A 57,671-nucleotide genomic window follows, 5' to 3' on the forward strand; every position below is an offset into this window, starting at 1 on the left:
GATAACACATTGGTGATACTCATATTCTGCCCCGGCGCCACCAAAATAGCCTGGGTTAAAAAGCCGATGTGGGCCAGCGAGCCGGTGACTGCCAGAGCCAGTGGGATGGTGGCACTGGCTGCGCGCTCATGATGCACAATCCGGCGCATCAAAAGAATGGCGCTTAAGGCATAACAGCAGATAGCCAGCGTGGCAAAAGGGGTGATCATGTAGGTTCCTGTAACACAAATCCAACGGGCGCGATGAGAACGCTAGCATAGCATGGCGGCAGCGTGTCGGTAGCTATTGATACTGTATGTGCCTGATAAATTCAACCATTGTGGTTGTTTTTGCCCAGTGCTTCCCCAATTAGTGACAAAAGATGACCAACAACGGTACGTTCAGCGGGCAAATTTCGTTATACTGCGCCCTATATTCGTTAAGCTAAAAGAAGACTGCATTGTATGTTTGAAAATTTATCAGAACGTCTTGGCCAGTCGCTTCGCAACATCAGCGGGCGCGGGCGTCTTACTGAAGACAATATTAAAGAGACGTTGCGTGAAGTCAGAATGGCGTTGCTGGAAGCTGACGTTGCGCTGCCTGTAGTCAAAGAATTTGTGGCCCAGGTGAAAGCCCGGGCGGTAGGTACCGAGGTATCCAAAAGCCTGAAGCCCGGTCAGGTCTTCATTAAAATTGTTCAGTCTGAACTTGAATCTGTGATGGGGGAGGCTAACGAAAAGCTTAACCTGGCCACCAAGCCGCCGGCCGTAGTGCTAATGGCGGGTCTGCAAGGTGCCGGTAAAACCACCAGTGTGGGCAAACTGGCCAAATACCTGACTGAGCGCGAAAAGAAAAAAGTGATGGTGGTGAGTGCCGATATTTATCGTCCGGCCGCGATTAAGCAGCTCGAAACCCTGGCCAACGAGGTCAATGTGGGCTTTCATCCATCTACGGTGTTGCAGACCCCGGTAGATATTGTGGAAGGCGCCATCGATTCTGCGCGTAAGCAGTTTTATGATGTGCTGCTGGTGGATACCGCCGGCCGCCTGCACGTCGACCATGACATGATGGATGAGATTAAGGCGCTGCACAAAGCAGTGGATCCTATCGAAACCCTGTTTGTGGTTGATGCCATGACCGGTCAGGATGCTGCTAATACCGCCAAAGCATTTAATGATGCCCTGCCGCTAACCGGTGTGATCTTGACCAAAGCCGACGGTGATGCCCGTGGTGGTGCAGCGTTGTCGGTACGTCAAATCACCGGTAAGCCCATCAAGTTTTTAGGGATGGGCGAAAAAGTCGATGCCCTTGAACCGTTCCACCCGGAGCGGGTGGCCTCGCGCATCTTAGGCATGGGCGATGTACTCAGCCTGATCGAAGAAGTTGAGCGCAAGGTTGATAAAAACAAAGCCCAGCAGCTAGCCAAAAAAGTCCAGAAAGGCAAAGGCTTTGACCTGCAAGATTTCAAAGAACAGCTTGAGCAGATGAAAAACATGGGCGGCATGATGGGCCTGATGGATAAGCTGCCGGGCATGGGCAATATGTCTGAGAAAATCAAAGACCAGGCCAATGACAAGCAGTTCAACCAGATGGAAGCCATCATCAACTCAATGACACCAGGCGAGCGGGCGCGCCCGGAAATCATCAAAGGGTCGCGTAAGCGCCGGATTGCCGCAGGCTCGGGTACTCAGATCCAGGATGTAAACCGCTTGCTTAAGCAATTTACCCAGATGCAGAAGATGATGAAAAAAATGTCCGGTGGCGGCATGAAAAAAATGATGCGCCAGATGAAAGGCATGATGCCACCAGGTGGCGGCGGTCCGGGTGGCCCAGGTGGCATGGGAGGCATGTTCCCGCCACGTTAAGCCTGCTACAAGCTAGCTACTTCTTTCAAAAACCGCCGCTTTTGGCGGTTTTTTTATGCGGCTATCAGGGGGGCTGCGATGACAGGTTGTGGTTATCGTAAGGCCCCATCCCGGCCTTACCTCAGGACTGGGCAAATGGATCATTTCATACTACACTGCATGCCCTGCAATGATGGGTGATGTGGTTGTACCCCCTTCCACGCAAGGTGCCTGGCACCCACTTTCCATCTTTATTTATGCTGCATCAGCATGCGCATTGCCACCGAACAACAGGAAGATTATGGCGGGTTTACAACGTATCATACTTATCGATACCCACCTCCCCGGTGTGGTTGAGCTTAAACTGGATGGCCATACCAACATTTGTGGTACCAATGCCTCAGGCAAAACCACCCTACAACGGCTGATCCCAGTGTTTTACGGGGAATACCCAAGCCGTGTGGTGCCGGCCACCCGTGACAGCTTCGAGCGCTGGTATCTACCGCGTCCTTCCAGTTTTATCATTTATGAATACACCCGCGCCGAAGGCGACTTGTGCCAGGCTGTGCTCAGCTCCACCGGCAGTGGGGTAAACTACCGGTTTATCGGCAAGCCATTTGATTTGGATGATTATCTGATTGCACAGCCGGGCAAGGCACACACCAGTGTGGCCAGCGCTGAGCTGGCCCGGGCGTTGAAACGCCAGGATATTCTGGTGTCCAGCCAGCTCAACACCAAAGATTTTCGCGCCATCCTGCAAAATGACCAGGGCGTGCTCAATCAAAGCAGCAATGCCCGCGAACTCTTAGGCTATGCCCGCATCTTTAGTCTGTGTGCCAGCCAGCATCATATCCGCCATATGGAAAAACTGGCCAAGGCAGTGCACTCCAAAGAAGGCAAGATGGAAACCATCAAAGCCATGATTGCGGCGATCTTAGAAGAAGACGGGGTGCAGCCACCCACCTCCAGTTTAAGCCGCAATCGGGTCGATGACTGGCTCAAAGAATGTCATCTGATCAAACAATTTGACCAGATCCGGCCTGAATTTGCCCGCCTGGAACAAGCCGACCTGGCGCTTAATGATACCGAGCAAACCCTGGCCCGCCTTAAACAGCAGTTCGAGCAGGACAAAGTGCAACTGGACAGCCAGGTGGCCACACTTAAAAGCCAGCGTGATGAAAACAACCTGCAGCAAAAGCATAACGACAGCCAGTGGCAGGATCGCCGCGACAGCCTCAACCAGGCAGTGTCTTCTGCACGCGCCGATGTGGAAAAATTCACTGCCGACCTGGAAAGTGTGGAACAAGAGTATGAGCACTGGCAGGCTCAGGATATTGATCAGCTCAAAGAGCATGTGGCCAGCTTAGGTCAGTGGCAAAATGAGCTGGAGACCAGCAGTGCCCGCTATACCCTGCTCACCGAAAAGCACCAGGATATCGAATCAGCCTATGCCCGCCGCCTGGCCGAGGCCGGTGAAAAGCTCACCGCTACCTTAGAAACCTTATCGGCCAAACGTCAGCAGGTGGCTGAGACCCGTGCCGATCAGCGCGAGCAGGAACAAGCTGCACTGCACACCCTGACCTCAGACTTTGCCCGCCGCGAGCAATCCCTGTCAGCCGAGCATGCGCAGCAGCGCAGTGAGCTTAAAGTGACCGAGGCTGAGTTAAAAGCTGCGGTATCCAGCGCTGGCTACAACGAATTTGAACAATCCCAGCTGGATTTGCTGGATGCCACCATCAAAGAAGCCACGGTCAACGAAGATGCGGCGCGCGCCGAATTGCGCCAGGCCCAGGCGCGGCTTACTACCTGCCAGCAACAGCGTACTGCAGCGTCTTCGGCACTGGATAAAGCCCGTCAGCAATATCTTAAAGAAGATAAAGCGGTGGCAGCCATCAACCAGCTGCTATATCCGGGGCAGGGCTCGTTACTGGAGTTTTTACGTCAGCATGTCAGCGACTGGGAACAAACCTTAGGCAAGGTGATCCGCCCGGAGCTACTGGATCGCACCGACCTGGCCCCGCAGTTTGAGCAGGCCAATACCACCCTGTTTGGGGTAAGCCTGGCTACTTCAGCACTGCCCACCCCCGATTATGCGCACAGCGAAGCCCAGCTAAAACAGCAGCTGGCAGCGGCCCAGGCCAGCCTGGCCGAGGCGCTGGAAGAACAAAATCGCTGCGAAGCCAGGTTGGCCAGTGCCAGCGAAGAAGTACGTAATGCCGAGCTGGAAGTGACCCAGAAAGACAATGGGGTACGCAGTACCGAAGCCAGCCGCAAACGTGCCCAGCAAGATCGCGACAGCTTGCTTAGCGAATATCAGCAGGCGGTCAGTGCGCGCAAACAAAAAGCCCGCGCCCGTTTGGAGGCCAATCAAACAGAGCAGCAACAGTTGCAGGCCCGCTTTGACAAAAATCAGGCAGAACTTAAAGACCAGCTAGGCGAAGCCCAGACCGAGCACCGTTTTCACTGGCAGCAACTGGTCAGTGATACCGAAGCGCAACTGGCCCAGTGTGATGCCGATATTCAGCAGGCCAAAGCGCTGGCCAGCCAGGATCGCCGGGAACTGGAAAGCTGGCTGGAAAACGAGCTCAATAACCGTGGCGTGGATGTGGACGAAATTGGCCAGCTGAAAAAACGTATCAAAACGCTTAAAACATCTATCCAGCAAACCGAAAGCCAGCGCCACAAGGTGGCTGACTTTGAGCGCTGGTATCAGGTAGTGTTTACCGGCCATAAAGTCAAATGGCAGCAGGGCTTGAGCGATGCTCGCCAGCTGCTGGCCGACAGTGAACGCAGTCTGGCTCAAGAGCATAGTCAGTATCGCACCATTCGCCAGGGCTTGCTGGATGCCCAGCAAGAGCTGGACAGCAACCTGAAAACCGCCAGTGAGCAGCTCGAGCAGGTCACCAGCTTACGCCGTGCATTAAGCCGTTTAACGTTGCCGGCGGTTACGGCACAGGCCGGCGACAATGAGGCCAGTATCGGCCAGCGTTTGTCGCAGGTGCAGGAGTTGATGCAAGAGCGGGAAAATCTGCTTAGCGATGTGCGCAACTATGTCGAACGCTTTGATCAGCTGATTGCCGCGCAGGCCGGCACCGGCTTATCCGATACCTGGGAGCGTGCCCGCCAGGAATGCGCGGTGATCAATGCCCATGGCGTCAAAAGCGTGGACCATCGGCGGATGGTGACCCACCTGGCCCAATTGCTAAATGTGATCGTGCCGCAAAAACTGCAGGGCCTAAAAGAACAGGGCCGCATCTTTGGTGCGGATCTGACCCAGTATTATTATGTACTGGCCGATATCGACAAGCGCATTGTCAGCCAAAGTCGCCGCATCACCGAAGAAGTCGACAGCGAACTGTTTTTAGACGGGGTCTCAGAATCGGCGGTGAAGATCCGCTCACGCATCAGCGAGTTGGAATTTTGGCCAGAGCTGGAGCATTTCCGAGCGCTGTATGATGCGTGGATGGAGCAGGGGGCTACCAGCCTGCCAGAAGAAGATTACGGCCAGAGCATGCGCCGCGTGCTGGATATTCTGGGCCGAGCGGCACTGACCGGCGGCATCAGCAAGTTGTTGGATATCGAGCTGCATCTGCGCGAAGGCAACAGCAATCTGGTGATCCGCACCGATCGCCAGTTGAATGAGTCGTCCAGTCACGGCATGGCCTATCTGATTTTATGTAAGTTCTTGCTGGCCTTCACCCGCTTATTGCGTACCGATGCGGCGGCGACGGTGCACTGGCCCATCGATGAACTGGGCACCTTGCACCAGTCGAACGTGAAAAAGATCTTCGATGCCTGTCAGAAAAACAATATCAGTGTGGTGGGGGCGTTCCCCAACCCTGAGTCTGATGTGCTCAATTTGTTTGAAAATCGCTATCTTATCGACAAGGTCAGCCGCAAGCTGCAAATTGTCAAACCCAAAACCAGTGCGATTGCCCAGCGTTTAAAAGCCCGCCGTAACCAAGAGGAAGCTGCTGTATGATGTCTGAAGCCGGCCGCATTGTAAGCCAGTTACTGGAAGGAAAATTCATCTGCCAGGTCAGCGATGAAGAAGCCTGGCGCTTTTTAAAGCAGCGCGACAACAGCCAAAAGCTGGAGCCGCATTTAAACCTGCTAAACCGCACCCTGGCCACCGCCGCTGAGGGCGAGGTATTTTTTGCTGCCTACCTGACCTTAGGTGATGACGAGCGCAAAATATTGCAAGCGCAGTTTCAGGAAACCACCACCGCATTAGTGCCGCTGGTGGAGTGGTTGTTGCTGGTACAGCAGGCCGGTGAGGCCGACCTGCCGGTGACTCAGGGCAGTGCTATCCGGTTAAGCGAGCTACAGGCGGTGATCGAAGATACGCCGGCTTACGCCGAGCAGCTGGAAAAGTTGTCGCGCTACCGGGTGTTTAACTCTACCAGTGTCAACCTGGATGGTCAGCTGAAGCAAGTGTTTAAGCGCCTCACCGATATGGGCTATCTCATTCGCCCCAATGCCGATAAACAAATTTATCTTGCCACCGGTAAGGTCGAGCATCTGTATGATGTCATAAAATTTATCGATGAAACCGAATCGCTGTCGCTGACCGAACAGGCCGAAGCGGCCATTACCCAGGGCAGCCTGCTATGAGTCAGGCCATGATGCAGGCCGGCGCCCGCTTGCTCAATGCGTTGGGCCGGCACAGCGAACTGATTATGCAGGCCTATGTTCACGGCCATGTGAATGAGCAGCAGCATAGTGCCAAGGTGTTAGAGCAACTGGTGCAGTTACAGGTGCTGTGGCGCCCGGATGCGGCCAGCCCGTTGCGATTAAAAGCGGCGGTGCGCAATCTGCTGGAAGGTAGCCTGCAGGATGAGCGCAACCGAAATATCGACGCCAATATCGGCGGCGCGCTGGCAGCGCTCAAAACCCTGGCCGAGCATTACAAAGAAGCGCTGCACCATCAGCGCTTTAATGAAGCCCATGCCCACATGAGCGATGTGACCGAGCATGTGTATCAGCTCACTGAATCACTGAGTAACAGTGTGCGGTTGATGTTCAGCCGCATTAATAATGAGTTTGGCTATGTGGCGTCGGTAGAGGCCAAGATCCGCGAAAACGAACTGGCCCAAAGCCAGGTGTCCGAGCTGCTTAATCAGCTGGAATGTTTTCGTTTTGATGAGCTCAGCGAACTGGCCGGCAGCCATCGTGAATTACGTCACCTGCTGGTGGTCACCTTGCAGCAGCGTTTTGCCAAAGCCGCGCAGGAATTGTCGGTGGCCCAGGCCAAACTACTGGAATTGTTAGGCCGGTTCAGAGAGTTCCAGGGCCGCACCCGCTTGCTCAAAGGTTTTTTGCTGCATATTGAGCAACAACCGGACTTTACCCCCACCGATTATAGCCGGCTGTCGTCGGTGCCAGTGCTGTTTAATCAGGCGGCCAGCCTGATCCAGCCAGCCCATGCCGATGTCACCAACCTGGAACATGAAAGTGCGCACCAGAGCATTGTGGCCGGGCTGACCGATATTCACCGTCATCAGCGCCAGGAAGCCAGTGCGCCGGCCAGCGCCATCGAAGTGACCGAACAGGATACCCTCACCTTAAAACAGGATCCGCTGGCCAAGGCGGTGGAAGCCTATTTCTGCCAGGTTATCGATGATGGCCAACCATGTTCGGCGCTGGAATATTATCAGCAGGAGCAACTCGAGTTTGACCCGGAAGTCTGGCTATACCAGGTGATTGGCGGCTATCAGGCGCTGGATGATGAGGATAAGCAGTTTTTTGCCCTGGAGCACAGCGGTGATGTGCATCCTTTATATAACGGCAACTTTTTTATCCACGATATCACCCTGGGACTGCGTTAACAGCGAGTGCTACCTAATTTTGCCGCGGGGCTAGCCAATCTTGCCGCAGGCGCTGGCCAAACTTGGCATTTGCCGATCCTTGGTTATACTTATACCAGTCCGCACATCCTGGTGCGGACTGTAAAGCGATATTGCCGCTTTACGGGCAACCTCGCCACGGACTGGCCGTGTGGCGCGGAGGCAGCTGAACTTTCCAGGCTGTGACCGCGTAGAATGCGTGTTTAATTTTGGTTACACCACGCGTTGTCTTTCCCTCAGACAAGGCCGTCCCATTTTGCACCGGTGTGATGTCGGTGTGCAGGAGCAAGCATGCAATTCTCACAACAACAGACCTTCAATCATGCAGTCATCCGGCTGGCAGTGCTGCTATATCAAATTGACAACAAGGTCACACTGACCGAACAGGAATACCTGGAAGAGTTAGTGGCTGAACTAGACTGGCAAAGTCCGATCTCCCGGGAAGCTTATTTAAATGAAGTAATTTACCAGACCCGCCAGGCCCTGGATGCGCGCGAAGGGGGCCGCTATCTGCGTACCTTCAAAGAAGCATTGACCTATGATGCGCACAAAGCCATGGAAGTGGCCATGATGATCACCGGCGTGGATGGTGAGCGCAGTGAAGATGAAACCGCCATCTTGTCCCTGCTCAGTCACAAAATTCTCGCCAAAGAACTGCTGGAAAAACCAGCAGCACCACCCGAAACCCCGGTGGCCTGAGCCAACCCGCTTCGCCCACAAACTCTCCGCCCACAAAAAAGCCCGCGAACAAGCGGGCTTTTTGCTGTTTACTGAGCGCGTGCAGCGCCTACAGCGCTTGCTGGCTGGCTTTGTCCAGTTCATCTTCCAGCCGCTGGCTTTCATCCGCCCGTGGCTTGGTGAAACGCGCCAGGCCCAGATACAACACCGGTGTAAGGTACAGGGTAAAGACCACCGCAATGCCTAAACCACCGAACACCACCCAGCCAATAGCATTACGCGATTCCGCCCCGGCGCCGGTGGACAGGATCAACGGCAAACCACCTAGGATGGTCGAGACGAGCGTCATCATGATCGGGCGCAGGCGCACCCGGCCGGCTTCGACAATGGCATCATATATCTCGTAGCCCCGATCGCGCAGCTGGTCAGCAAACTCAATCAGCAGGATGGCATTTTTGGCCAGCAAGCCAATCAGCATCACCAGGCCGATCTGCGAATACACATTGATAGTGGTATTGGTTAAGAACAACGCAAAAATCGCTGCTGCGATGCCAAACGGTACCGTCAGCATCACCACCACCGCACTGTTAACACTTTCAAATTGTGCGGCTAATACTAACAATACAATGATAAAAGCCAGCACATAGGTCAGCGCTACCTGCTCAGAAGTTTCTTCATAGGTCTGCGCTTCGCCTAAAAATAACAAGCCAATGCCGTCGGGCAGGGTGGATTGCAACGCCCGGATCTTGGCTACGGCTTCATTGATGGCAATTTCATCCGGCAGTTCCATTTGCAGCTCGATGGCACGGCGCTGCGCTTGGCGCTCCAGCTCCGCGGCCACCCCTTCTTCGCTGATATACGCAATACTGGATAAGGGCACCAGGCTGCCTGATTCTGATTTTACATACAGATTGGTCAGATCGGCCGGGTTGCCGGTATTACGCTCTGAAGATTGCAGCATAATAGGAATCGACTGATCGCCCACATTCAAATCAGCAATGTCATCGCCGTTTACCGCAGCGCGCAGGGTGGCTGCAATATCATTGAGCGGCACGCCCAGTTCGTCGGCGCGGCGCCGGTCGATATTGATACGCATCTGCGGCTGAGTCGGCTCGTAGCTGATCCGTGGCGTACCCAGCTCAGGTACCGCCTGTTCAATTTGCGCGGCAAAATCCTGGGCAGCACTGAAGATACGCTCATAGCTATCACCGGTCAGCGCGATTTCCATGCCGCCACCCTGGCCACGCAGGTTCAAACTATTGCCACCAAAGGCACTACCGGGCGCGCCGGGAATAGATTGCAGCGGCGGACGGATCTCATCAATCACTTCCTGCAAGGATTTATCCCGCTCATCCCAGTGCTTCAGCGGGGCGGTGATAAACACAATATTGGGATCCCACGAACCCACCACGGTATAAATGGAATCTACGGTTTCGTTTTCCACATACGGCATCAGCACTTCTTCCATGCGTTCGGCCTGGCGATCCATAAAGTTGATCCCGGCGCCGTCCGGACCACGGGCAAAAATACGGATGGTGCCGCGGTCTTCGCTTGGCAGCAGTTCGCTTTTAATATTTTGCGACAACAACCAGGCACCACCGGCCGCCAGCAGACTGGCGATGATCACCACCCAGCCATGCTTCAAACACCATAACAGCGAAGAATGGTAACCGCGCAAAAACACATGGCCGACGCGACCAAAGGTTTTATCAAACATGCCGCCGGTGGCTCTGGTTTTTAGCGGCAAGCGGGCGGTGAGCGCCGGAACCAATGACAGGGCTACAAAGGAAGAAATAATCACAGCACCAGCCAGTACACCGCCAAATTCACGGAATAAGCGCCCGGCAGTAGAAGGTAAAAACGCGATAGGGATAAATACCGACGCCAGCACAGCGGTGGTGGCCACTACCGCAAAAAACACTTCGCGTGAGCCGACCACCGCCGCCGCGCGAGCTCCTAAACCCATGGCCCGGCGACGCTGAATATTTTCTGACACCACAATGGCATCATCCACAATCATGCCGGTGGCCAGTACCAATGCCAGCAGGGTTAGAATATTGATGGAAAAGCCCAGCGCCCAGATAATCCCCAACGCGCCGGCTAATGACACCGGGATCGACAACGCCGGCACAATGGTAGCGCGCCAGGAGCCAATGAATACCAACAGGGTGAACACCACCAGCAGCACCGTGAGGCTTAATGATTGGACTACTTCGCTCACCGAATCGCGGATAAAGCTGGCATCATCCGAGGTGATCACAATATCCATATCGGTAAACCGGGCATTAAGCTGGCTGACCATGGCAGTCACTTCGTCGGAGATTTCGATGGTGTTGGAGCTGGCCTGACGAACGATGCCAATACCCACCACCGGTTTGCCGTCCAAACGCACCATGCTGGTGGTATCGGCCGGGCCAAAATACACACTGGCTACATCGCCGATGCGAATATCACCGTCAAGCACAATAGAGGCTACATCATCGGCGGTCACCGACGTGGCATCGGCGCGCACAATCAACGATTGGTCCTGCGACTGAATACTGCCGGCCGGCACATCAAATGGCGCTAAACGTAGCGCAGCGGCCACATCGGTCATGGATAGGCCATAGCTGGTCAGGCGTAGCGGGTCTACCGACACCCGCAGGGTGCGTTCACGGTTGCCGCTTAGCTGCACATCGGCAACGCCGGGAATACTTAAAAACAATGGCGCAATATCAGTATCCACCCGCTCGGTGAGAGTTTCCATATCCAGAGTTTGTGAGGACACCGCCAGGCTGACCACCGCCTGGGCATCGTTATCGGCGCGAATGATGGAGACTTGTTCGACATCTTCAGGCAGCTCACGCTGTACCCGGCTGACCGACTCACGGGTTTCGTTGGCCGCATCTTCTAAGTTAACCCCAGGGCGAAATTCCACCCGAATGCGGGCGCTGTTTTCTTCACTCTGGGCATAAATATTTTGCACACCGCTGACCCGGGCCACTGCGCCTTCTAAGCGGCTGGTGACTTCGGTATCCACGGTTTCCGGCGAACCGCCAGGCAGCTGGGCGGTCACTGTTATGGTGGGGGTATCCACATCCGGCAGTTCCCGCACTTCCAGGCCATTGAGCGCAGCAAAACCGGCAATGGCAATCAGCAGATTAAGAACAACAATCAGGACCGGCCGGCGAATCGCCGTAGAGGGCAGATCATTATTTTGCGATGTAAGATGGCTCATCGCGGCTGACTCCGGGCCAGCTCAGTAGTGACATCCTGGCCATTACGCAGACGTTGCACGCCTTCAGAAATCAGCAGGTCACCTTCTTTTAGTTTGCCGGATACCAAAATAGTGCCGCGCAAACGCTGATGCACTTTCACATCCACCCGCTGCGCCTTGCCCTCTTGGGACAACCAGACATAGGCGCCGTTAGCGCCCCACAGCAGCGCGGCTTCTGGAATAGCAGCATAGCGGTTGCCATCTAAAGACAGGTTGACCCGAAAACTCATGCCGGGACGATACTGATCATTGCTGTTATCTAAAATGGCGCGGGCGCGCATGGTGCGGTCGGCTTCATTGATGCGTGAATCCAGCTCAGCAATTTGCGCCTCAATTTCGGTATCGCGGTTGGTCCAGGGCTCCAGGGTCACCTTGGGATCATTCATCATAATAGACAGAGCGGCTTCCGGCGCGCGAAAGTTGATAAACAGTTTAGAGCGGTCATCCAGCGTAGTGATGGCAGTCTGTTCAGTAATGCGGTCGCCTACTTCAATATCAGTCAGGCCTACCACGCCATTAAACGGCGCCTGAACCACACGATCGGCCAGATCGGCCTGGGCTTCGTCCAGGGTGACTTCGGCTAGATCCCGGGCGGTGCGGGCAAGATCCAGCTCGCTTTGAGCTACCGCGCCGCGCGACAGGCTTTCTTTCAGGCGGTTATAGGTACGTTGGGTATCTTCCAATTGTAAGCGGGCCCGGCGTACTGCCACTTGCTGGCGGCGATCATCCAGACGCACCAGCACTTTGCCTGCTTCCACATACTGCCCAGGGACAAAGTTGATTTCGGTGACTTCATCGGCGGCAGCGGCAAACAGGGTGACCGAGCGAATGGCTTCGGCAGTGCCCACGGCTTCGACATTTTTGGTTTCATGCTGAAAGGTTAATTTTTCCAGGACCACCAGTTTGGCCTGGTTATCACCAAAAAACTGGGCCTGACTGGTGCCAGACAGAGTAAGCAGGATAAAACAAAGGCCCCACACAGGCCCTTTTTTGAATAACTGTATCAACATGGTTGTTCCATCGAAAAAAGTAAATTCGAACCGCCTTATAAATCAATTTATGTTTGTAACGACTCGGTGAGATTATTAGTTCGAATGTTGCGAAACATTAACGATCGCGCAACCTGTTAATAGCACCACATGGGGCCTAGCTTAGCAATTGCAGTTCGGCGTATTGACGGTACAGTGTGTCGCTTTTCATCAACACCTCATGCTGGCCCTCGGCCACAATCTTCCCCTTATCCAGCACAATAATGCGGTCGGCATGCTGCACCGTGGCCAGGCGGTGGGCAATGACCACCGTGGTGCGGCCCTGCATCAGGCGGTTGAGTGCCTGCTGCACCATTTTTTCACTGCGCGCATCCAGCGCACTGGTGGCTTCATCCAGCAACAGTACCGGTCGGTCGGCCAAAATGGCCCGGGCAATAGCAATACGCTGGCGCTGGCCGCCGGACAAGCGCACGCCGCGTTCGCCCAGCTCGGTGTGATAGCCGTGCTCAAGCTCATCAATGAATTCATGGGCAAAGGCGGCTTTGGCCGCCTCAATCACGTCATTATCACTGGCCTGTGGTCGACCATAGCGGATATTTTCCAGTACGCTGGTGGCAAATACCACTGCGTCCTGGCTGACCAGGGCAATCTGGTCGCGTAAAGAAGCCAGGGTGAGGTTGGGTAGGGGAGAATCATTAAGACAAATCTGGCCGCTCTGCACATCGTAAAAGCGCAACATCAGCTGAAACAGGCTGGTTTTGCCAGCGCCGCTGGCTCCCACCAGCGCCACTTTTTCAGCGCTGTGGATGGTGAGTGAAAAGTCCTCGAACAGCGGGGCCGAATCGGGATAAGCAAATGTGATGGTATCAAAGGTGATCGCCGGTGCCCGGGAGAGCGGGGGCAGGGTGGTGTCACCCGAGGCGATACCGGCCGGGGTGGCTAACAACTCCAGTAAGCGCTCACTGGCGCCTACACCACGCTGCACTTCTCCAATCACTTCGCTGATGGTGGCCATGCTGCCGCCGGCCATCACCGCATAAAATAAAAAGGCCGACAATTCGCCGGCAGACAGGCTGCCGCTAAATACCTGACGCGCACCAATCCAGGCAATTAATAAGATCGCACACAGGCTCATCACCATAATCAGGCCAATGAGCAGTGCCCGGTAATGAATGCGCTGGCGGGCAGTTTGAAAGGCCTCGTCCACTCGCTGATTAAAATGCTGCGCTTCAAAGTGTTGGGCATTGAATGCCTGGACAGTGGCTATCTCATGCAGACTTTGGTCAATGTGCGCGCCTAGATCGGCAATTTTATCCTGGCTGGCCCGGGCGTAGCGGCGCACTTTAGGCGCCAGCATGCGGATAGGGATAAGCACCGCCGGCACCGCCAGCAGCACACATACGGTGAGCATGGGGCTGGTGGTCAGCATCAGTAATAGCGCGCCAATAAAGGTCACCGCCGAGCGCAGCGCCATCGACAGGCTCATACCAATCACCGTTTGTAGTATGGCAGTATCGCTGGTAAAGCGGGAAATCACTTCACCGGTACGGATCTTGGAAAAAAACGCCGGGGGCAGGGTCAACAGGTGCTCAAACACCTGGTTACGCACCCTGGCGCTGACCTTCTCACCCAGCCAGGTCATCAAATAAAAGCGGCAATAAGTAGCTAGGCTGGCCACCAGACATAAGGCCAGAACAGCCATCGCGGCTTGATTAAGTACCTCGGGATGATCGGCCACAAAGCCCTGGTCGATGGCATACCGCACACCCTGGCCCAGTGCCAGCCAGGCCCCGGCCGCAAAAAACAACGCCACAATGGCCCCGGCCACATGGCCTTTATACGGGCGCAAATGGCTACCCAGCCAGCGTAATACCTGGTTGGTCGAAACGGTATGTAACACTTGTGAAGCCAGAAGCTGCTCCTCATTTATAGGTGGTTCTTTGCATTACGTTACTGTATTTAACTGCAGCTGGCGCACTATTTTTGCTTTGCGCCACGCCAACAACTTATCAGGGCGCATTCTGACGCGGGCCTGTGCCAGGGAATTGGTGGCCATTTGTACTTGCATTTGCCTGTCATATCCGTACAATTGCGCGGCCTTCCAGCCTATGTGCGAGTCACATCAGAGCCGGAAGGCAAAGTTAACGGTAACGCTACAACGAGTTTGAGGCACTTATGGTTACTATTCGTTTACAGCGTGGAGGCGCGAAAAAGCGTCCATTTTATCAAGTTGTAGTGGCTGAGAGCAGCCGCGCAAGAGACGGTCGTTTCATCGAAAACGTCGGTTTCTTCAACCCTACAGCACAAGGTCAATCAGAGCGTCTGCGCCTGGACCTGGAACGTGTTGATTACTGGGTTGGTGTTGGCGCGAGCTTATCAGAGCGCGTGAACAGCCTGGTAAAAGAAGCAAAGAAAGCAGCAGCGTAAGCTGCGTAACTGGTGGGTATAAATGAGTCAAGCGTCTGACAAACTGGTTATTGGCAAAATCGGCGCGCCGTATGGCGTTAAAGGTTGGGTCAAAATCAATGCTTATACCGATGTACCAGAAGGTATTTTTGATTACTCACCCTGGGTGGTGGGCGATCAGCAATATCAAATTGACCAGTGGCGTCCGCACGGTAAATCCCTGGTGGCTAAAATTGTGAATATCGATAGCAGAGACGATGCCGAGCGCATCAAAAATCTGGATATTCTGATTGCTGCTGACCAGTTGCCTGAACTTGATGAAGGCGAATTTTACTGGCGTGACCTGACCGGCATGCAGGTGGTAACAACGCAAGGTTACGATCTGGGTGTGGTCAAAGATGTGTTTAATACCGGGGCGAATGACGTACTTCAGGTCAAAGCCAATCCGAATGATGCATTTGGTCAAAAAGAACGATTGCTGCCGTTTGTACTGGATGAAGTGGTACAACAGGTAGACAAAGAAGGTCGGGTAATTACGGTCGACTGGGAACCGGGGTTTTAAGTGACCGCTGAAAAGTGGTTTGGCATTGTCAGTATATTTCCTGAGATGTTCGCACCCTTCACCCAACAAGGTGTGATAGGTCGGGCAGTAAAATCAGGCACGCTGGCGGTGGACACCTTCAACCCGCGCGACTATACCCATGATCGTCATCGTACTGTGGATGATCGCCCTTATGGCGGTGGTCCGGGCATGCTGATGATGGTTAAGCCTTTAACTGACGCAATTTCGGCAGCCAAACAGGCTGGCGGAGCCAATAGCAAGGTGATCTACTTATCACCGCAGGGCAAAAAGCTCGACCAGGCCGGGGTGACCCGACTGGCAGAGTATGACCGCACAATTTTGTTGTGCGGGCGCTATGAAGGAATTGATGAGCGCGTAATTGAAAGCCAGGTCGATGAAGAAATTTCGATTGGTGATTATGTGCTAAGCGGTGGTGAACTGCCCGCGATGGTCCTGATGGACGCTGTCGCACGGCTGGTTCCCGGCGTGCTGGGCCACAAGGCTTCAGCGGTTGAAGATTCTTTCACCGACGGGTTACTGGATTGTCCGCATTATACGCGGCCTGAAGTACTCGACGGGCGCACTGTCCCGCCGGTGTTATTAAGTGGTGATCACGAAAAAATCAGGCAGTGGCGACTTATGCAATCGCTGGGAAGAACCTGGCAGCGTCGCCCTGAATTGTTAAAACACCTAGCTCTGACTGAGGAGCAGCAGCAACTGCTTGAATCTTTCAAGTTGCAGCTGCAGCAAGATGACAGTTAACTAGGACGAGAGGATATGATGAGCAAAGTCAGTCAAGATATCATCAAAAAGATTGAACAAGCACAGCTGAAAACTGATGTGCCTGAGTTTGGTCCAGGCGACACAGTGAGTGTTAAAGTTCGTGTTACCGAAGGTGACAAAGAGCGTCTTCAGGCCTATGAAGGTGTTGTTATCGCTAAGCGTAACCGTGGTCTTCACTCGTCTTTTACCGTACGTAAAACATCAAGCGGCGAAGGCGTAGAGCGTGTTTTCCAAACACACAGCCCGGCTGTTTCTGCAATTGAAGTGAAACGTCGTGGTGCGGTTCGTCGTGCTAAGCTTTATTATCTGCGTGAGCGTTCAGGTAAATCTGCACGTATCAAAGAGAAGCTTAACTAAGATTACTAATCCTTGCGTTATTGTTAACTTTTCGAAAAGCCCGCAGATTGCGGGCTTTTTTTGTTTTAGGGCTTAGATAGCATTGTTACCCGCTGACACAGAAAAAACTATGGCAACCCAGGCCATCACAGCATTGCCTATCTGGCAACAAATGGTGGAAGGCCGCTGGTACCAGACTCAGGCAAAGCCATTACGACGCTGGCGCGATGTGGTCAAAGCGCAATGCCTGGCATTGCACAGCTGTCGCGATCCGGCTCAGCGGCAGGCCCTGCTGGCCAGCCTGTTACCGCAGTGCCCCGGGCTAGACCCGGGAACAGGCTTTTTTTGCGATTACGGCATCAATATTGTAAGCCACGCAGGGGTGAAAATTGCGCCCCATGTCAGCTTACTGGATGCCGCGCCCATTGTGCTGGAAGCCGGGGTGGTGCTCGGTGAAGGCGTGGTGTTGGCCACGGTCAATCATCATCCGGATCCACAACGCCGGCAGGCCGGCTGGCAGCAGGCCAGGCCCATTCATATCGGCGCCGGCGCAGTACTGGAGCCAGGCGTGGTGGTTTTAGGTGGCAGTGTGGTCGCCGCGCACAGCCATATTGCCGCTGGCCAGGTGGTGGTGCCGGACCGTGCAGCTCACCGGTAATTATCGCTGCCTCGACAAACAGCGGTTGCGGCCCTATAAATTAATTGATAAAAAGTCAATCCAGCTTTTAACAGAACAATTCGGCTGGTTGTAATGATAATTGTACAGCCAGCACAGGCGGCCAGACTGCCTGCTGACTAACAGTGAGAATGTGAATATGATCCAGGATTCTGTCAACAACGTCCACATCAGCACCGAAGATGTGCTGGTGACCCCCGAAGAGCTCAGTGCCGCACTGCCGGTATCTGATAAAGCACTGTCTGCCATCTCTAAAGCCCGCAGCACTATCTCTGATATCATCCATGGCGGTGATCATCGCATGCTGGTGATCTGTGGTCCGTGTTCTATCCACGATATCGATGCTGCCAAAGACTATGCGCTGCGCTTAAAAGAGATGCACGAAGCCTGTAAAGACACGCTATTTATTGTGATGCGGGTGTATTTTGAGAAGCCGCGTACCACCACCGGCTGGAAAGGGCTGATCAACGACCCGCACATGGATGGCACCTTTGATATCGAAACTGGCCTGCGTAAGGCACGCGAGCTACTGATTTGGCTGGCCGAGCTGGAATTGCCGGTGGCCACCGAAGCGCTGGATCCTATCAGCCCGCAATACCTGGCCGAACTGTTTAGCTGGAGTGCCATCGGCGCGCGCACTTCCGAATCGCAAACTCACCGCGAAATGGCCAGCGGCCTGTCAATGCCGGTGGGCTTCAAAAATGGTACCGACGGCAGCCTGGATATCGCTATCAATGCTTTGAAATCGGCGGCATCCCCGCACCGTTTTATGGGCATCAATAAGCAAGGCCAGGTCAGCATCATTGGCACCAAAGGCAACCCGGACGGTCACATTATCCTGCGTGGCGGTAAGCAGCCAAACTATGATTCGGTGTGTGTATCAGAATGTGAAACCGAGCTGGCCGAAGCCGGTCTGACAGCTGGCCTAATGGTGGATTGCAGCCATGCTAATTCCAGCAAAGATTACCGCCGTCAGCCGCTGGTGGCCAAAAATGTGGTCAACCAAATCTTAGAAGGCAACCAGTCCATCATTGGCGTGATGCTGGAAAGCCACATCTACTCGGGCAATCAGAAAGCGGATGGAAAAACGCCTGAAGAGCTGGAATACGGTATGTCGGTGACCGATGGGTGTATTGACTGGGCCACCACCGAGCAGCTGATCACCCATATGCGCGATCGCCTGATCACCGTGTTACCGATGCGCCAGGACAAACGCATCCAGGTCGCTTGAGCCACTACGAGGTACACCACTGTATGAACGATGCGTCGTCTCAACGGCTGAATGAATTACGCCAGGGCATTGATGAGCTGGATGCACAGTTAGTGAATCTGCTTGCCCGTCGCGCCAGGCTTACCACCGAGGTGGGGCAAATCAAAGCCCGCTCAGGCATGCCGGTGTATGTGCCCGAGCGGGAACAAAGCCTGATTGCCACGCGACGTCAGCAGGCCAGTGATAATCAAGTGTCACCGGATCTGGTGGAAGATCTGCTGCGTCGCATTATGCGTGAGTCTTACCACACTCAAAATAACCGTTACCGCTGTGTCCGGCCGGACCTGGGGACGGTGGTGGTGGTCGGCGGTGCCGGCGCGCTGGGCCAGGTGTTTGTCTCGCTGTTTGAAAAAAGCGGCTACAACGTGGCGGTAGTCGAGCAGGCTGACTGGCAGGCCGGCCGCGCCAGCCCGGTACTGGAACACGCGTCGCTGGTGCTGGTGGCTGTGCCCATTAATGTCACCGAGCAGGTGATTGAGCTGATGACCATGTTGCCGGCAGATTGTGTGCTGGCGGACATTACCAGTATCAAGCAGGCGCCGTTGGATGCCATGCTGGCTGCACACGCAGGCCCGGTAGTGGGGTTGCACCCCATGTTTGGCCCTGACGCGCCTGGTATGATCAAGCAGGTGGTGGTGGTATGCGAAGGCCGCCAGCCGGAAGCTTACCAGTGGTTGATCGATCAAATGTACACTTGGGGTGCTACCTTGCATCACAGCAGTGCCCAGGAACATGATGAAGCCATGGCCTTTATTCAGGTCATGCGCCACTTCAGTACCTTTGTGTATGGCGAACATCTTAAAGGTGAGAATCCGGATCTGGACACCCTGATCCGCTTCAGCTCGCCTATCTATCGCCTCGAACTGGCCATGGTCGGACGTCTTTTTGCTCAGGCTCCGGAATTGTACGCTGATATCATCTTCAATAACCCGGCCAACTTTGCCTTACTGCGCCGATTTCATACCCGCTTTGGCGATGCGCTGGAATTACTTGAAGGCGGTGACAAAGCCGGCTTTATCCGTCAATTCAGTGCCATTGGCGACTGGTTTGGTGATTATGCGCAGCGTTGCCTGAGCGACAGCAAGCAATTGTTGCTTAAAGCTGATGACGGGCATCTGCTGCGAAAAGAATAAAAATCGGCACCCGGGATGCTAATTCTGTACTAGGTTTAATCTAGCCCATCGTTTTCTCCCCGTCGGGGAAAATAAAAGGAATTAGTAGATGAAACTTAGCACGCGGTTAATGTTGTCCATCATGGCGCTGGTTGGGGTCTCCATTATTACCCTGGCCAGCGTTTTTGTTTATGTGTCGGTGTCTTCTTCCAGCGCAGCGCTAGAACAGGCCGCCCACGAAAAACTTACCCAGCAAAGTGTGCAGGCCAGCCAGGCCATCACTCAGTACATTGAATTTAGCCAGGCCCAGATCAGTAATTTTTCTGCCTCGCCCCTAATGGTTGGGGCGGCGCAGGCACTGATCCCGGCATTTGCTATGTATGCAGATGAGCGCCCAGCCCTGACCGGTGCTCAAGAAGATGAACTGCGCGCCTATTACAGTCAAACCTTTGCGCAGGCGTACAGTGAGCGCAACGGTGAGAATTACAATCAGGCTGCCACACTGCTAAGTGACCTGGGCCCCACAGCGCGCAAGCTGCAATACGATTATATCGCCAACTCAAAATTTGGCGTGGGCGAAAAAGACAAGCAAATCAGCTCGGGTATTCAAAGCCGTTATAACCTGGCTCATCAAACCTACCATCCCCATATGCGCCGCATTCTTTATGATTTTGGCTACTACGATATTTTTCTGGTGGATCCGGCCACCGGCACCATTGCCTACAGTGTGTTTAAAGAACTCGACTATGGCACCAGTGTCACCACCGGCCCGTATGCCGACACTGGGATTGGTGAGGCATTCCGCCTGGCCATGGCCCAGTCTGATGCCAGTGATGCCTCGGTCAGTAAGCTGCAGGTATATCTGCCATCCTACAACGCATTAGCCGGCTTTTTGTCTTCGCCTATCTTGGATAGCCGCGGCCAGCGTGTGGGGATTTTAATTTTTCAAATCCCCATTGACCGTATCAGCGCAATTTTGACTCACGATGAGCAATGGCAGGCACGGGGATTTGGCAACACGGGTGAAACCTATCTGGTTTCACCCGACCGTTTGCTGGTGACCGAAAGCCGCTTTTATTTAGAAGCCCCCGAGCAATATCTGGCGGCTGTGCCTGCGGACATTGCCCCCAAGATTGCCACAGCCGGTACCTCGGTGGGCCTGCAACGGGTGGACAGTGAAGCGGCGGTACGTGCCCTGCAGGGCGAACAGGGATTTGCCACTGTCACCGACTATCGCGGCGAAGATGTGTTTTCTTCGTTTGTGCCGGTAACTATCGGTGAATACACCTATGGCCTGCTGGCCGAGATAGATGTGGCCGAGGCTCTGGCACCGGCAACTGCGCTGCAAAACCGATTGCTCAGCACTGTGGTGATCAAGTCACTGGTGATCTTGCTACTGGCAGCGCTGGTGGCATTGTTATTATCAAAAATGTTGCTCAAGCCACTCACTGCGCTGGGCGCCACCTGCGACAAATTGAGCCACGGCGACGGCGACCTGACCCGTCGGCTAGAGCCGTCCGGCATCCCTGAGGTGGACAAAATCATTGAGCCGTTCAACCAGTTTATTGAACAGATCCAGGGTATTGTGGGCAAAATTAAGGATGATGCCACCAGCTTATCGATGGCAGCCGGCCAGCTAAGTACCATTATGCGCAATAGCAATGACAGTGCCAGCCGTCAGCATGACGAAACCCAGCAGGTAGCCAGTTGTGTGCAGGAGTTATCCAGCTCCATTGCCGAGGTAGCACGCTCAACCGTGGAAACCCGCGATTACGGGGTCAGCGCTCGAGACAGCCTGCGTCAGAATATGGCCAATGCCCGCGAAGCCGCTTCCAATATTGAACATCTGGTCACCCAACTCACCCAGTCGCAACATGTGATAGAAACTCTGCAAACGGAGGTGGATAATATCACCTTGCTGCTGGAAGATATCACCGGCATCGCCGAGCAAACCAACCTGCTGGCGCTCAATGCAGCTATTGAAGCTGCGCGTGCCGGTGATGCCGGGCGCGGTTTTTCGGTGGTGGCCGACGAGGTGCGTACTTTGGCCACACGCTCCCGTCACAGCACCGAAAAGATTGCCAAAATCATCGAGCGTATGAATCAGTCCTCACGTTCATCGGTGACGCAAATGCAAGAAGCGGTGGATGTGGCCGGCAAGGGAATTGATATGGTCAGTCATGTATCCGATGCCATGCAGGAGCTGGCGGTCATCATCGAACAGGTGCAGGATATGGCCGAAGCTGTGGCCCAGGCCACGCAGGAGCAAAATGCGGCCTCGGCCAGTGTCAGTGAAAATGTGTCGCGCATCTCGCTGATGTCGCAATCCATTGAGCAGGATACCACTGAAGCCAACGATGCAGCCGAGCATCTGGCTGCGATGGCCAATTCGTCGCAGTCACTGGTCAATGGCTTTAGAGTGTGATGCCATCCCGCCGAGCAGGCGGCGGGATAAAGTAGTACGCCGGGTGACGCCGGCCAGATACCGTGTGCGGGCGAGGTAGCGTACGCGGGTTAAGACCCCAGCGCACTGGCTGCCGCTACCTTAGTGGGGCTGATTTCTTCGCTTGGGTAGCAGCCTAGTACCTTTAGGTAGCGGGTAATGCTGCGTAGCGACGCCAGCGCCTGTTCCACCGGGCCATCCTGCAGGTTGCCTTCCACATCAATATAAAACATTTCTTCCCACGGATTGCCGGGAATGGGGCGCGATTCCAGTTTGGTCATATTGATGCTGTTTTCCCGCAGCACCAGCAAGGCTTCCACCAGCGCACCCGGTTTTTGCACGGTGGACATCACCAGGGTGGTTTTGGCCGGCACCTGCAGCGGTACCACTACCGGCTGGCGCGCCACCACGATAAAGCGGCTGTGGTTTTCTTTTTGGTTGGCCAGGTTGGATTTTATGGCTGTCAAGCCGTACAGGTTGCCACCGGCTTCGCTGCCAATAGCGGCTACATCTTCACGCTGCAGCTCGCTCACCTGCAGCATGGCTGACGAGGTGCTATCGACCGTTTTGACCTCCACATTGCCCAGCTCGGCCAAGAAGTGGCTGCACTGCGTAAACACCTGCGGATGTGCGTACAGGGTTTTGATTTTTTCCAGGCTGGTATTGACCCCCACCAACAGTGAGTGGCGGATGGGGTGGGTAAGCTCGCCGATAATGCTTAGCTCAGTATGCTGCAGCTGGTCATACACTTCATTGATACTGCCCGAGGTGGTGTTTTCTATCGGTAACACCGCATAATCGGCTTCGGTATGTTCCACTTTGTGTATGATCTCGCTAAAGCTCTGGCAACCTATCTCCAGTAATTCACCGGGCCGGCGGGAAAAGTATTTTTGCGTGGCCAGGTAGGAGTAAGAGCCTTTGTCACCCAAAAATGCCACCCGGTTGAGCGGTAACGCACTGCCAGGATTAGCCCGCTCGGCCAGCAAGGCCTGCTGGTTTAACACCGAGTCTTCGATAATCACATGAAACACCTGGGTGATGTAGTGCGGGTCCAGGCCTTTTTGCTGGCCTTGCTTAATCAGCGAGATCAGCAGCTGCTCTTCGCGCTTTACATCGCGAACCGGGATATGCTGACTGATCTTGGTTTCCGCCACTTCATTGGTGAGTTTGCGACGTTCCGCCAGCAAGCTGAGCAACTCGCTGTCGACTTCGGTGATCCGGCTACGAATCGATTCTAATGCGGTATCTGACATACAAGGGTCCTGCCTATATAAAAAAACCTCCGTAACAGGAGGTTTATAGCGCGCACAGCGTCCTCCGGTTAGTGGCAATGACTAAACCGTAAAAACAAAAACTGAACGTGCGGATGATTGTGCTGCATAGTCTGACTGTAGGTAGACAAGCGCAGACTGTCAATCAATTTTTACAACCCGGACAGCAATGAAAAAGGGGCTCTGCTAGGCGGATAGAGGATTCTGTGCTAGGCGGCCAGAAGTGGCCACCTGCAGATTTGATAGCGTGCTTATTCGCCCAGCAGCGCGGCCAGCATGGCGCGAACTTCTGAGGGCTCAAAGGGTTTATCACACAGCGCATTGACGCCGGTTTGCTGAATATTGGCCATATGAGCACTGTCGGCTGACTCAGAGGTGACCATAATGATGGGGATATGGGCGGTTTCCGGATTAAAGCGGATAAATTCCGACAATTCCCGACCATCCATTTCCGGCATATTGTAATCGGTGACCACCAGGTCAAAGGCCTGATCCTTAATCAGGGTCAGCGCCATGGCGCCATTTTCGGCTTCACTGATTTTTTCCAGGCCCATGCCTTCCAACACCCGGCGAATATGATTGCGGGCCAGACGGCTGTCATCCACCAACAATACGCGCACCGAGCTGACATCGAATAATTCCAGCTCCAGCTCATCATGATTGATCAGATCCAGACTGGCATTGAGCGCGCGGGATAAATGCAGCGGCTGAAATGGCTTGGGCAAAATTGCCGCCACCCCGGCTTGCTTGAGCTCTTCGAGCTTGCTTAAGCGGTTTTCACTGGACACCAGCATAAACGGAATGCCGGCATATTCTTCTGATTCTTTGATAAAGCGCAGCAGTTCCAGCGCGGTGCCATCTTCAAAATACATCGCACTGATCACCAGATCCGCACCATGGGCTTTGACCGCCGCGCGGGCTTCGGCCAGCGTGCTGACCGGGTCAATTTCTTTGACTTTTTCCTTCAGCAGGGCGGTGGTGATGATTTTTCGTTGAGTATCGGAGGGTTCAACCAGCACAATGTGCAGGTCAGTGATAGAAAGCTTTTCCATGACAATGGCTCACTGTTTACTTCTTGTTATAATAAGAATGCAGCTGGCGTGCGATTTTTGCTCAGCCGCCGGCCAGTTTAACCGTAAAGCCTTTCGACTGCAGTAAGGTTTTTAACTTTTCCCGATCGTCGGTTTGCACTTCAATGGTGCCGTCTTTAACCGCGCCGCCACAGCCGCACTTTTTCTTTAATTCAGTACACAAGGCTTTGAGCGCCTTGGCGTCCTGGTCCAGGCCGGTGATGATGGACACTCCTTTGCCTTTGCGGCCTTTGGTCTCGCGGCTGATGCGGACCACACCGTCGTTGTTGACCGAGCGTGTCTCTGCAGCAGACTCTTGCTTAACGCGGCCGCCGTCGGTGCTAAATACCAGTTTGGAATCTTGCATGATGCTGTCCTGTGAGCAGGGGTAAAAACCTAATGGTAGAAAATTTCCGCCCGGATTAATAGCGCCGGGCAGGGCGGCTGACTATATTTGTAAGACTGCCTGACCTTATTCTGCCGGCAAGGAAACACATCTGTCTGCCACAGCGCTGCGTAAGCAACAGCATCAGATGACCACAAGGGTAGACATATATGCTTAAATCTGTGCTTGAACTGTTTAAACAATCCAGTGAGGATAAAAATCAGCAGCAACATTCGCTGGAACTGGCCACCGCGGCGCTGCTCAGTGAAGTTCTACGGGCCGATAATAAAACCGATGAGCGGGAAAAACGCGCCTATCGCGAGATATTGCAACGCCATTATAGTTTGGATGAGCCGACCTTGGATGCGCTGTTAGAAGAAGGCGAGCAAACCGCTGATGAAGCGGTGGACCTGGTCCAGTTCACCCAGGTAATCAATGAAAAGTGTGACAATGACAAAAAAAAGGTTATCTTAACCAGCTTGTGGGAAATGGCGTATGCCGATAAGTCGTTGGCGCCAATGGAAGTACACACTATTCGGCGCATAGCAGATTTACTCTATGTTCCCCACAGTCAGTTTATTAAAACCAAGCTGTCGGTGACCGAAAACGACAAGGACGGATAGCGTCCCAGGCACCGAAACAGCCGGACAGGGCAGTTGAATACGTGCTTAAAACAATAAAGGCGCCAATTGCAGCCATGTTGGTGGCTGCCGTTCTAATCACTTCTACACTGGTCACCTGGTTTGCGGTTAGCGAACACGAAACGCTCTATACCGAAGCGGTTCGCAGCGACCTCAATGCGCTCACCCGCAATCTGGCCGCCGAATTGATCCCAGCGCTGGGCGCGGTGCCATTTGATGAAGACGAAGTGGCACGTAAGCTGGCCAATTTAGCCTCTTATCAACATATCCTCAGTGCCCGGGTGTACGATAAAAACAAGGTGTTACTGTTTAACCAGCCCGGCACCGCCTCCAAAGATTACGGGGTTCCCGATAACGATTATTTTCGTCGCCTGCTGGCCCGCCCGTCGGGCAGCTACCGCCTGGAACATGAATTAGTCGCCACTGCCCGCATTGGTAACAACGGCGCCACCTATGGTTATCTGGTTATTCTTAACGACATTGAAACGCCGGTGACTAAAAGCTGGCAGGCCTTGTTGTTGCGGGTACTGCCGCTGGTGGCGGTGGCGCTGTGTTTGACCATCATCGTGTGCCTGTGGTGGTTGCATCGCTGGATGAGTCCACTGACCCGGCTTTCATCGTTCACGCACCAACTCAGCTACACCAAAGATTATACCCAACGCTTTACTACCAAGGCGCGCAATGAAGTGGGCCAGCTGGCAGACAATGTGAATATGCTGCTGGATGCCATCGAAGCCGAGCTGACCATCAATCAGGAACAAAACCAGACATTGATTGAGCAGCAGCAAACCATGACCCGGCTGGCCAATTTTGACAGCCTGACCGGGCTGCCCAACCGCCAGTTTGTAATGGACAATCTGCGACTGGAACTGGCGCGCTCAAAGCGCCTGGAAAAAGACATTGCCCTGCTGTTTTTTGATTTAGACGGGTTTAAGGGGATCAATGACTCGTTAGGCCATGAAATCGGCGATTTGATCTTGATTGAAGTGGCCGACCGGGTCGCTGGCATGTTGCGCGATGGTGACTTGGTGGCCAGGCTGGGCGGCGATGAGTTTATCATTGTGCCTGACCGGGATGTGACCGATATCAGTTTGGAAAATCTGGCGGTGCGAGTCATCCAGGCTTTTAACGATGCCTTTCACTTTCGCGGCCTGGCGTTAACCGTCGGGGTCAGTATCGGCATTGCCAAGGCCTCAGATGCTGGCTTCGAGCTTAGCCAGCTGATGAGTAATGCCGACTTGGCTATGTACCGCTCCAAGGCTCGCGGGCGGGGCATGTACACCATCTTCAGCCAGGACATGGTGGAATCGCACAAACGCAAATTATCCATTGCCAATAGCATCGACCAGGCCATCAGCGAAGATGAATTTGTGCTGTATTATCAGCCTAAGGTGGCCCGTGATGGCCATATTGTCGGGTTTGAAGCGCTGATCCGTTGGCATCATCCTGAGTTTGGCATGGTGATGCCTGGCGAATTTATTCCTATCGCCGAGCAAAGCGGTAAAATCTCGGCCATCACCCGCTGGGTGATTGAGCGGGTCAGTATCGAACTGCCTTTATTGCAATCGGTATTTACCAATCGCTTTCGGGTGGCCATCAACTTATCCGGCCATGATTTGCGTCACAATGGGCTGTTTGATCTCATCCACACCACCTTTGAACAACAGCAGGTTAATCCGGAATTTATTGAGTTTGAGGTGACTGAATCGGCCTACCTGGAAAATTTTGCTGCAGCCAACAAATTCTTCAAACGCTTAAGTAATATGGGCTGTGCCATTGCGCTTGACGACTTTGGTACCGGTTACTCGTCACTGAGTTATCTGACCCAGATCCGTATCGACACCCTGAAAATCGACCGCCAGTTTGTCAGTGAGATCAATGTGTCTGAGCGGAGCCGCCTGGTGACCGGCTCTATTATCGATTTGGCCAAACGCTTGTCGCTAACCATCTGCGCCGAAGGCATTGAGCAGCACAGCCAGTGGGAATACCTGCTTAACCACGGTTGTGACCATGTGCAGGGCTATTTATTCAGCAAACCTGTACCGCTGGAAGCTGTGGCCCGCCTGCCGGCCCGTTTCGATTTTGGCGATAAACACATCAACCGGTTAGCCAGTAGCTAAAACCCGCGCATGGCGGTTGTTACACATGATGTGTCGGGTGAAAGCAACACCTGGGTGTCTGCTTTGCTCGTAAATTAGGTTAGTGTTATGTTTATTAAGCCTTTTTCCATATTGGCACAGCTTTCGCTTATGTTTTTCTGAGCAGAACAGTCGGCATTCCGCCCGACTCAGGAGGACATGATGAAACGTCTTGAAAAATTGGCATTTATTATCTTGAGTATTATTGCGGTACACTCTATTGCGGTGGCGAACGCAAATGCGCAAAATGATACGATTGCACGGCTGGATGTAGACAAAGATGGCCAGGTGTCGTTGAAAGAAGCAGTCAGCGATACCCACTTATTACGAAATTTTGGCGCGCTGGATAATAACCGCGATGGCAAGTTAAGCGAACAGGAGCTTGCTGAAGGCGAGTATGTCGCCCAGGCGTCGTAATTAGAATTCATTGCGTGGATGGTGTGCAACGCAGACAGGGTCTGACTTGCTCGTAGTACAGCGGTATACCATTCTCATTGGTGGTTTAAAGTGAGCAGGTAGTGCGACTCGGTTCTTTACGACAACTGACATTGGCCAGCTTTGTGCTGGCACTCATTCCGCTGATTGCCCTGTTGTGGCAAAGCCAGAGCGATTTGGCCAAAGTGGGCAAAATGACCAGCGTGGAAACACGCTATGTGGTCAATATTGTGGGCATGATGCAACAGCTCGATGGCGCGGCTATCGATCTGGAACGGGCGCTGCGCCAATACGCCATCATCCAAAATGAAACCGTGGCAGAGCTCAGTGATAATGCCATTGTGCAATTTATAACTGCGCTTAAAGCGATCTGCGAAGGACTGCCGCAAAGCAGCACCTGTTCCACGCTAAAAAAAGACATTACCCAGCTTAAAACCTTCCGCAACATTGATGATACAATGTTGCTCAGCGCGTATTTAAACTCGCTAGGCAATAATGTTTCAGCCATGCGTCAGGATGTGGAAACGGCTATCGGCCAGCGTTTGACGCTGCAGCAGGAAGATCTAAATGCCATGCAAGCCAAACAGGCCTGGTCCACGGCGATGCTGGTCAGTGTGTCTTTACTGCTGATTTTGCTGGGCAGCCAGCTGATTGTAAATCCGGTGAAAAAGCTTAAACAGATAATCCGAATGCTGGCACAGGAACAAGGGCAACTGCCGCCATTATCGACTCACGCGCCATCCGAACTAATTGGGGTCGAACGGGATCTGCACTGGCTGGCTGACCGCCTGCAACAGCTTGAGCATATACGTACCGCGCTGCTGCGCCATGCGGCCCACGAATTAAAAACGCCCCTGGCCAGCATCAAGGAAGGCTGCAGCCTGCTATCTGAAAATGTAGTAGGCGAATTGAACAGCCAGCAAACCGAAGTATTAAGTTTGTTGACCTCTAGCACCCAGCGGCTCAATACGCTGGTGGAAAAACTGCTGGATTACAATTTATTGCTTCAGCAGGCTCAGCCCACCTTTACCGAGGTTGACCCTAACCAGCTGGTAAAAGACTGTCTGGAAGATTATGCCCTGGCGCTGCAGGATCGCGAAGTCACTGTGGATATCCGCACCGATGCAGTGTGGGTAGATGAAGAATTGTACCGGCGCATTTTGGATAATCTGGTCTCTAACGCTGTAGCTCATGGCGCAGTGGGCCGGCCAATTAATGTAGCCATTTATCATCAGCACAATGAAACTGTGCTGGATGTGGCCAACCGCGGCAAGCGCATAGCGCCGGATGCCGTGCAACGCTTATTTGAACCGTTCACCCGCGGGGATGATCCGCGCAATGACAATGTCATTGGCACCGGGCTGGGCCTATCGATTGTGTCTGATTGCGCCAAACTGATGCACGGTGATGTAGCGGTGGTGGATGTTAAAGATGCGGATGTATGTTTTCGGGTAACGATCCCCCGCGAGGTAAAAAAATAATGAAAAAAAGCGTAGTACTATCGCTGCTATTGTTACTCTCAGGTTGTGCTCAGCTTCCTTTGCCAGTTAGCTCATCATCTGAGCCGGACGCCGAGCCCGAACCGACGCCGATCACAGTGGTGGATGATGGCGAAGATTTTTGTGTGATCGATCCTAAGTATGCCGATTTTGAGCATCAGTGCGATTTGGTGTACTGGGTAAATATCTGGATCCAGGCCAGCCAGACCAGCTGGCCGGAGCGTAAAGCTGCCATCACTAAGCTGGGCACGTCCACTGAAGCCACAGTCCGCAAGATTTTGCTATCACTGCCGGTAGACACCCCGTATCAGGACCGGCTGCGCGCCCAGCATTGGCTGGATAGCATTGAAGATAAGATGCAGGCCAATATGCTGCCGCTGATCCATACGCTGGTTGAGGCGCCCAACAATGAAATGCTGGAATTAGAATCAGCGCTGGTGATTCTAAATAAAGTCAACGCAGAGCAGGCGCAAACCAATAAAAGCCTGCAAAAAGAGCTTGATAGCCAACGCAAAAAGCTCGCCGAATTATTAGAAATTGAAGCCACCTTGATGGATAAAAGCAGGAGTACCCAGCAATGAGTGAGTCAAACCGATCCAACCCGCAATTATTGCTGGTAGATGATGACAAAAGCTTATTACGTTTACTGACCATCCGCCTTGAAGGCGAGGGATTCGGGGTCACCGCGGTCGAAGACGGCCAGTCAGCACTGAAAAAAATTCGTAGTGACGAATTTGATGTGGTGCTCAGTGATTTGCGCATGCCGGGCCTGGATGGCTTAAGCCTGTTTGAAGAAATCATGGGGATCCGCAAGGATATTCCGGTCATTCTGATGACTGCCCACGGCACCATCTCAGATGCTGTTGCAGCCACTCAGCGTGGCGTGTTCGGCTTTTTGCCCAAGCCGGTAGATCATGAAGAATTACGGGCGCTGCTCAATAAAGCCCTAAGCCAGTCGCAGGCCGCCCAGCCTGGGGAATGGTGTAAAGACATCATCACCCGCTCGCCGGAGATGACTAACGTGCTGGACCAGGCATATCGGATTGCCCAGCGCGAGGTCAGTGTGCTTATCAGCGGCGCCAGCGGTACCGGTAAAGAATTGCTGGCCAATGCGATACACCGCGCCAGCGAGCGGGCCGACCAACCTTTTGTGGCCATCAACTGTGGTGCACTGCCAGAAAACCTGCTGGAATCTGAACTGTTCGGCCATGCCAAAGGCGCCTTTACCGGCGCGGTGCAGGCAGCACCCGGTTTATTCCGAGAAGCCAATGGCGGTACCCTGTTTTTAGATGAAATCGGTGATATGCCGATGACATTGCAGGTTAAACTGCTGCGCGCGCTACAGGAGCGCCAAATCCGCCCGGTGGGTAGCAGCAAGCATGTGGATATTGATGTCCGTATCATTTCCGCCACCCACAAAGATTTGCACAAAGAAATGGAAGAGGGCACCTTCCGCGAAGATTTGTATTATCGCCTGAACGTGGTGAACTTAAAGCTGCCGTCACTGAAACAGCGCAGCGAAGATATTCCGCTACTGGCGCGTACCCTGTTGCAGCAGTCCGGCCAGCGTCATGGTGTCAATGTCACGCAGTTTTCTGATGATGCCATGCAGCATCTGGTGAAATCTGAATGGCCGGGCAATGTGCGCCAGCTGGTCAACGTGGTAGAGCAGTGTGTAGCACTGACCCAGACCCCGGTGATCCCGCTGCATCTGGTGGAGCAGGCGTTATCGGCCACCAAGCAAAGCTGGCCAACCCTGACCGAAGCCCGCGATGCCTTTGAACAGCAATATCTGTTTAAACTGCTGAAAATGACCGATGGTAATGTGACCCGCGCTGCCGAACTGGCCGGGCGTAACCGCACCGACATGCACAAGCTGATGAAAAAACATGAGCTGGATGCCGGCGATTTTCGCAATTCCTCAGAATAAGCTGGCCTGATCGGGCTGGGCCGGCAGGCGCAGCCCGGGTAGCGGTGTGGCCGGATAATGCCGGTTATACAAATCAACAAATAGCTGGCCCAGCCAGGGCGCATACTGATTATCAGCCCGATGTAAAAATACATACGGGCTGCGCCCTTCCTCCCGCCATTGCTGGCACTTATGCACCCAGGGCAATAAACAACGCTCGTTGATGGTATCTTCATCTGCACCGATAAAACGCACCACCGGCTGCTGACTGGTAGCAATCACATTCACCGGCAGGCGCGGTTTTTTACCTTTGGCGTCGAGCATGGCAGCATCGTTGGTCTGGCTGGCAAATAACGCCCGGCTATCCAGCATCACCCGGCTCACCCCAAACTCCATCAACAACCGGTTTAGTTGCTGCTCAGCGGCCTGTTTGGCAAAAAACTGTGGATTGCGCACTTCCACAGCCAACGGGATCTGCGCAGGCCAGGCGGCCAGAAAGGCACGCAGCTCACTTAACCGGGCCACCGAAAAGGCCGCCGGTAACTGCAACATCAAACAGCCCAGTTGCGGGCCAAAGCGCTGCATCAACGTCAGCTGGCTGGCCTGGGTCGGGTTATCCGCTGTCAGGCGCGGGCTGTGGCTGATGTCCTGATGCAGTTTAAAGCAAAAACGAAAGGTGTCTGGCACCGCCTGGTGCCAGCGATCGCAAGTGGCCGCGTCGGGCAGCGCATAAAAGGTGGTATTGCCCTCCACGCTGCTCAAACGTGACGCATACTGGCCCAGTTGCTGCGCGCCACCGACGCGCTGTTCAAACCAGCTGCTCGCCCAGCGCGGGTGCTGCCACTGCGGCAAGCCTAAATAAAGCGGCGGTAACGGCGGATTGTTGGCAAAAGTTGGATTTGTCATTGGGCTTTAAATCGCATTTGTTTATACTATGCGGCCTTATTTTGACATAAAGATGCTGATGGCCGGCACCGTATCTTAGCTTAGCCTGCTGGCCGGGTTAAACTTTACACAATCGCACACACATCAGCCTTGCAACACAACCAGGGGTCCAAGACCATGCGCACAGAGTACTGTGGGAATATCGATTCATCATTTGTAGGACAAGAAGTCACCCTATGCGGCTGGGTGAACAAACGGCGTGATTTAGGTGGCCTCATCTTTATCGATTTGCGTGACCGTGAAGGCCTGGTCCAGGTGGTGTTTGACCCGGATCTTCCCGAGGTGCTGGAAGAAGCCAACAAATTACGCAGTGAATTTTGTGTGCGGCTGACCGGTACTGTGCGCGCGCGCCCCGAGGGCCAGGTAAATGACAGCATGCGCACTGGCCGCATTGAAATTTTAGGTACCGGCCTGAAAATTTTCAGCAAGTCAGCCGCCCTGCCGCTGGACTGGAACCAGGAAAACTCTGAAGAGCAGCGCCTACGCTACCGCTATCTGGACCTGCGCCGCCCGGTCATGAGTCAGCGTTTGCAGTTTCGTGCCCAGGTTACCGCAGCGGTACGCCGTTATTTAGAAGAGCAGGGCTTTTTGGATATCGAAACCCCGATTCTGACCAAAGCCACGCCAGAAGGCGCGCGGGACTATCTGGTGCCAAGCCGGACCCATAAAGGCGAATTTTTTGCTCTGCCACAATCGCCGCAGTTGTTTAAACAATTGCTGATGATGTCGGGCATGGACCGTTATTATCAGATCGTAAAATGCTTCCGTGACGAAGATTTACGCGCTGACCGCCAGCCTGAGTTTACCCAAATCGATTTGGAAACCACCTTTTTAGACGCCGAAGGCGTGATGGCCATCACCGAAGGCATGATCCGTGACCTGTTCAGCAAAATGCTGGATGTGGACCTGGGCGACTTTCCGCGCATGACCTACGCCGAAGCCATGCAGCGCTACGGCAGCGACAAACCGGATCTGCGTAACCCGCTGGAGCTGGTGGATGTGGCTGATTTGGTCAAAGCCGTGGAATTTAAAGTTTTCAGTGGCCCAGCCAATGATGACAACGGCCGTGTAACCGTCATTCGGGTGCCTGGTGGCGCCAGCATGTCGCGTAAAGACATCGATGAGTACACTAAGTTTGCCGGTATTTACGGCGCTAAAGGCCTGGCCTGGATAAAGGTCAATGAAGACGCGCCAGGGCAGGGCGGTCTGCAATCACCGATTTTGAAATTCTTAAGCGAAGACATCACCGATGCGCTGCTGGCCCGCACGGGTGCGCAGGCCGGTGACATCCTGTTGTTTGGCGCCGATACAGCTACCGTGGTTACAGAAGCCATGGGCGCACTGCGTCTGAAGCTGGGTGAAGACTTTGATTTGCTGGAAGGCGAGTGGCGCCCGTTGTGGGTTGTGGACTTCCCGATGTTCGAAGAAGCCAACGGCCAGATGCATGCGTTGCACCACCCGTTTACGGCGCCGCGTGATGTCAACGCCGAAGAGTTGAAAGCCAACCCGGTAGGCGCGCTGTCGGATGCGTATGACATGGTATTAAACGGTGTGGAACTGGGCGGTGGCTCGGTGCGTATTCACGACCAGCAGATGCAGGAAGCGGTATTTGCGGTACTTGGGATCAACGAAGACGAAGCCCGCACCAAGTTTGGCTTCCTGTTAGACGCACTGCAATACGGTGCGCCACCGCATGCCGGCCTGGCCTTTGGTTTGGATCGCCTGGTGATGCTGATGACCGGTGCCACCTCGATTCGTGACGTGATGGCGTTCCCGAAAACCACCACCGCAGCCTGCCCGTTAACCAGCGCACCGGGTGAAGCCAATCCACAGCAACTGGCTGAACTGGCTATCCAGGTGGTTAAAAAAGCCAGCGAATAAATGAGCTATAAACGCCCTGAATCGGTGCTGGTGGTGCTATATGATAAGCACCACCAGGTACTGGTGATGCAACGCAAAGACGATGCGGAATTCTGGCAGTCGGTGACCGGCACCATTGAGCCGGGTGAAACGGCACTGCAAACCGCCTATCGTGAAGTGGCCGAAGAAACCGGTCTGCAGCTAAACCCGACAGCTGGTGACATTGTCGACCAGCAAACCATCAATACCTTCATCATTCGCCCGCGCTGGCGTCATCGTTACCCGCCGGGCACTGTCTATAATCGTGAGCGGGTATTTACCGCTCAGATTGACAGCCAGCAACCGCTGACTCTCACCGAACATACCGCGTATGCCTGGTTGCCCAAAGACCAGGCACTGGCCTGTTTGTGGTCGGATACCAACAAAGAAGCTGTGGCGACATTTGTCCCGGAAGAAAAATAATGATAATACTGGGTATAGATCCAGGTTCAAGAATTACCGGCTACGGATTAATTGCCCGTAAGCAGGGAAAATTGGTGTATGTGGGCAGCGGCTGTATTCGTTTAGGCGACCAGGCGTTACCGGAACGCCTGGCCAAAGTGTTTACCAGTGTGGGTGAAATCATTCGCCAGTATCAGCCGGCGCAGTTTGCCATCGAGCAGGTGTTTATGGCGAAAAATCCGGATTCGGCGCTCAAACTGGGCCAGGCCCGGGGCGCGGCGATTGTGGCAGCGACCCAGGCCGAGCTGCCGGTCGCTGAATACTCGGCGCGGCAAATCAAACAGGCTGTGGTGGGCAAAGGCGGAGCGGATAAAAGCCAGGTTCAACATATGGTTAAGCATCTGCTGAGCTTGCCGGGAACACCCCAGGCCGATGCCGCCGATGCGCTGGCGGTGGCGTTGTGCCATGCCCACACCGAACAAAGTTTAATAAAGCTGGCAGGTCAGGCAAGTAAAACTGTGCGTGGCCGCTTGCGCAGGTAAGGATTAGCATGATAGGTCGTATACACGGGGCGTTGGTAGAAAAACAGCCCCCGGAAATTTTGGTGGATGTAAATGGCGTCGGGTATGAGATCCAGATGCCCATGACCAGCTTTTATCAGCTGCCCGCGGTGGGCGAGCCGGTCACCGTGTTTACTCATTTTGTGGTTCGCGAAGATGCCCAGCTGTTATTTGGCTTTGCCGATAAAATGGAACGCGGTTTGTTTCGCGAGCTAATTAAGGCCAACGGAGTAGGGCCAAAGTTAGGTCTGACTATTTTATCGGGAATGTCGGCCAGCCAGTTTTTAAGCAGTGTGCAACATGAAGATGTCAGCGCGCTGGTGGCCATGCCGGGGATCGGCAAGAAAACCGCCGAGCGACTGGTGGTGGAGTTAAAAGATCGCCTGGCAAAATTTGGCAAAGCGCAAGATGTCAATCTGCCCAGCCTACCCATCGATGAGCGTGCCGGCAATACCGTGGTACCGGTCAATGATGCTCGCGAAGAAGCTGCCAGTGCGCTGGTTTCACTGGGCTACAAACCGGCCCAGGCCAGTAAAATGGTCAGCGGTATTTATCAGGATGGCATGGATAGCGAAGCGCTGATCCGTGAAGCCTTAAAAGCAGCGCTGTAACCCACAGAGCAAATTATGATTGAAGCAGATCGTTTAATTGATGCCGTGGCCAGCGGTGATGATGAAGATGTCATCGACCGTGCCATTCGGCCCAAATTGCTGGACGACTATACCGGCCAGCCCCATGTGCGCGAGCAGATGGAAATTTTTATCCAGGCCGCCCGCAACCGTGATGATGCGCTGGATCATTTGCTGATATTCGGCCCGCCCGGGTTGGGTAAAACCACGTTGGCCAACATTGTGGCCAATGAGATGGATGTCAGCATCAAAACCACCTCTGGCCCGGTGCTGGAAAAAGCCGGTGATCTGGCAGCACTGCTGACCAATCTGGAACGCAACGATGTGCTGTTTATTGATGAGATCCATCGGTTAAGCCCGGTCGTGGAAGAAATCCTGTATCCGGCCATGGAAGATTACCAGCTCGACATTATGATTGGTGAGGGCCCGGCAGCCCGTTCCATTAAGCTGGATTTGCCACCGTTTACTTTAATTGGCGCCACCACCCGGGCTGGTTCGTTGACCTCACCGCTACGGGATCGCTTTGGTATCGTACAGCGGCTGGAGTTTTACTCAGTGGCTGACCTGACCACCATTATCAGTCGCAGTGCCCATTATCTGAATCTGGAAATGGATGAAGGCGGCGCGCTGGAAGTGGCACGGCGCTCCCGGGGTACGCCACGCATCGCCAACCGCTTGCTGCGCCGGGTGCGTGATTATGCGCAAATCAAGGCCGATGGCCAGGTCAGTGCGGAGGTGGCAGCGGCGGCCCTGGATATGCTGGATGTAGACAAAGAAGGCTTTGACTACATGGACCGAAAATTGCTGGTTGCCATCATTGAAAAATTTGATGGCGGGCCGGTGGGCCTGGATAACCTGGCGGCAGCCATTGGTGAAGAAAAAGAAACTATCGAAGATGTGATAGAGCCGTTTTTGATTCAGCAAGGTTTTTTACAGCGTACGCCCCGTGGCCGGATCGCCCAGCAGCGCGCCTTTTTGCACTTTGGTTTTAATCCCGCGGGTGAGTGATTCGCCCCGGGGCAACTTTCCTGTCGCTCTGGGCGGTTTTTTGTAGCTCTGGGAAGTCAGCCGGTCGCACCGGGCTGCAGGCAAAAAAAAGCCCGCTCAAAGGAGCGGGCAAAACAACAAGTGTTGAAGGAAATAAATCCAGGGAACTCATGTCTAACAGGAGAAAATCTCGTACATACGGCGTGAGCCGTGATGCCTGTGTGACAGATGGTGCGCATTATAAGCCAGATTGAACTTGTGACAATTGAGGAAAATTAGTTTTTCTAATAAGAAAAACTAATACGTGAACAGGCTGTTAAAAATGCCACCTTGTGGCGTTAAAAAGCCCATTGTGAAAGGGGTAGGGTGTCGACAATTGCTGGCAAAAGCAGCATTATTAAATAGCCCTATTCTTATATTGAGATTAATTTTATTAAGCTTGGAAGCATAACTATGCAGACATGGCCTGTACGGGTGTATTACGAAGATACGGATGCCGGTGGCATTGTTTATTATGCGAATTATTTAAAGTTTTTTGAGCGAGCCCGTACAGAGTGGTTACGTCAGCTCGGTTACGATCAGGATGTTCTGCTGGAACAATCCATTGGCTTTGTCGTCAAACACGTCGAGATGCATAACTATGCGCCTGCCCGATTTAATCAGCTGTTGAGTATTGAATCACAGATTGTAGAATTGAAAGGCGCAAGCATGGTGTTTCATCAAAAAATAAAAAATGCCAGTGATGACCTGTTGGTGGTCGCTGATATTCAGGTTGTGTGCGTGGATCATGGGCAAATGAAGGCCCGCCGTATACCGCGCACGTTATTAGGGGATTTATCGCGTGGAATCTGATTTAACTTTTATTGGCTTGTTCTTACAGGCCAGTTTTCTGGTGCAACTGGTGATGTTGCTGCTGCTGGCGGTGTCGGTGGCGTCCTGGACCTTTATCTTTCAGCGTACCAAGGCATTAAAAGCAGCCAAAACCGAGATGGTCCATTTTGAAGACAAGTTCTGGTCTGGCGCTGACTTGAACAAGTTGTATCAGGAGCTGTCTGCGCGCAGCCATCTGACTGGTATGTCGGCCATCTTTTGTGCCGGCTTTAAAGAATTTGTCCGTCTGCGTAAAGGCAACACTGCGGTGAACGGTATCGTGGATGGCACCTACCGCGCCATGCGGGTGCGTATGTCTCGGGAAGTGGAAGGCCTGGAAAACCGGCTGCCCTTTTTGGCCACCGCTGGCTCCATCAGCCCGTATATCGGTTTGTTCGGTACCGTGTGGGGGATCATGAATGCCTTTATCGCATTAGGTGAGGTGAAGCAGGCCACCCTGGCCATGGTGGCGCCCGGTATCGCCGAGGCCTTGATTGCTACCGCCATTGGTTTGTTTGCCGCCATCCCTGCAGTTATTGCCTATAACCGGTTCAGCCATAAAGTGGAAAAGCTGGAAAACAATTACGGTAACTTTATGGAAGAGTTTTCTGCCATCCTGCATCGCCAGGCCGTTGCTGCGCAAAACCAGCAAGCCGGTTAGTGCAGTTAGTTCACAGGTTGTCAGGAGGCAGTCATGTATATCCGTAAACGTCGCCGGCCGGTGTCTGAAATCAATGTGGTCCCCTACATTGATGTGATGCTGGTATTGCTGATCATCTTTATGGTCACCGCGCCGCTGATTTCCCAGGGGGTCAAGGTCGACTTGCCCAAAGCCAGTGCTGAACCTATTGAGCAGGAAGATATTCCACCGCTTATCGCATCGGTGGATGTGCAGGGCCGTTTGTATCTGAATGTGGGCGAAGACGAAGACCGCCCGCTGGAGGAAAGTGAACTGGCGGCACTGGTGCAGGCTCAACTCAAACAAGCCCCGAACACACCGGTGGTGGTCAAAGGCGATGGCAAGGTGGCCTATGAAAAAGTGATTCAGCTGATGGTATTGCTGCAAAATGCTGGGGTACCGTCAGTGGGGCTGATGACCGACCCCGTTGAGTCGTAACCATGGCCAAGCCATCATTTTTTAGAAAAGCCGATTGGCCGGATGACAAGGTGGCATTGTATAAGTCCCTTGGTGTGCATCTGGCCATTGCGCTGGTGTTGCTGATTAGCGTCAGTTTTTCACCGGATCCGTTGCCCACACCCGCGGCCAGTGCCCCGGTGATCCAGGCAACCTTTATCGATGCCCAGGCTATTGCTGATAAGCAGAAGGCAGAAGAAGAGGCTGCTGCGCAGGAAGCTGAAAAGCAGCGCGCTGCGGAAGCGGCACGTCGGGCCGAAGCTGAACGTCAGCGTAAGATAAACGCAGAACGCGCGGCCCGTAAGGCTGAGCAAAAGCGGGCGGAAGAAGCACGTAAAAAACGCGAAGAAGAAGCGCGTAAACAGCGTGAACTAGAGCGATTAGCCGCGCAAAAAGCCCAAAAGCGCAAAGAGCGCGAGGCGCGGGAAAAAGCTGAAGCAGAGCGCAACCGCAAAGCCGCTGAAGAAAAAGCAGAAATGGAAAGAATGTTGCAAGAGCAAATGGAAGCCGAGCGTTCAGCGCAGCAGCAACGCCGCCAACAGCAGGTTCTTTCCGAAGTCGATCGCTATAAAGCACTCATTCAGCAAAAAATTGTACAGGGCTTATACAAAGATTCTTCGTATGAGGGTAAGCGCTGCCGCTTGAATCTGCGCCTGGCTACCACTGGACTGGTGGCGGATGTGCGGGTGTTAAGCGGCGATCCGGCATTATGCCGGGCCGCGCAAACCGCAGTATTGCGGCCGGACCGTCTGCCGATGTCAGAGGATGCGGCGGTGTACGAACAACTTAAAGACATTAATCTAACGGTGGAACTGTAGTGAGTATAACCAAACTAAAAGTTGGCCTGGCAACAGCATTAATGCTGCTAAGCGCAGTGGCCCAGGCGTCACTGGAAATCGTTATCACCGAAGGGGTCGACGGTGCGCGCCCCATTGGTGTGGTGCCGTTTACCTGGAAGGGGAACGGTGAGTTGCCAGGCGAGCTGGCCTCGGTAGTCCGTAATGATCTGATGCGCAGCGGTAAATTTAACCCCATGGCGCCGGATGAGATGCCGCAATACCCCACCACCGACAGCCAAATCAATTACACCGCGTGGGCCGCGGCCGGTATTGATACCATTTTGGTGGGCAGCGTTGAACAGCAGGGAGCAAACCGCTACAAGGTGAGCTATGAACTGGTGGATATTTTACGTGCCCAGGCCACCGGCGGCGGTAACAAAGGCGGTCAGGATCATGTGATCGTCAAACGCTCGGCAACTATCAATCCGCAGGATTTTCGTCAGTATGCCCATCGTATTTCCGATGTGGTGTACGAGGAACTGACCGGCGAAAAAGGCGCATTTTTAACCCGCATCGCGTATGTCAAAGTGCGTGACCGCAAAAGCAATAATTTGCCTTATGAGCTGGTGATTGCCGATTATGATGGCGAGAACGAAACCCGCTTGTTATCGTCGCCTGAGCCGTTGATGTCACCGTCGTGGTCACCGGATGGTGAAAAGCTGACTTATGTAAGCTTTGAGAACAAACGCCCGCAAATTTTTATCCAGGATATCTATACCATGGAACGTCAGAAGATGACGGATTTCCCGGGTATCAACGGTGGGCCGGTATTCTCGCCAGATGGCAAAAAACTGGCGATGGTGCTGTCTAAAGATGGCAACCCGGAAATCTATATCATGGATATTGCCAGCAAGGATTTGCGCCGTGTTACCCGTAACCGGGCCATTGATACTGAGCCTTCCTGGTCACCAGATGGTGATAGCTTAATATTTAGCTCTGAACGGGGTGGTAAACCTCAGATTTATCGCGTAAATTTAGCATCAGGAAGTGTACGTCGTCAGACCTTTGACGGAGAGCAGAATTTAGGGGCGACCATTACCCCAAATGGAAAAGAAATGGTACTGGTAAATCAAACCAAAGGCGACTATCGCATTGCCCGTCAGGGCTTAGAAGATGGCGCGATTCAGGTGCTTACCCGTACTTATCTGGATGAGTCGCCCAGCATTGCGCCTAACGGCAGCATGATAATTTATAGCACCTTGCACAATGGCACGCAGGTATTATCCTTAGTGTCGTTGGACGGTCGCTTCAAGGCAAGGTTACCAGCCACCGATGGACAAGTTAAATCGCCAAGTTGGTCACCATTTTTATTTTAACGAATAGATAGACTATAGAAAAACTATAAGGAATAAGAGGATGCAACTTAACAAAGTAATGAAGAGCTTCGTTATCGCCTTACCTGTGGTGACCATGATGGCATGTTCATCAGGCCCAAGCGAAGAAGAGCTGGCCGCCGAGCGTAACCGTGTTGCGCAAGAGCAAGCCGAAGCGGAGCGTCAGGCAAAAGCTGCTGAAGAGCAGCGTGTTCAGGCTGAAGCCGCCCAGCGCATGCAGCGCCAGGAAGAAATGATGCAGGAGCAACTGGAGTCTCTGAAGCAGGAACAAACTGTTTACTTCGACTTCGACCGTTCTACTATCAAATCAGAATTCCGTGAAATCCTGGACAAGCACGCAGAGTTCCTGGTTCAGCACCCGGATCAAAACGTGGTTATCGAAGGCCACACTGACAGCCGTGGTACGCCAGAGTACAACATCGCCCTGGGCGAGCGTCGTGCCCAGGCAGTAGAAACTTACCTGATGAACGCAGGTGTAAGCAGCAGCCAGCTGTCGAATGTTTCTTACGGTGAAGAAAAGCCAGCGGTAATGGGCTCAACTGAATACGCAATGGCGCAAAACCGTCGCGCTGTGGTGGTTTATCAGTAATGCGTTTACCACAACGTAACTGGACATTAGCGAGCGGTGCCGCGTGCGCTGCTCTCATTCTGTCTGCTGCGGCGCAGGCTCAGGCGCCGGTATATGATGTCAATAATGCCGGCAGCACAGCCGAGCTGGAAAAGCGTATTTCGGTGCTGGAGCGCATGGTGGATAGCCGTACGCAAATGCAGCACCGCTTGCAGCAACAGCTCGATACCATGCAAGGCGAGATAGACCAGTTGCGTGGTTCAGTAGAAGTGCATACCAACCAGCTTGAAAAAGTGCTGGAGCGGCAACGTGAACTGTATCTGGAAATTGATAAGCGTGTTGAAGCGCTGAAGCAATCTTCTGCTGCAGCGACACCGTCGGGAAACACCAATACTGCCTCCTCAGGGACTGCATCATCACCTGCGCGTAGCTCTCAACCTCAAATGGGGGAGAGTGAGGCCTATGACAATGCAGTTAACCTGATCCTGAAGTCGCGCGAATATGACAAGGCTATTCCTGCTTTTCGTGAGTTCATCGCTGATTTTCCTAACAGCGACTATTCTGCCAATGCACATTATTGGTTAGGGCAGTTGTTGTTTAACAAACAACAGTGGGCCGACTCAAAAGAGCAGTTTGCCATCGTGGCCGAACGCTTTCAGGATTCCTCTAAACGGGCCGAAGCTTTGTTAAAACTGGGTGTGATTGAACAACGCCAGGGCAATGCACAGCAAGCTCGTCAGTATTACAATGCAGTGATTTCGGAATACCCGAATTCCTCTGCCAAGCGATTAGCAGAATCTAAGCTCAATTCGCTATAAAAAATGAAAAGCCTCCGCCTGCTGCGGAGGCTTTTTTATTTGCGATGAAACCAGTCTAAACACTGAAATAGCGCGTATTTATTCGACGTTTTGTTGTAGTTTTGACCGCTTGAACGCTTTTTTCTTAAAAAAAGTAAATTAAGCAGCGTTTGGGGTTGCACCCCCTCAAGAAATAAGTATTATATGCCGCCGTTGCCGCAGACAGGCAACAACAGGAAAGTTATGGGTCGTTAGCTCAGTTGGTAGAGCAGTTGACTTTTAATCAATTGGTCGCTGGTTCGAATCCAGCACGACCCACCATCATAACTTATCCTGCCATGCGAAGGGTCGTTAGCTCAGTTGGTAGAGCAGTTGACTTTTAATCAATTGGTCGCTGGTTCGAATCCAGCACGACCCACCACTCGCAAGGCACCAAATTGAAATGGGTCGTTAGCTCAGTTGGTAGAGCAGTTGACTTTTAATCAATTGGTCGCTGGTTCGAATCCAGCACGACCCACCATTTCAAAGTTATTCCAGCTTCCCCTGATTTTTCAAAACATCCTAAAATGCTCGCGCAGGATTTGAACCAGCGAAGCGGTTCGACATCCCGAACGGCAGTGAGGGTGAACGCACTTTAGTGCGGCCCGCAGGGTGAGTCTGCGCAGCAGACGAATCATCCAGCACGACCCACCATTTCAAAGTTATTCCAGCTTCCCCTTTATTTTCAAAATATTCTAAAATGCTCGCGCAGGATTTGAACCAGCGAAGCGGTTCGACATCCCGAACGGCAGTGAGGGTGAACGCACTTTAGTGCGGCCCGTAGGGTGAGTCTGCGCAGCAGACGAATCATCCAGCACGACCCACCATTTCAAGATAAAGTTAGACTTCTAAAGTTCTCCAAATAGCATTACCAAGCCCGCGCAGAATTCGAACCAGCGAAGCGGTTCGACATCCCGAACGTCAGTGAGGGTGAACGCACTTTAGTGCGGCCCGCAGGGTGAGTCTGCGCAGCAGACGAATCATCCAGCACGACCCACCATTTCAAGATAAAGTTAGACTTCTAAAGTTCTCCCAATAGCATTACCAAGCCCGCGCAGAATTCGAACCAGCGAAGCGGTTCGACATCCCAAACGGCAGTGAGGGTGAACGCACTTCAGTGCGGCCCGTTTACCGTCATTGCGGCGCAGGCCGCAATCTCCTGCAGTACTTGGTGAGGTATCTAGGATACTCATGGAGACCCCGGTTTACACCGGGGTGACGGTTTAAGTAATGTAATTGCAGCGCAAGCCGCAATCTCCCACAGTACCTAGTAGGGCATCAACGACACCTACCTGCCGTCATTGCGGCGCAAGCCGCAATCTCCCACAGTACTTGGTGAGGTATCTAGGATACTCAAGGAGACCCCGGTTTTCACCGGGGTGACGATTAGGGGCATGTCATCGCAGCGCAAGCCGCAAACTCCCACAGTGCTTCGTAGAGTATCAACGGCATTAAAATTTACCGTCATTGCGACGCAAGCCGCAAACTCCCACAGTACTTCGTAGGGCATCGACGGCACTTTTCTACCGTCATTGCGGCGCAAGCCGCAATCTCCTGCAGTACCTGGAAAGGTATCAACGGCACCTAAGCACTGTCATTGCGGCGCAAGCCGCAATCTCCCACAGTACTTTGTAGAGCAACAACGGCATCTATCTACCGTCATCGCAGCGCAAGCCGCAATCTCCTGCAGTACTTGGTAAGGCACCCAGGGTACTCAAGGAGACCCCGTAACGGTTCAAAGGTAGGGCATCAACGACACCCAGGAAGCCCCCAGACACCTTCAGCAAGACAGGGTAGGAAGCAACATAAATAAACCTTACAACGCCCCACAGGCCGCTCTTACACCGCCTGTAAACTGCTGTCCTACCAATCCCTTACACCTTCTTAATCCAATCTCACAGCCTATAAGCAATCTTTGTCTGCAGCAGGCCGTAAACAGCACTGCCATTAACCTTGAAATATCGTGTTTCAGCACTATTTCAAAAATATGAATTCTTCGCGACAGTCGGGTATACTTTGCGCCCGTTTTTGCTGTCGTCTAAGTCAGGTCAGTATGTTATGACAGTCGCATTTCGCGTAGAACAAGTAGATTATCCGTTCCCTGCCAAGCCTCCTGTTTTATCGGCGGCCCGCAAGGATGAATTAAAAACTCAAATCAAAGCGTTGCTTAAACAGAACAATGCAACCCTGGTGGCTCACTATTACACCGACCCGGAGATTCAGGCGCTGGCCGAAGAAACCGGTGGCTGTGTAGCCGACTCGCTGGAGATGGCTAGATTTGGCCGTGATGCTGAAGAGCAAACGCTGATTGTGGCCGGTGTCCGTTTTATGGGCGAGACCGCTAAAATTCTCAGCCCGGAAAAAACTGTGCTAATGCCCACGCTTGAAGCCACTTGCTCACTGGATATAGGTTGCCCGGAAAAAGAATTTACCGAGTTTTGTGATGCTCACCCCGACCATACCGTGGTGGTGTATGCCAACACCTCTGCAGCAGTAAAGGCGCGCGCAGACTGGGTGGTGACGTCCAGCATTGCGCTGGAAATTATTGAACACCTGGACGAGCAGGGCAAAAAGATTATCTGGGGGCCGGACCGCCACCTGGGTTCGTACATTGCCAAACAGACTGGCGCTGACATGTTGATGTGGCAGGGCGAGTGTATTGTGCACGACGAGTTCTCGGCGCAAAAACTGGCCGACATGAAAGCTCTGTATCCCGATGCTGCTATTTTAGTGCACCCGGAATCCCCAGCGTCTGTAGTAGATATGGCCGATGCGGTAGGTTCCACCAGTCAGTTGATCAAAGCCTCACAGGAAATGGACAACGAAACATTTATTGTGGCCACTGATAAAGGCATCTTTTACAAGATGCAGCAGCTGACCCCGGGCAAGACGTTTATCGAAGCGCCCACCGGCGGCAACGGCGCTACCTGTAAAAGCTGTGCTCATTGCCCGTGGATGGCGATGAATGGCTTAGAGGCGATTCACAATGCGCTGACTGAGGGCAGTACAGAGCATGAGATCTTTGTGGGTGATGAACTGCGCCGCAAAGCACTTATCCCACTGGACAGAATGTTGGACTTTTCAGCAAAGCTTAAAGCGCAAACTGCAAACGCCTAATTATTAGGCGTTTCTCGCTTTTTTTTGCACGAGTTCTTGATTCATACCGCCAGATTCCCTAATATACGCGCGCTCTGCAATAAAACGCAGCGCAATTCCGGAGAGATGGCTGAGTGGCTGAAGGCGCACGCCTGGAAAGTGTGTATACGTTAATAGCGTATCGAGGGTTCGAATCCCTCTCTCTCCGCCAGATACGAAAAAGCCCGCACATCGTGCGGGCTTTTTCGTATCTGCAGGAAAGCAGAGGATTTGATTTGAACTCTTCGGTTCGACAAGTTGCGACTGAGCAACTTGCAACGAGCGGCTTTGCCGCGAAGCCCGGAGGGTCAAAAACGCACGAGCGTTTTTGATTAATCCCGTAGCCTGACCACGCCAACCACTCCTGACTTCGGCACGGTGCGGGCTTTTTCGTATCTGCAGGAAAGTAGAGGATTTAATTTGAACCCTTCGGTTCGACAAGTTGCGACTGAGCAACTTGCAACGAGCGGCTTTGCCGCGAAGCCCGTAGGGTCAAAAACGCTCTGGCGTTTTTTAATTAATCCCGTAATGGACCACACCATGCACCCATGTCTCTATTACGTAATTTTTTATCTCGCCTATCAAATTTAATTCACCATCAACTTGTACAAAGTGGTGGTACAAATGAGCAGAATGGCTGCACCTTTCAAAGATAAAAAGACCGGCGTCTACTAATTCAGGATGGCGGTTCCCAAAGACCTCGTTTCCGTTTTCAACAAGCGGGAATTTAAAACTTCCCTCAAGACCAAAAGCCTTGCTGAAGCCAAGCGTTCTTTCATCGAACATCTGGCGAATGCGCAAAGTGACATTGAGCTTGCCAGACAGGGCACCACTAGCGCTTCAAGCCTCTTGCTGTCCGTAAGAGACTGTGTGGTGGATAGCTGAGCGTTGGTACAAGCGGCTAAAGGACCAGATGGAGTCCACAGGGGATTTTTAGCCTCATACTGTCCAAGATACCTGAATGGGCAGATGGTCAGTATCTCTTTCATTACATGGGGTTATCAGACACCTTAAGTATTTGCAGCTCAGAATGGGTAAGAACCACAGTGGAAGACCATAAGGAACTCGCAGAAGATCTTAGCGAGCATATCGATGCCCAACAGGGTATTGAAGGTATTTCAGTAGCTCATTGCAGCTCCACTTACATCGAGTTAGCCAAGGCCTTCTACCCCTACGTACATCACTTTGCTAAGGCCTGACTCTCCTAGACACTTTCTATGCACTTAGAATGCTGCCTGTCATATTCTGTTGGTGACGTACGTCCGTTGGCAGTATGGCTACACAATGTCACCGTTACTGTCAGGCCGAAGTAGCGCTAAGTTCATTGAAAAAATATATTCACCCGTAGGACGTTAATGGCCCTATGCCAGATTCGGTTTGAATACGTTCCAGACTCTAGATAGCCGGTTAGCGTTTGGAATTGTCTCATTGAATAAAAAATACACGTTCCAGTGTCGGTTTTTTTTACAATAAAAAGATCACCGGATTCGGAAATATTTTCACCATTCCGCTAAATTTGTGTAAAATAATGAAAAAGTAAGTCTGGCATGAACCGTGCTAAGTTCAGGCAAAGTCAAAGTATGGAAACTGTGGGCGCGCAACGCACCCGGTAAAATTCGACTTCAAAGGAATGGTCTTCAAAACAAGTGATAATCGAGAATATGGCCTTGAATAAAGGTCAGCGTTCAGCATGTAATTGGTTCGAGCGGCCTTTGCACGGTGTTGTGTGCAGGCCCTGGTGTGATGCTCTTAAACTGAAGCATGAACTGCATGTGGTAGAAGGGCCGTGTGAAGGTGCCGGTGCTAAATTGCTTTGGCAGGGCCGGCAACAAGGTCAGCGCTTTCAAACACAAACAGCATTGTATAAAAGTGACAAGGGGTATACCCTAAAAATCGATTGTCAGGGTAAGGGCACGTTTCACATTGAAGGTGATCGGTTCAATATCGACTGGCAATCGGGCGGCACGTCGGCAAGCCATTACTTCCAGTCGATGGGGCTGGCATTGTGGCTGGAGCTGCAGGGCACGGTTTGTTTGCATGGCAATGCACTCACCAAAGATGGTCGCACGGTGGTGCTGATCGCGCCTAGCGGTACAGGTAAGTCGACGCTCTCTGGTGCATTGATGCAACAGGGATATGACTTACTTACCGATGATATGGTTGCATTACATAGCAACAACGGTGGCTATGAAATCTTTCCGAGCTGGCCAGTTATGCGTTTGTGGCCTGACAGCATCGAACATATAGGCAAAAGCCAAGCGCTGAATACAAAGCGCGAAAAGGTACACGACGCATTTCATAAACAACTTGTTTCGTTAAATAGGCAAACAGGCAATAGTGAAAGCAAGCGCCTGACCGACATCGTCCTGTTGAATCGAGTGGATGATGTAGATACAGGCAATATAAGAAAAGCCAAAAAAAATACAAAACAAAAAGAAAGCGCAGTCAAAGCGCGTACGCTAAGCGGTTCAGAAGCCGTAATGGCGCTTTTAAAAAATACGATATTGGGCGAGGTCTATCGCCCCTTAGCAATAGAAGACGAGCGATTAATGCACCTTGCCGAGGTTGCGCAGCGAGTCAGGGTAAGTGAGCTAACTTACCCGTCAGGGATTCAAGGATTGCAGACCGCATCACAGTGGTTTGCTAACCAGTAAATTGATTTACAACTTTTTAGGTCACAATTGTGACCTGCATCGATCAGGGAAGAATATCGATGGCGAACCACACCGGTTTTGTCAAAAATAATGTCAATACGTTTGCAGCCGCTTATCGGCTGGTTGATTTGTTGGTTATTCATGCCTCTCTCACCCTGGCATTGCTAATACGTGGTATCGATTTTGACGAAAACTACCTTCTTCTCAGCCTGGTAGCCAATATCACGTTTGCCATCGCGGCCGAATCAAACTCACTTTACCGAAGCTGGCGGGCGGGTTTTTTCAAACAACTGGTGTTTTATACGTTTCTTTCCTGGGGCGTAGCCATTTCAGTGGTGATGGTATTTCTGTTTTTTTCAAAAACGTCGACGGAATATTCGCGGCTCTCGTTAGCCCTTTGGTTCGGTATTGCCGCGGTGGTACTTATCACCTGGCGCTCTGTGTTTGGCATACTTCTTACCAAAATGCGACTGAAAGGCCATAATACGCGAAGCGTGGCCATTTTCGGGGTGTCGGAAACCGGTGTCAGACTGGCCCATGAAATTAACTACCGTAAAGAAACAGGCTATAGAGTAGCCGCGTTTTATGACGACCGCAGTAAAGACCGCTTAGATTCTCCTTTTTTGAACCAATTAAAAGGAAGCATTGAAGACGGCGTGCAGGCAGCAAAGAACGATGAGTACGACACCATTTTCATTGCGCTACCAATGAAAGCCGAAGCCCGCATTCGTGATATTTTGTTTCGCCTTGGCGATACCACTGCCGATGTTCAGCTAATTCCAAACTTCTTCATGTTTTCAATGATGCAAACCTCCATGTCACACGTGGGTAACATCCAAACCTTAAGCGTGTACAACAACCCCATGTCCGGCGGCGCCGCCACACTTAAGCGCTTCGAAGACATTGTACTTTCCACCATCATTCTGTCGGTTATCGCAATCCCCATGCTTTGCATCGCAATAGGCATCAAGCTGACATCGAAAGGGCCAGTGATCTTTAAGCAGGACCGCTACGGCCTGAACGGAAAACGCATCAAAATGTGGAAGTTTCGCTCGATGACGGTAACAGAAAACAGCGATGTGGTTACCCAGGCGAGAAAGAATGATGCGCGTATAACGCCTTTCGGCGCGTTTCTTAGAAAAACCTCACTAGATGAACTGCCGCAATTCATAAATGTGCTGAAAGGGGATATGTCAGTAATAGGACCCAGACCGCATGCCGTCGCTCACAATGAAGAGTACCGGAAGATGGTCGATTTTTACATGCTGCGCCACAAAGTGAAGCCGGGTATTACCGGTTGGGCGCAAGTAAATGGATGGCGTGGTGAAACGGAAACGGTCGATAAGATGAAAAAGCGGATTGAATATGACTTGGATTATATTAGGAATTGGTCATTGTGGATGGACTTTAAGATTTTGTTGATGACGTTGGTTAAAGGATTTGTTGGTAAGAATGCGTATTAATTTAATGAAAGTTGTGAAGCTCCATGGAATTTATTAATCATAGAGATAAAGTGTGTTGTGAAAAAGACGCGGCATATTTTGATTTATTAAAAATTGCAACTTTGACGGCGCCTATTGAAAATGAATTTAGACGAAGTGAAGCAATTTCTTCATTAAATAAAGTTTCCAAGTATGGGTCATTAATTTGGCGTTTTTTTCCATTATTGTTGCAACAGTCCAAAGACTTAGGGCTATTAAAATACTTAACTCAAGATTCGCAAGATTATTTGATTAAAAGAACTAAGGAAGCACTCCTCAGAGACTCTGCTAAGGAGCTTTTATTAAATGAAATACTAAACAAGATGTCGAAAGAAAATATCCCGCTAGTTCTTTTAAAAGGTACAGGTTTTTCACATTGGTTGTATACTAGTGAATCACCTCGTATAAGTTCTGATATCGACATATTGATTCGTGAAAAAGACATGAGCCGAGCGCATTCTTTATTAGAAGAAATATTAGATTGCGTTCCAAAAAAAAATAGCGGGGTTTTTGATAACGTCTATGAGGTGTCATTTATTAGTAAGACGAAACTAGGAGTTCCTCCTCTAGATCTTCATTTTAATGTAATTCATCCCTTTTACTTTGAAATAGAAGTCGATGACCTATGGAATAATGTAGTGCCGCATCCATATTACAGCGAAAAGTATCGCGATGTTTATATTTTTAACTGCACATACTCAATACTCATAACAGCAATAAACTCATTCAAAGATTTTGATTTCTATGGCCATAACTTAGTAGATTTAAATATGCTTCTTGGTAGAGAAGATTATGATCAGAAGAAGCTGTTACAACTTGCATATAAATATCGGCTTGATGTTGCTCTAATTTTTATGTCGAATGCGTACAGCGAAATATTTAACTGTAATGTAATTAGCACATCAAAGAAAACATACTCTACTCGGATTAACATTATTAAATTTATATATAAAAAGGTAGATAAAGGTGCTTTATATAAATTAATGTTGCAATACTTATTTCATCGTTCATTCAGTATGAAGTTATTTAAAGCGCAATTTACTTACGCGATTAAAAGTGCATCGATTTTCTTTCGCCGAAATTTAAAAGCGAAATAATAATACATAGGTGCTTTATGACTATAAAGTTTATTAATATTAAGCGTGAAATTTTATTATTTCTAATGTTATTTGTATTTATTATAAAAATAGCACTATCGGTAACAGTTCAGTTCGACGTTTTAGTAGGTGTTAACTATTCGCTAGATTTTCTTATACTAACATTGGGTTCCATACTAATTTTATTGAATTGTAATCGGCTGAGTCAGGCTGAGTGGTTTCCTTTAGTAATTGTCGTTTTGTATAGTATTTATATAATAATTAACGGGCTTATTCACAACAAACTTATATCGACTGTAATATATTATTCTAGATTTGTTCTGCCTGTACTATTTTTTTACGCATTACTAACTTCGTTTAAAGGTAAATCTAAACAGTATGCCACTGTAACGGTCAGAATTTTTTTATTTATATTTTTTCTCGCGTTTATTGGCATTTTCTTTTTACCGGATACATATAATCATTTTGAGATAAAGCTACCTACATATTTCAGTGGCCTTCATAAATCGGCTTATATTCTTTGTGTTTCATCGCTAGGCTTATATTTTATTTATAAAATTTATGGTTTCAATCGCCAGGCATTAATTATTTTTCTGCTATTTAGTTCTTATATGCTTTTTTCAGGATGGGGAATAAGAACACCAATTGTGATGATATTAGGCTTTTTTGTTTTTTTGCTTTTATTTGAACATGAAAAAATTTATCCTAAATTATTGGCGTTTTTGTCTGTCCCTTTGATAGCTATATTCATGTTAGCTTTTACCGACATTGACTGGAACTCTATCTCGTCTGGACGTCTGGTAATGTGGCAAGTAAAAATAGATATGTTGTCTAGGTATACGGTCAGAGAATTTCTTTTTGGTAAAGGCTTCGGTGCAGACTACATAGAGGTAGAAAATTGGTGGGGTGAAAAAGACTCTCACAATAACTTTATTCAAACGATGATTGAATTAGGAGTTATAGGTCTTCTTTTGATAGTCGTATTTGTAATTTCAGTTTTTAAAATATGTAAATCTTCAGCAAGCAAATCCTTTGTTATTGCACTTGTTATTTCAGGCATCTTGAGTAATGGAATTATGTATCGCCTGTTACCTGCATACACATACTATCTTGTGCTTTGCTTGTTAATGGTTTCTGAAGCATCGCTTAATAATTACAATAGGAATTTACTAAAAAATGCCTAATGACGAAATCAGTTTTTTTATAATAGGTGGAACGGAGAAAGCCGGTACAACATCGCTCTTCGAATATTTTACCCTACATCCAGAAATTTCTTGTTCAAAGGTTAAGGAGACCGACTATTTAAGAAGTAGCTCGCCAAATTTGAATGATTATTTATCTTTGTTTGATAAAGAAAGAGTGCAAAAATCATTCTGTCTAGAATCCTCTCCAGGATACCTCGGGCTTGCTGATGAAGTGATAGATAATTGTGTTACCTTACAGGTGCATCCTTATTTTTGTTTTGTTCTAAGGGATCCAATAGAACGACTCCTATCAAGTTTTAATTTCCATAAAAGTAAGCTTTATATACCAAAAAGTATGGATGTAAATTTTTATGTCGATCAATGTTTTGATTATTTAAATAATAAAATTAGTTTGTCTGACACACAATTTTCGTCTGACTGGTTCCTTAATGTTCTTCCTGCTGGTTCCTACAAAAATAATTTAGAGAAATTTTTACGTTTTAGCAGCGAAAAGGTACTTCTCATTGACTTTCAAGATTTAAAAGATAAACCGCATGAGACCGTTTCAAATATCTGTCAATGGTTAGATATAGATAGTAGCTATTTTCATTCTTATGAATTTCATGCTGCAAATCGAACTTTTCAATATAGAAATGCTGCTTTACATAAATTGATTATGAGTGTTAACAAAAGTCTAGAGCCTTATTTTAGAAAACGCCCTAAAATTAAAAGAGGTATAGTCAACGCTTATAGGAAAGTAAATGGCTCCAAAAAGCAAGCGACGGATACTCTTAATCCTTTAAACTTCGAAAGGCTAGTTGAATTTTATCAACCAGATGTTGATTTCTTGAAAGACAATTTTGGAATTGGCGAAAAATGGGCAAGTTTTTATGGATAAACCTAAAGTTGTTACTATTAGTACTGGCGCTAACGGTGGTATTAGGACTGTTGTTGAGAACTATTTTTCAACCGGTGTTTACAAAAACTATTCTCATAAATGGGTTGTCAGTCACGTAGAAGGTTCTAAATCTCGAAATCTCTTTGTTTTTATAAAAGCACTCTTTCAAGTTATCTTTATTAGAATGTCAGGAACAAAGCTGTTTCATATACACATGGCAATGAAGGGAAGTTTTTTCAGAAAGTTTATTTTTACTTTAGTTCTTAGGTTTTCGCAGGCAAAAGTTATCATTCATTTGCATGGCTCAGAGTTTAAGAGTTTCTATGAATTTAGTCCACTGTTGGTTAAATTTCTTATTCGAAGAGTTTTTGAGCTAAGTGAATGCGTTCTCGTTTTATCCAAAAGCTGGGAAGATTTTATACTTAAAATTTGTAAGCCTAAAAAAGTTATTATACTAAATAACTTTGTAAAACCTATTCCTAAAACTCGTAGTTTCTCAGACTCTAGTTCCGTTAGCTTCGTATTCATGGGGGAGATTGGTAACAGAAAAGGGATTTTCGATCTCATTAGGGTTTTTAGTAAATTACTTCAAGAACAACCTTCCGCTCAACTGCACGTGTGTGGAGGGGGACAAGTAGAGAAAGCCAAAGAGCTTGCAAATTCATATGGTATAAATACGAACGTTCATTTTTGGGGTTGGGTTAAAGGTAAACAAAAGGTGGAACTACTAAATATGGCTGATTCAGTAGTGCTCCCTTCTTATAACGAAGGTTTACCAATGGTCCTGCTTGAAGCGATGAGTTTGGGCAAATGTGTAATTTCAACAAAAGTTGGAGGAATCCCAGAGTTAATACATGATGGAATCAACGGTTATATTATAGAGCCTGGAAATGATGAAGAACTTCTTATTCGATTGAAACTGAGCTTGGAGCCCAAGAATCGCTCTTTGCTCGGTAATAAAGGAGAAAAAACCTTTAAAACTTCATTTTCTCCGCAGGTAATTATACCGAAACTACAATCTGTCTACTCGGAGGCATTATGAAGAAATCGAAACTTTTGGTCGTAGCATCAAATGGTGGTCATCTAGTCCAACTACTTAGATTGCTACCTGCGTTTGAAGAATATCATATTATCGTTGCTTCAACCTCTTCGGAGCCTTGCAGTTTAGATGTTGACTTTGAATACTACAATCTGACTGATTGTAATATGCAAACAAAATTAAAATTACTAAGATGTTTTTTCGAAACCTTGAAGGTAGTTCTAAAAAGTAAGCCTGATATTGTTGTTTCTACAGGAGCAGCTCCCGGCTTACTCTCGATACTGTGGGGGAAAGTTTTTAGAAAGAAAGTTATATGGCTAGATAGTATAGCTAATACACATAAACTTTCTGTCTCAGGAAAGATAGCAAAAAAATTAACACCATTGTGTTTCTCACAGTGGGAAAATGTCGCAGAGAATGAGGGAATTAAATATATAGGAGCTGTGCTATGATTTTTTTAACAGTAGGTACTCAACTACCCTTCGAGAGATTAGTTAAAGTTGTCGATGAGCTATGTGCGATTAATGGTGAATTAAAAGTCTTTGGTCAGATCGGAAGGTCTAAATTTTTACCAAGAAACTTTGAATATACCGAAACACTCACTATTCGGCAGTTTAATGAAATTTTGGAAGATTCTACATGTGTTATTTCTCATGCAGGTATGGGGTCAATTTTAACTTCGCTAGCACATAGTAAGCATATAGCAATGATGGCTCGCCTTTCTAGGTATTCAGAGCACAGAAACGATCACCAGGTGGGAACAGCAGAAAAGTTTAAATGTTTTAATAACTGCCACGTTTTTGAGACCTCGGAAGAACTAAGTAGCATAATTTCTAGCATACGAATTCAAAAGTCAAGACAACAGTTTAGTCGTTATGCTCCGACAACTACGATAAATAACTTTAAAAAATTATTAGCTGAGGCAGGTAAATGTATTTAAACGCAGTTTTTTTACATTCTATTTATTCCAATAAGTGGGTCAGGCGAATCCCTCTCGTTTCTAGATTTCTAGAAGCTATCAACTATTTAATTTTCAATTGTTCAATACCGGCTAGTGCGGTTTTAGGGGAAGGCACTTTTTGTTCTCATCGAGGAATGTCTGTTGTTATACATAAGTCCTCAGTCATAGGAAACGATTGTGTTATTGGGACATGTGTAACTCTCGGTGGAAAGGGGAAGGGGATTTCCGGGGCTCCATCCATCGGAAACAACTGTTACATAGCGACCGGAGTAAAGATAATAGGGCCTGTTAACATAGGGGACAATGTTGTAATCGGTGCGAATAGTGTTGTGTTGGAAGATGTTCCGTCGAATGCCACGGTAGTAGGAATTCCAGCGAAAATCGTTGACACCAACAATGCTATTTAAGTTAAGTATACTTGGTGCTTCAAGTAAGCTGGTTCAAGCGGCTTCACAATTCGCTGTGATCTCAATACTTACTCTTAATTTTGGAATTTCTGAGCTCGGGGAATTCAGCCTCATCAACTCGGTTTTGATTTTTTTTGCAGTGCTATACTCTTTCGGTATAAGAAATACTTATGTATTAGAGGATAGTTCAGAATTAACATTTTTTAATTATCTATTATTAACCATGGTAGGGGTTGGGTTAACAGTATTATCTAGTAGTCTTGTTTTCATAGTTGTTGATACAAGTTTACTCTTACCCGCCTGCAGTCTTATGGTTGTTAGGGCAACTGAGTCTTTCGCAGAATTAATGTGGTCTTCCTATCAAAGAAACTATCAACTAAAAACAATGTTTTTATCGCAGTACAACAGGTATATCGTAAATTCATTGACATTGATATGCGCGTCTTTTTTCATGAACTTTCATCAAGCTCTTTTTGTGTATGCTGGAGCATCTATTCTCACTTTCTTGATTCTAGACTTTAGCAATCTAATTGGCCTATCACGTAGTGGAAATTCAAAGGGAACAAAAAAATTGATTTTGAGGCTAATGCCGGCTGGGATTAATTTGTCGATGATGAACCTGCAAGTAAATGGAGTAAGATTGTTGTTAGGGTTATTGACTAACACTTACACACTTGGGCTTTTCTCGATTGCGTACCAAATATACAATATGTCATATATGATTTTTATGACGGCTCTGAATTTTAATTTAAACAAATCTGACACTACATTAATTAAAATGAGAAAGTTAAACATTTTTATTAGGTTATCGTTTTTGTTTTCTATATCTCTAGCAATAGGGTGGTTTTTCCTTGGAGAGGTATTTCTTTTGACATTTTTTGGTCGTGTCGCACTTGAACTTTATATTCCTATACTCTTTCTCATGTTAGTTTTAGCATTTAGATTTCTGTCCTACTCTAAACAATGGTTTTTAATATCAAGCTCAGAGTTTAAATTGTTATCGTACTATCAATCTTCCATACTTTTCTTAAGCTTGTTAACGCAGTATTTCTTTATATCTAATTATATGTTTTATGGGGCTATAATCTCACTATTTTTGTCTGCTTTTATAAGTTACCTAATCTTTTCTTTACTTATATCAAAGGAGACTTCGACAGCACGATATTCGAATGGAAAATTATTTGGCAACCAACGATAGCTAGAGAATGTGTGACCCTTTCATCAAAAACAACAGTTCAACTGATTTTATTTCGAACAAATAGCTGGCCCCATTCTTAATACGCTTGCTTACTGATTTACCGTAAGCGTCCGATAAGCCCCACATTCAAAAACTAACGTAGTTCCTGCATGTTGTCCTTTTAAAAAGGAGAACATGCATGCGATATCAACGACGAGGCATAAATACCTCCCTTGAGCTTTTCGAACTTCAGGAACAGAGCGGATTGTCGGCGATGGTATTTTGTCGTTAACATAAGATAAGTATCTAGACTTTTTACGCCAGACGCAGTGACATCCGGCTTCAACGCCCAACAAAAAATTTGTTTACGTTAAGCGCGCCCGAATTTAGATAATGAATGCACCACTCATGGTTAAACGGTGAGGAGGGATAAACTGCCTGTTGGTGGTACTCTTTAATCGCCAAAAAAGAAGAGTATTACCATGAGTTACGAGCAGTTGATCGAAGGGCTACGATATCAGATTGAAGCCTACTTACGCGAGGGTTTCAGTTATCGGGAAATTGGGAAGCGGCTTAAAGTCAGTCACAGTACTATTAGCCGTGAAGTACGTCGCAACAGAATTCGGGACAATCATTACCTGCCTGAAGTTGCCCATGCTAGGACAATTAAGCAACGAGGTCAGGCTGCTAAGTACAGCATCCACGCACTCACAATAACGTTTATTGAGTTCGGGTTGGGTCAGAAATGAAGTCCTGGGTAAATTGCAGGTGTAGGCAAGATCATTGGTCATCCAGTCAGTCATGAGTGGATTTTCGGCTACTTACAGCGATTCAAACTGCGAGGCGGTAAGTTGTATAAGCAATTGTGACATGGTCGCCGGAAATACCGAAAAGGTAGCAGAGCGAAGCGCGTTATTATTCCGAATCGGATTGGTATTGAGCGCCGTCCTGCCATAGTTGATAAGAATCAACGATTTGGTGACTGGGAAGCCGATACCGTATTAGTGAAACAGGGAACAGGGGCAATAGTCAGCCTGGTTGCAGAGAAGTTGAAAACGGATATTTACTTCGCCAATCCATATTCGTCATGGGAGCGAGGGCTGAAC

50 protein-coding genes, 4 tRNA genes and 1 pseudogene (2 of these 55 cut by a window edge) are annotated in these 57,671 nt (G+C 50.4%); 47 read left to right on the top strand and 8 right to left on the bottom strand.

Annotation, left to right across the window (positions count from 1 at the left end):
* Window positions 1–209: the 5' portion of a cytochrome C assembly family protein gene (locus ACTUJZ_RS08470; RefSeq protein ID WP_463635857.1), read on the bottom strand. Its footprint begins 586 nt before the window's first position; only the first 209 of its 795 coding nucleotides appear in the window; its start codon is at window positions 207–209; its stop codon lies beyond the left edge, outside the window.
* 234 nt (window positions 210–443) lie between these two features.
* On the opposite strand from ACTUJZ_RS08470, the gene ffh reads away from it, so the two are divergent.
* The 5 genes from ffh to ACTUJZ_RS08495 all read left to right on the top strand — a co-directional run bounded on the left by ffh (window position 444) and on the right by ACTUJZ_RS08495 (window position 8,368).
* Complete coding sequence (gene ffh / locus ACTUJZ_RS08475; RefSeq protein WP_463635858.1) at window positions 444–1,844, top strand: signal recognition particle protein; 1,401 nt, start codon at window positions 444–446, stop codon at window positions 1,842–1,844.
* Window positions 1,845–2,124: 280 nt separating this feature from the next.
* On the top strand, window positions 2,125–5,805 hold the full coding sequence (locus tag ACTUJZ_RS08480) for an ATP-binding protein (protein WP_463635859.1): 3,681 nt from the start codon (window positions 2,125–2,127) through the stop codon (window positions 5,803–5,805).
* Window positions 5,802–6,437, top strand: coding sequence for a condensin complex protein MksE (locus tag ACTUJZ_RS08485; protein WP_463635861.1), 636 nt, complete (start codon window positions 5,802–5,804; stop codon window positions 6,435–6,437). Before ACTUJZ_RS08480 ends, ACTUJZ_RS08485 begins: the two co-directional genes overlap by 4 nt.
* On the top strand, window positions 6,434–7,651 hold the full coding sequence (locus ACTUJZ_RS08490) for a phosphoenolpyruvate carboxylase (RefSeq protein ID WP_463635862.1): 1,218 nt from the start codon (window positions 6,434–6,436) through the stop codon (window positions 7,649–7,651). Before ACTUJZ_RS08485 ends, ACTUJZ_RS08490 begins: the two co-directional genes overlap by 4 nt.
* Before the next feature lie 309 nt (window positions 7,652–7,960).
* A complete protein-coding gene (locus ACTUJZ_RS08495; RefSeq protein WP_463635863.1) occupies window positions 7,961–8,368 on the top strand; it encodes a TerB family tellurite resistance protein in 408 nt (135 codons plus the stop codon).
* A gap of 88 nt (window positions 8,369–8,456) precedes the next feature.
* On the opposite strand, the gene ACTUJZ_RS08500 is transcribed toward ACTUJZ_RS08495, so the two are convergent.
* The 3 genes from ACTUJZ_RS08500 to ACTUJZ_RS08510 form a co-directional block, all read right to left on the bottom strand.
* A complete protein-coding gene (locus tag ACTUJZ_RS08500; RefSeq protein WP_463635864.1) occupies window positions 8,457–11,564 on the bottom strand; it encodes an efflux RND transporter permease subunit in 3,108 nt (1,035 codons plus the stop codon).
* Window positions 11,561–12,613: an efflux RND transporter periplasmic adaptor subunit gene (locus ACTUJZ_RS08505; protein WP_463635865.1), complete on the bottom strand. Its 1,053-nt coding sequence runs from the start codon at window positions 12,611–12,613 to the stop codon at window positions 11,561–11,563. Before ACTUJZ_RS08505 ends, ACTUJZ_RS08500 begins: the two co-directional genes overlap by 4 nt.
* 136 nt (window positions 12,614–12,749) lie before the next feature.
* Window positions 12,750–14,492 (bottom strand): ABC transporter transmembrane domain-containing protein, encoded by a 1,743-nt coding sequence (locus tag ACTUJZ_RS08510; RefSeq protein WP_463635866.1) that lies wholly within the window; start codon window positions 14,490–14,492, stop codon window positions 12,750–12,752.
* 275 nt (window positions 14,493–14,767) lie between these two features.
* Between ACTUJZ_RS08510 and rpsP the strand changes: the two genes are divergently transcribed.
* The 8 genes from rpsP (at window position 14,768) to ACTUJZ_RS08550 (ending at window position 22,162) form a co-directional block, all read left to right on the top strand.
* Entirely contained in the window at window positions 14,768–15,019 is a 252-nt protein-coding gene (gene rpsP, locus ACTUJZ_RS08515) for a 30S ribosomal protein S16 (RefSeq protein ID WP_018984518.1), read from the top strand.
* Between the two features lie 22 nt (window positions 15,020–15,041).
* The gene (rimM, locus tag ACTUJZ_RS08520) at window positions 15,042–15,560 is read left to right on the top strand and encodes a ribosome maturation factor RimM (RefSeq protein ID WP_463635867.1); all 519 of its coding nucleotides are present in this window, start codon (window positions 15,042–15,044) and stop codon (window positions 15,558–15,560) included.
* A 45-nt stretch (window positions 15,561–15,605) separates the two neighbouring features.
* Entirely contained in the window at window positions 15,606–16,322 is a 717-nt protein-coding gene (gene trmD, locus ACTUJZ_RS08525) for a tRNA (guanosine(37)-N1)-methyltransferase TrmD (protein ID WP_463635943.1), read from the top strand.
* Between the two features lie 18 nt (window positions 16,323–16,340).
* The gene (rplS, locus tag ACTUJZ_RS08530) at window positions 16,341–16,700 is read left to right on the top strand and encodes a 50S ribosomal protein L19 (protein ID WP_463635944.1); all 360 of its coding nucleotides are present in this window, start codon (window positions 16,341–16,343) and stop codon (window positions 16,698–16,700) included.
* Window positions 16,701–16,809: 109 nt separating this feature from the next.
* Window positions 16,810–17,337: an LbetaH domain-containing protein gene (locus ACTUJZ_RS08535; protein WP_463635868.1), complete on the top strand. Its 528-nt coding sequence runs from the start codon at window positions 16,810–16,812 to the stop codon at window positions 17,335–17,337.
* 157 nt (window positions 17,338–17,494) lie between these two features.
* The gene (locus ACTUJZ_RS08540; RefSeq protein ID WP_463635869.1) at window positions 17,495–18,586 is read left to right on the top strand and encodes a 3-deoxy-7-phosphoheptulonate synthase; all 1,092 of its coding nucleotides are present in this window, start codon (window positions 17,495–17,497) and stop codon (window positions 18,584–18,586) included.
* Between the two features lie 23 nt (window positions 18,587–18,609).
* Complete coding sequence (tyrA, locus tag ACTUJZ_RS08545; RefSeq protein WP_463635870.1) at window positions 18,610–19,758, top strand: bifunctional chorismate mutase/prephenate dehydrogenase; 1,149 nt, start codon at window positions 18,610–18,612, stop codon at window positions 19,756–19,758.
* Between the two features lie 88 nt (window positions 19,759–19,846).
* Complete coding sequence (locus tag ACTUJZ_RS08550) at window positions 19,847–22,162, top strand: methyl-accepting chemotaxis protein (protein WP_463635871.1); 2,316 nt, start codon at window positions 19,847–19,849, stop codon at window positions 22,160–22,162.
* 89 nt (window positions 22,163–22,251) lie between these two features.
* Here ACTUJZ_RS08550 and pheA read toward each other — a convergent pair whose 3' ends face one another.
* From pheA to yciH, 3 genes are all read right to left on the bottom strand, one after another.
* Complete coding sequence (gene pheA / locus ACTUJZ_RS08555) at window positions 22,252–23,433, bottom strand: prephenate dehydratase (protein WP_463635872.1); 1,182 nt, start codon at window positions 23,431–23,433, stop codon at window positions 22,252–22,254.
* Window positions 23,434–23,702: 269 nt separating this feature from the next.
* Window positions 23,703–24,503, bottom strand: a complete 801-nt coding sequence (locus ACTUJZ_RS08560) for a response regulator (protein ID WP_463635873.1) — start codon at window positions 24,501–24,503, stop codon at window positions 23,703–23,705.
* Between the two features lie 61 nt (window positions 24,504–24,564).
* A complete protein-coding gene (yciH, locus tag ACTUJZ_RS08565; protein WP_463635874.1) occupies window positions 24,565–24,888 on the bottom strand; it encodes a stress response translation initiation inhibitor YciH in 324 nt (107 codons plus the stop codon).
* A gap of 188 nt (window positions 24,889–25,076) precedes the next feature.
* Here yciH and ACTUJZ_RS08570 point away from each other — a divergent pair, with 188 nt between their 5' ends.
* The 6 genes from ACTUJZ_RS08570 to ACTUJZ_RS08595 all read left to right on the top strand — a co-directional run bounded on the left by ACTUJZ_RS08570 (window position 25,077) and on the right by ACTUJZ_RS08595 (window position 31,549).
* Entirely contained in the window at window positions 25,077–25,529 is a 453-nt protein-coding gene (locus tag ACTUJZ_RS08570; RefSeq protein WP_463635875.1) for a tellurite resistance TerB family protein, read from the top strand.
* Window positions 25,530–25,570: 41 nt separating this feature from the next.
* Window positions 25,571–27,667, top strand: coding sequence for a putative bifunctional diguanylate cyclase/phosphodiesterase (locus tag ACTUJZ_RS08575; protein ID WP_463635876.1), 2,097 nt, complete (start codon window positions 25,571–25,573; stop codon window positions 27,665–27,667).
* 177 nt (window positions 27,668–27,844) lie between these two features.
* Complete coding sequence (locus tag ACTUJZ_RS08580) at window positions 27,845–28,102, top strand: calcium-binding protein (protein ID WP_463635877.1); 258 nt, start codon at window positions 27,845–27,847, stop codon at window positions 28,100–28,102.
* Window positions 28,103–28,203: 101 nt separating this feature from the next.
* Entirely contained in the window at window positions 28,204–29,601 is a 1,398-nt protein-coding gene (locus ACTUJZ_RS08585) for a sensor histidine kinase (protein ID WP_463635878.1), read from the top strand.
* A complete protein-coding gene (locus tag ACTUJZ_RS08590; RefSeq protein ID WP_463635879.1) occupies window positions 29,601–30,200 on the top strand; it encodes a hypothetical protein in 600 nt (199 codons plus the stop codon). Before ACTUJZ_RS08585 ends, ACTUJZ_RS08590 begins: the two co-directional genes overlap by 1 nt.
* Entirely contained in the window at window positions 30,197–31,549 is a 1,353-nt protein-coding gene (locus ACTUJZ_RS08595; RefSeq protein WP_463635880.1) for a sigma 54-interacting transcriptional regulator, read from the top strand. The genes ACTUJZ_RS08590 and ACTUJZ_RS08595 overlap by 4 nt, the downstream gene beginning before the upstream one ends.
* On the opposite strand, the gene ACTUJZ_RS08600 is transcribed toward ACTUJZ_RS08595, so the two are convergent.
* A complete protein-coding gene (locus tag ACTUJZ_RS08600; RefSeq protein WP_463635881.1) occupies window positions 31,541–32,434 on the bottom strand; it encodes a DUF72 domain-containing protein in 894 nt (297 codons plus the stop codon). The genes ACTUJZ_RS08595 and ACTUJZ_RS08600 overlap by 9 nt on opposite strands.
* Before the next feature lie 156 nt (window positions 32,435–32,590).
* Between ACTUJZ_RS08600 and aspS the strand changes: the two genes are divergently transcribed.
* The 28 genes and pseudogenes from aspS to ACTUJZ_RS08740 all read left to right on the top strand — a co-directional run.
* Window positions 32,591–34,354 carry an aspartate--tRNA ligase gene (gene aspS, locus ACTUJZ_RS08605; protein ID WP_463635882.1) on the top strand — a complete coding sequence of 588 codons (1,764 nt, stop codon included), beginning with the start codon at window positions 32,591–32,593 and terminating at the stop codon, window positions 34,352–34,354.
* Window positions 34,355–34,795: a dihydroneopterin triphosphate diphosphatase gene (nudB, locus tag ACTUJZ_RS08610; protein ID WP_463635883.1), complete on the top strand. Its 441-nt coding sequence runs from the start codon at window positions 34,355–34,357 to the stop codon at window positions 34,793–34,795.
* Window positions 34,795–35,316: a crossover junction endodeoxyribonuclease RuvC gene (gene ruvC, locus ACTUJZ_RS08615; RefSeq protein ID WP_463635884.1), complete on the top strand. Its 522-nt coding sequence runs from the start codon at window positions 34,795–34,797 to the stop codon at window positions 35,314–35,316. Before nudB ends, ruvC begins: the two co-directional genes overlap by 1 nt.
* 8 nt (window positions 35,317–35,324) lie before the next feature.
* Window positions 35,325–35,945 carry a Holliday junction branch migration protein RuvA gene (gene ruvA / locus ACTUJZ_RS08620; RefSeq protein ID WP_463635885.1) on the top strand — a complete coding sequence of 207 codons (621 nt, stop codon included), beginning with the start codon at window positions 35,325–35,327 and terminating at the stop codon, window positions 35,943–35,945.
* Window positions 35,946–35,960: 15 nt separating this feature from the next.
* Window positions 35,961–36,971 (top strand): Holliday junction branch migration DNA helicase RuvB, encoded by a 1,011-nt coding sequence (ruvB, locus tag ACTUJZ_RS08625; RefSeq protein ID WP_463635886.1) that lies wholly within the window; start codon window positions 35,961–35,963, stop codon window positions 36,969–36,971.
* A gap of 432 nt (window positions 36,972–37,403) precedes the next feature.
* On the top strand, window positions 37,404–37,802 hold the full coding sequence (gene ybgC / locus ACTUJZ_RS08630) for a tol-pal system-associated acyl-CoA thioesterase (protein ID WP_463635887.1): 399 nt from the start codon (window positions 37,404–37,406) through the stop codon (window positions 37,800–37,802).
* Window positions 37,792–38,481, top strand: a complete 690-nt coding sequence (gene tolQ, locus ACTUJZ_RS08635; protein ID WP_463635888.1) for a protein TolQ — start codon at window positions 37,792–37,794, stop codon at window positions 38,479–38,481. Before ybgC ends, tolQ begins: the two co-directional genes overlap by 11 nt.
* A 33-nt stretch (window positions 38,482–38,514) precedes the next feature.
* A complete protein-coding gene (gene tolR / locus ACTUJZ_RS08640) occupies window positions 38,515–38,937 on the top strand; it encodes a protein TolR (RefSeq protein WP_463635889.1) in 423 nt (140 codons plus the stop codon).
* A gap of 50 nt (window positions 38,938–38,987) precedes the next feature.
* Entirely contained in the window at window positions 38,988–39,773 is a 786-nt protein-coding gene (tolA, locus tag ACTUJZ_RS08645; RefSeq protein ID WP_463635890.1) for a cell envelope integrity protein TolA, read from the top strand.
* A gap of 41 nt (window positions 39,774–39,814) precedes the next feature.
* Entirely contained in the window at window positions 39,815–41,110 is a 1,296-nt protein-coding gene (tolB, locus tag ACTUJZ_RS08650) for a Tol-Pal system beta propeller repeat protein TolB (protein ID WP_463635945.1), read from the top strand.
* 40 nt (window positions 41,111–41,150) lie between these two features.
* Window positions 41,151–41,717, top strand: coding sequence for a peptidoglycan-associated lipoprotein Pal (gene pal, locus ACTUJZ_RS08655; RefSeq protein WP_463635891.1), 567 nt, complete (start codon window positions 41,151–41,153; stop codon window positions 41,715–41,717).
* Window positions 41,717–42,514 (top strand): tol-pal system protein YbgF, encoded by a 798-nt coding sequence (gene ybgF / locus ACTUJZ_RS08660; RefSeq protein WP_463635892.1) that lies wholly within the window; start codon window positions 41,717–41,719, stop codon window positions 42,512–42,514. The genes pal and ybgF overlap by 1 nt, the downstream gene beginning before the upstream one ends.
* Window positions 42,515–42,738: 224 nt before the next feature.
* Window positions 42,739–42,814, top strand: a tRNA-Lys gene (locus tag ACTUJZ_RS08665).
* Between the two features lie 24 nt (window positions 42,815–42,838).
* Window positions 42,839–42,914 (top strand) — tRNA-Lys (locus ACTUJZ_RS08670).
* A 23-nt stretch (window positions 42,915–42,937) separates the two neighbouring features.
* Window positions 42,938–43,013: transfer RNA gene (locus ACTUJZ_RS08675), tRNA-Lys, on the top strand.
* 1,577 nt (window positions 43,014–44,590) lie between these two features.
* Window positions 44,591–45,649, top strand: a complete 1,059-nt coding sequence (gene nadA / locus ACTUJZ_RS08680) for a quinolinate synthase NadA (RefSeq protein WP_463635893.1) — start codon at window positions 44,591–44,593, stop codon at window positions 45,647–45,649.
* 99 nt (window positions 45,650–45,748) lie between these two features.
* Window positions 45,749–45,839, top strand: a tRNA-Ser gene (locus ACTUJZ_RS08685).
* Window positions 45,840–46,348: 509 nt separating this feature from the next.
* Entirely contained in the window at window positions 46,349–46,552 is a 204-nt protein-coding gene (locus ACTUJZ_RS08690; RefSeq protein ID WP_463635894.1) for a DUF6538 domain-containing protein, read from the top strand.
* A gap of 782 nt (window positions 46,553–47,334) precedes the next feature.
* On the top strand, window positions 47,335–48,321 hold the full coding sequence (locus ACTUJZ_RS08695) for a hypothetical protein (protein WP_463635895.1): 987 nt from the start codon (window positions 47,335–47,337) through the stop codon (window positions 48,319–48,321).
* A gap of 59 nt (window positions 48,322–48,380) precedes the next feature.
* Window positions 48,381–49,784, top strand: a complete 1,404-nt coding sequence (locus tag ACTUJZ_RS08700) for an undecaprenyl-phosphate glucose phosphotransferase (RefSeq protein ID WP_463635896.1) — start codon at window positions 48,381–48,383, stop codon at window positions 49,782–49,784.
* A gap of 23 nt (window positions 49,785–49,807) precedes the next feature.
* Entirely contained in the window at window positions 49,808–50,899 is a 1,092-nt protein-coding gene (locus tag ACTUJZ_RS08705; RefSeq protein WP_463635897.1) for a nucleotidyltransferase family protein, read from the top strand.
* Between the two features lie 17 nt (window positions 50,900–50,916).
* A complete protein-coding gene (locus ACTUJZ_RS08710; RefSeq protein WP_463635898.1) occupies window positions 50,917–52,083 on the top strand; it encodes a hypothetical protein in 1,167 nt (388 codons plus the stop codon).
* On the top strand, window positions 52,076–52,981 hold the full coding sequence (locus tag ACTUJZ_RS08715; protein WP_463635900.1) for a sulfotransferase domain-containing protein: 906 nt from the start codon (window positions 52,076–52,078) through the stop codon (window positions 52,979–52,981). The genes ACTUJZ_RS08710 and ACTUJZ_RS08715 overlap by 8 nt, the downstream gene beginning before the upstream one ends.
* Window positions 52,974–54,023 carry a glycosyltransferase family 4 protein gene (locus tag ACTUJZ_RS08720; protein ID WP_463635901.1) on the top strand — a complete coding sequence of 350 codons (1,050 nt, stop codon included), beginning with the start codon at window positions 52,974–52,976 and terminating at the stop codon, window positions 54,021–54,023. Before ACTUJZ_RS08715 ends, ACTUJZ_RS08720 begins: the two co-directional genes overlap by 8 nt.
* On the top strand, window positions 54,020–54,472 hold the full coding sequence (locus tag ACTUJZ_RS08725; RefSeq protein WP_463635902.1) for a hypothetical protein: 453 nt from the start codon (window positions 54,020–54,022) through the stop codon (window positions 54,470–54,472). The genes ACTUJZ_RS08720 and ACTUJZ_RS08725 overlap by 4 nt, the downstream gene beginning before the upstream one ends.
* Window positions 54,469–54,960, top strand: a complete 492-nt coding sequence (locus tag ACTUJZ_RS08730; RefSeq protein WP_463635903.1) for a glycosyltransferase — start codon at window positions 54,469–54,471, stop codon at window positions 54,958–54,960. Before ACTUJZ_RS08725 ends, ACTUJZ_RS08730 begins: the two co-directional genes overlap by 4 nt.
* 155 nt (window positions 54,961–55,115) lie before the next feature.
* Complete coding sequence (locus ACTUJZ_RS08735) at window positions 55,116–55,388, top strand: serine O-acetyltransferase (RefSeq protein ID WP_463635946.1); 273 nt, start codon at window positions 55,116–55,118, stop codon at window positions 55,386–55,388.
* A 1,659-nt stretch (window positions 55,389–57,047) separates the two neighbouring features.
* Window positions 57,048–57,671, top strand: a pseudogene (locus ACTUJZ_RS08740) (IS30 family transposase) (its annotated part continues 168 nt past the right edge of the window); the annotation flags it as partial.

It is taken from the genome of Alteromonas sp. WD8-37 (genome assembly GCF_055326825.1).

Excerpts from the sequence above, each read along its gene's own strand:
- ffh (WP_463635858.1), top strand. The coding sequence starts at position 444 with ATGTTTGAAAATTTATCAGAACGTCTTGGCCAGTCGCTTCGCAACATC.
- ACTUJZ_RS08480 (WP_463635859.1), top strand. The coding sequence starts at position 2,125 with ATGGCGGGTTTACAACGTATCATACTTATCGATACCCACCTCCCCGGT.
- ACTUJZ_RS08485 (WP_463635861.1), top strand. The coding sequence starts at position 5,802 with ATGATGTCTGAAGCCGGCCGCATTGTAAGCCAGTTACTGGAAGGAAAA.
- ACTUJZ_RS08490 (WP_463635862.1), top strand. The coding sequence starts at position 6,434 with ATGAGTCAGGCCATGATGCAGGCCGGCGCCCGCTTGCTCAATGCGTTG.
- ACTUJZ_RS08495 (WP_463635863.1), top strand. The coding sequence starts at position 7,961 with ATGCAATTCTCACAACAACAGACCTTCAATCATGCAGTCATCCGGCTG.
- ACTUJZ_RS08500 (WP_463635864.1), bottom strand. The coding sequence starts at position 11,564 with ATGAGCCATCTTACATCGCAAAATAATGATCTGCCCTCTACGGCGATT.
- ACTUJZ_RS08505 (WP_463635865.1), bottom strand. The coding sequence starts at position 12,613 with ATGTTGATACAGTTATTCAAAAAAGGGCCTGTGTGGGGCCTTTGTTTT.
- rpsP (WP_018984518.1), top strand. The coding sequence starts at position 14,768 with ATGGTTACTATTCGTTTACAGCGTGGAGGCGCGAAAAAGCGTCCATTT.
- rimM (WP_463635867.1), top strand. The coding sequence starts at position 15,042 with ATGAGTCAAGCGTCTGACAAACTGGTTATTGGCAAAATCGGCGCGCCG.
- trmD (WP_463635943.1), top strand. The coding sequence starts at position 15,606 with ATGTTCGCACCCTTCACCCAACAAGGTGTGATAGGTCGGGCAGTAAAA.
- rplS (WP_463635944.1), top strand. The coding sequence starts at position 16,341 with ATGAGCAAAGTCAGTCAAGATATCATCAAAAAGATTGAACAAGCACAG.
- ACTUJZ_RS08535 (WP_463635868.1), top strand. The coding sequence starts at position 16,810 with ATGGCAACCCAGGCCATCACAGCATTGCCTATCTGGCAACAAATGGTG.
- ACTUJZ_RS08540 (WP_463635869.1), top strand. The coding sequence starts at position 17,495 with ATGATCCAGGATTCTGTCAACAACGTCCACATCAGCACCGAAGATGTG.
- tyrA (WP_463635870.1), top strand. The coding sequence starts at position 18,610 with ATGAACGATGCGTCGTCTCAACGGCTGAATGAATTACGCCAGGGCATT.
- ACTUJZ_RS08550 (WP_463635871.1), top strand. The coding sequence starts at position 19,847 with ATGAAACTTAGCACGCGGTTAATGTTGTCCATCATGGCGCTGGTTGGG.
- pheA (WP_463635872.1), bottom strand. The coding sequence starts at position 23,433 with ATGTCAGATACCGCATTAGAATCGATTCGTAGCCGGATCACCGAAGTC.
- ACTUJZ_RS08560 (WP_463635873.1), bottom strand. The coding sequence starts at position 24,503 with ATGGAAAAGCTTTCTATCACTGACCTGCACATTGTGCTGGTTGAACCC.
- yciH (WP_463635874.1), bottom strand. The coding sequence starts at position 24,888 with ATGCAAGATTCCAAACTGGTATTTAGCACCGACGGCGGCCGCGTTAAG.
- ACTUJZ_RS08570 (WP_463635875.1), top strand. The coding sequence starts at position 25,077 with ATGCTTAAATCTGTGCTTGAACTGTTTAAACAATCCAGTGAGGATAAA.
- ACTUJZ_RS08580 (WP_463635877.1), top strand. The coding sequence starts at position 27,845 with ATGATGAAACGTCTTGAAAAATTGGCATTTATTATCTTGAGTATTATT.
- ACTUJZ_RS08590 (WP_463635879.1), top strand. The coding sequence starts at position 29,601 with ATGAAAAAAAGCGTAGTACTATCGCTGCTATTGTTACTCTCAGGTTGT.
- ACTUJZ_RS08595 (WP_463635880.1), top strand. The coding sequence starts at position 30,197 with ATGAGTGAGTCAAACCGATCCAACCCGCAATTATTGCTGGTAGATGAT.
- ACTUJZ_RS08600 (WP_463635881.1), bottom strand. The coding sequence starts at position 32,434 with ATGACAAATCCAACTTTTGCCAACAATCCGCCGTTACCGCCGCTTTAT.
- aspS (WP_463635882.1), top strand. The coding sequence starts at position 32,591 with ATGCGCACAGAGTACTGTGGGAATATCGATTCATCATTTGTAGGACAA.
- nudB (WP_463635883.1), top strand. The coding sequence starts at position 34,355 with ATGAGCTATAAACGCCCTGAATCGGTGCTGGTGGTGCTATATGATAAG.
- ruvC (WP_463635884.1), top strand. The coding sequence starts at position 34,795 with ATGATAATACTGGGTATAGATCCAGGTTCAAGAATTACCGGCTACGGA.
- ruvA (WP_463635885.1), top strand. The coding sequence starts at position 35,325 with ATGATAGGTCGTATACACGGGGCGTTGGTAGAAAAACAGCCCCCGGAA.
- ruvB (WP_463635886.1), top strand. The coding sequence starts at position 35,961 with ATGATTGAAGCAGATCGTTTAATTGATGCCGTGGCCAGCGGTGATGAT.
- ybgC (WP_463635887.1), top strand. The coding sequence starts at position 37,404 with ATGCAGACATGGCCTGTACGGGTGTATTACGAAGATACGGATGCCGGT.
- tolR (WP_463635889.1), top strand. The coding sequence starts at position 38,515 with ATGTATATCCGTAAACGTCGCCGGCCGGTGTCTGAAATCAATGTGGTC.
- tolB (WP_463635945.1), top strand. The coding sequence starts at position 39,815 with ATGCTGCTAAGCGCAGTGGCCCAGGCGTCACTGGAAATCGTTATCACC.
- pal (WP_463635891.1), top strand. The coding sequence starts at position 41,151 with ATGCAACTTAACAAAGTAATGAAGAGCTTCGTTATCGCCTTACCTGTG.
- ybgF (WP_463635892.1), top strand. The coding sequence starts at position 41,717 with ATGCGTTTACCACAACGTAACTGGACATTAGCGAGCGGTGCCGCGTGC.
- nadA (WP_463635893.1), top strand. The coding sequence starts at position 44,591 with ATGACAGTCGCATTTCGCGTAGAACAAGTAGATTATCCGTTCCCTGCC.
- ACTUJZ_RS08690 (WP_463635894.1), top strand. The coding sequence starts at position 46,349 with ATGGCGGTTCCCAAAGACCTCGTTTCCGTTTTCAACAAGCGGGAATTT.
- ACTUJZ_RS08700 (WP_463635896.1), top strand. The coding sequence starts at position 48,381 with ATGGCGAACCACACCGGTTTTGTCAAAAATAATGTCAATACGTTTGCA.
- ACTUJZ_RS08705 (WP_463635897.1), top strand. The coding sequence starts at position 49,808 with ATGGAATTTATTAATCATAGAGATAAAGTGTGTTGTGAAAAAGACGCG.
- ACTUJZ_RS08710 (WP_463635898.1), top strand. The coding sequence starts at position 50,917 with ATGACTATAAAGTTTATTAATATTAAGCGTGAAATTTTATTATTTCTA.
- ACTUJZ_RS08715 (WP_463635900.1), top strand. The coding sequence starts at position 52,076 with ATGCCTAATGACGAAATCAGTTTTTTTATAATAGGTGGAACGGAGAAA.
- ACTUJZ_RS08720 (WP_463635901.1), top strand. The coding sequence starts at position 52,974 with ATGGATAAACCTAAAGTTGTTACTATTAGTACTGGCGCTAACGGTGGT.
- ACTUJZ_RS08725 (WP_463635902.1), top strand. The coding sequence starts at position 54,020 with ATGAAGAAATCGAAACTTTTGGTCGTAGCATCAAATGGTGGTCATCTA.
- ACTUJZ_RS08730 (WP_463635903.1), top strand. The coding sequence starts at position 54,469 with ATGATTTTTTTAACAGTAGGTACTCAACTACCCTTCGAGAGATTAGTT.
- ACTUJZ_RS08735 (WP_463635946.1), top strand. The coding sequence starts at position 55,116 with ATGTCTGTTGTTATACATAAGTCCTCAGTCATAGGAAACGATTGTGTT.